We start from the raw sequence: 57,671 nt of genomic DNA, 5'->3' as shown, positions 1-57,671 counted from the left end.
AAGGACCACCGCGAACAAAAGCTGGAGCCTGTGCTGGTGAACTTTCTGCGCAAACGCGGCCGAACCGCCAGCGTCGTCATCTCTTCTTTCGACCACAAATGCTTGCGGCGGCTGAAGCAGCTTGACCCGGAAGTGAAAATCGGCCTCTTGTACCAGCTCAATTTGTACGATCCGGCCGCTTACGCCCGCAGTTTGGGTGTCGAAGTTTATTCACTGCATCCTTTGTTCAAGCTGCTCGATCAGGAGGAAGTGAATAAAGCGTTGGACAGCGGTTTGCAGGTGTATCCGTGGACAGCCAACGAAGCTCCCGAATTACGGCAGCTGGCGGAGCTCGGCGTTTCGGGCATTATTACGGATTTTCCCGGTCGGCTCAGGGATTTGCTCGCGCAGGAATAGGGGATCAAATCAATCATTATTATGAGGGCTCCGGGAAACCGGAGCTCTTGACAATTTTTCGTTGTGCTCTACAATCACATGTAAAGAAGGCGTACGAAAGGAGAACCGTGGGTGACTGCATACATATTCTTCGAGAAGCTGCTCTTCGCTCTGCTGTTAGGCATGCTCATCGGTTTGGACCGGCAGCTTCGCCACAAACCGCTCGGCATGAAAACAAGCATGGTCATCTCGGTGGCCAGCTGCCTGATCACCATCGTGTCGATCGAATCGGTCGGCAAATATTCCGTGCCCGGACACACGAACATGGACCCGCTGCGGCTCGCCGCCCAAATCGTGAGCGGCGTCGGTTTTATCGGGGCGGGCGTCATTTTGCGGCGCAGCAACGAGATCATTTCCGGCTTAACGACCGCGGCGATGGTATGGGCCGCTTCCGCTTTGGGCATTGCCGCCGGGGCCGGCTTTTATATGGAAGCGATAACAGCGGTGGTCCTGATTATTTTTGCCGTCAATCTGTTTCCGCTGCTCGTCAAGCTTTTCGGTCCGGAGCGGCTCCGGGAGCGGGATTTGTCGGTGCAGGTGCTGATCGGGCCGGAGGGGGATATGGCCGGCCTCATCGACGAACTTACCACACACCAGCTCAAGGTGAAGGTCAAGCACATCAAGATCAAAGACGTGAACGATAATTTGCGGCAGATGCAGCTCGTCATCTCCGCGGCGGAGAAGCTGCGCACGACCTCGATTTACGAGGTGATCAAGCAGATCGACTACGTCATCGGCGTGGAAGTGGAGACGATCAGTACTTAAAGGCGCATAAAGCGCGGGAAAAGCGAAACCCTCTGCATCGGCCGAATGGCCGGTACAGAGGGTTTTTGAATAAAACGCGGATTATTCCTGATATGTTTTCAGCAGCTCCTGCGCTTTTTCAACGTGATCCTTGTGCACTTCCAGCTTCAGTGACTGCGCTCCGTGTCCGCCCGCCTGCAAGCCGGACGAAACGTCCGAAGCGGCTTTGACCCTGCATTTGATTTGCTTCTCCCGCAGGTAGGCGTACTTCGCTTCGATGTCCGCCGTCCGTTCGCCGGAAGCGGCGGTGAGCGTCCGCCAGTTTGAATTCCTTTTCACAATGAACCAGACCAATACGATCACGACAACCAACAACAGAGCCATTTCCATGAAAAACACCACCTTGTTCAAGTTGGATTTCACTTAAAACCGGATGCGGATGTCTTTATGGGGATGATTACAGCTGCGGTTACTTTATAATATACGCGGCAGGAGCCCAATTTATGGGTGTCGGCGAAAAAAATTCATCGTTCCGCCCCAGGAAAACGGTCTGCCCGCTCGAACGGTATAGTGCAGCGGCCTTCCCCGTTAGGCGCTGGTTTTGTCAAACACACCTCGGACAGCATGAGGACAGAAAGGAGCAGGTGAGGATGAACAATACCCCGGATAACGCGGAAATGCGCAGGTTGCGCGAGCTTCAGCCCGATACCGAACCGAACCAGATCCCTCAGCAAACGTCGCAGGATACCAAGCATTGGCAGATGATGTACGAAATATATCAGTTGAAAAAGGAGCTTCACAAGGGGCGCGGCCAAATCCGCGGTCTGGCCGGGCTGGTATTGGCCACGGCAGCCGTAGCCGTTTTGTTCGTGCTGCTGATTCAGCTATCCGACGCCGCCGCGGATGTAACCGGTGCGATTCGGGAGCAGACCACGGCGCTTCACGCAGTACGCGAGTCGGTGATGCAAGCGGCCGCCGCGGTCAAAGACGCCGTTCAGACTATGCGGGATGCGATCCAGTAGCAGAAGCTCCATGATACAATTGCAGAAGACCACCGCGAAAGGCACACCTTGGCATAAGGTATGCCTTTTCGCCTTTTTCGAAGAGTGATGGCGTATAGCGCCACAATAGCCGATCAGCGATTGATGTCTGTTCTTTTATATTTCAAATTGAAATCATTTTTGAATTTTTCTAGTAAAATGTCATTTTTCATCAATTCATCTAATTTTTCTGCTTCAAGATTAAAAAGTCCGCTTTCGTTATTTGTAAACAGCGCCAAAAATTCCAAAAGGCCGATAGGTTCTTTAAACTTCATCAGCTTACTTAATTCACCTATTTCGATTCCGAGGTTATGTGGTGAAACGTAAAAACCTATCTGGTAAAAAAGCCTATCGAATATATTTTTTGAACTGCTGTCAACTATCGTTGGACCATTACTTTTTATACCCCATTCAATTTCATTCGAAAAGGTTTTGTTATTCATTGTTTGAAGAGCAATACTTTTTAGATTGGTTACATAATGATCGAACTCTAGACTACTTAATAAATCTTCAAAGCGTGAAACATCATGATAATGTACGTCAAAGCTTCTTTCAATTGATGTCCATTCTTGAAATAACTCGGAATTTAAAATCTTTATTTGTGTTTCCGCTGGACTTAATCCGTTTTTTAATAAATCAAGAGCCATTTTGTCGATTTTATTAACAAGCTCCCAGTCTATATCAAATTTATCCTTGCACATCCATAAGATCTCCTTTCCGATTCCTTCTTTTGAAGCCTAAGATCAATGAGTGTGGCGGCTGCAATCAAAGAAGCCAATTTTGGCGTTGCAGGGGTGAAGCGACAGATGCAACGGCGGATGCTGCATGCTACAATACCATAAGATCGACGCGAAAGACAAAGTTTGCCTGTTTTTCGCCTTTTTCGGAGAGTGATGTCAGAAGTGCTGAAAAACATTCGAATCGGCCTCACCGGCTGGGGGGACCATGACGATTTGTACACGGACAAGCAGGCCGCGCGCGAGAAGCTGAGGACGTACAGCGCCCATTTTCCGGTCGTGGAGGTCGACAGCTCCTTTTATGCCGTGCAGCCGGTGAAGAACTATGAAAAATGGGCCGCTGAAACGCCGCCGGGCTTCGGGTTTATCGTCAAGGCATACCAAGGGATGACCGGCCATGCGCGGGGGGAGTCGCCTTTTGCCGATAAAGACAGCATGTTTGCGGCGTTCCGGGAGTCGATCCGCCCGCTGATCGAGGCCGGCAAGCTGAAGGCTGTCCTGTTCCAGTACCCGCCTTGGTTCGAATGCGTGAAGGAAAGCGTCGATGAGCTCCGCTACGCCAAGGACAAGATGAAGGACATTCCGCTGGCGCTGGAGTTTCGCAACCAAAGCTGGTTTACCTCCGAGATGAGGGAACGCACGCTCGCTTTCATGACGAAGGAAGGCTGGATTCACAGCGTCTGCGACGAGCCGCAGGCGGGTGTCGGATCGGTGCCGACCGTGCTTCAAGCGACGCATCCGCAGCTCACCGTCGTCCGGTTTCACGGGCGCAATGCGGCGGCGTGGAATCAGGGGGGCGGCCCGAACTGGCGGGAGGTGCGATACTTGTACCGCTACAGCCGGGAGGAGCTGCTCGAGTGGAAGGATCGGCTGGAGCTGCTCGCAGGGCAGTCGGAAGAGGTGTGCGTCGTGTTCAACAACAACTCCGGCGGAGATGCCGCCGCGAATGCCAAGCAGTTGATCGAGCTGCTTGGGTTGGATTATGAGGGGCTTGCGCCCCGGCAGTTGGATTTGTTTTGAAGGGTAACCCGGTTCTCCTTGCATAAAAAAACGTTCATTTCCTCACATTAGAGAAAGTGCACCAATTTTCCCGACGTATTCCAATAAGAGGAGGAATGAACGATGCCCCGTTACGATTCCAGCCTGCAATCGCAAAACCCGATTTCCCAGGCGCAAAACTCCGTCGAGTCCGCGCACAAGGCGGTGACGCAGGCGCAATCGCATCCGACCGAACAGACGGTGGAGCAAGCGCATAATTCCATCGAGCATGCGGAGACGGCGCTGGCCCAAGCGGCAGACGGCGAATACCAGGAGCCATTGCAAAGAGCGCGCGAGTCCCTGGAGCAGGACAAGCAAGCTCTGCAGCAGGCGGAGCAGGACCAGCAGCGATAAAGGAGCGGAAGACGACCTGTACCGGTAATGACCGGGTACAGGTTTTTTTTCTGAGCATGCCGACATTGTGGTAAAATAATCCTAAAATGAATGAGATCTACAGGAGGAGGCTTGTTATGGAGCAAGTGCAGCTGTTGATCGACGCCAAGGCGGCTTTGGGAGAAGGCCCGTGCTGGGACCCTGTCTCGGGGCGGCTGTATTGGGTCGATATTTTGGGGAAAAGGCTTCACATTTATGATCCGCGGTCGCAAACGGATCGGGTCATTCAGCTGGATCAGGAGGTAGGCGCTGTCGTTCCGCGGGCTCAAGGGGGCGTCGTGCTCGCACTGCGCCGGGGCTTCTACGCGCTCAACCTGGACAACGAATCGTTGGAAGCGATTGCGGAGCCTGAGCCGGATAAGCCGAACAACCGGTTTAACGACGGAAAATGCGATGCGAAGGGGCGCTTCTGGGCAGGTACAATGGATATGCAGGAGAAGCCGGGCGCCGGCAAACTGTATCGGCTCGATCCGGACGGAACGGTCCATACGATGATTGACGGAGTAACGACCTCGAACGGATTGGTCTGGAGCCCCGACCGGCAAACGATGTATTACATCGATTCGCCGACCAAGCAGGTCGTTGCTTACGATTATAACGAGGAAAGCGGACAAATTTTCGGCAAACGGACGGTCGTTACGCTGTCCGAAGGTGAAGGCGTCCCCGACGGGATGACGATCGACGAGGAAGGCATGTTATGGGTCGCACAATGGGACGGCCACAAAGTATCGCGCTGGGACCCGGCCACCGGTGAACGTTTATCCTACATCGAATTGCCCGCGGCCCGCGTGTCATCATGCACATTCGGCGGAGATCAGTGGGATGAGCTTTATATTACAACGGCGCGCGTAGGCCACGACGAAGCTTTTTTGCAGCGTTACCCCTACGCCGGCGGCGTGTTCCGCGTCAAACCCGGCGTCCGCGGTCTGCCGACCCAAAGCTACGGCGGTTGAGGCGTATTACATAGTTAAGGCGAGTAAGCCCTTTCTTCGGAAGGGGCTTTTTTAATACAAATGTTATATTTCCCAACAGGAATAATCAGGCAATGCATCGAAGATATAAATGAGGTTGTGAGGTTCATCACAGAATGGGAAAAGGACTGAACATGAAATTAAAGACGAAACTGTACTGGGGATTTGCCGTCGTCGCCGTTATGATGGTGATTTTGTTTGCGATCGTAGTAAACATTCAGTCCGTACTGCAGAGCAACATGGAAAAGGTGGTGCTCCATTACGAAAAGTCCCAGCAATCGCAGTGGATTCGTTTTAAGGTAAGCGAAATGCAGCGAAAGATGGCTTTGCTGCCGTATTTAAAGGATGAGCGGCAAATCATGGACCAACTGGTGCTCCTTCAAAAGGATCGGGCGGACGCCACGGCGTCTTTGGATGAGCTTCAAGAGAAGACGGATCGTCCGGAAGTGAAGCGAATTATCGGACTACTGCGCGACGCTATGGCCGTCCATGCCCGGGCGGAGCGGGATATGATGCAGGCGTACAAAAACAAGCAAACTACCGAATTTGCCAGGCTTCTGCAGGAAGAAGTGTCCTACGTAGCCGAGAACATTTATCCCGATGTGCAGAAAATCAACGATTTGCAGGAGGAGGCGATCCAGGCCGCGGAGAAAGAGTCCGAGCGGCTCAGAGAGACCGCTCTCTGGACCGGCATTGCGCTGACGGCGCTCACGCTCGTGCTCGGCGGCGCCGTTACGCTTTGGGCCGCGCGCACCATTTCCCGCCGCATCAACCATATCGTCGCCGTTATCATGCAGATGGCGGACAAAAGCTACGAGGATATTCCCCGGATTGACCCGGGAGCTCAGGATGAAATCGGACAAATAGCCGCCTCCTTCAACGGCATGGCCGATGCTCTGGAGGAGCATGCCCGCCGGCAGCGCGATTATCAGCAGCGGCTCGAGCAGGAAAGCTGGCTGAAGAGCACGTTTGCCGAAATCACCGGCAGGCTGCAAGGAGTTTTGGATCTGGCACGGTTTGCCGAAACGTTTATCGGGGATGCGGCCAAGGCCGTCGATGCTTCCTATGCGGTGATGTACACGAGGCAAGAGGAGGAGAAGGTTACCACTTTTGTCAAAGCAGCCGGTTATGCACATTCCGGCGGCGGGGCGGGACGCGACGTCTTCCTTGCGGGCGAAGGGCTTATCGGTCAGTGTGCGGCGGACGGCAATCCGATTCGGCTGGCGAATGTGCCGGAGGATTACTTTGCCGTTCAATCGGGGCTTGGGGAAGCGCTTCCCAGGCAGCTGCTTATTATGCCCGTCTCTTACCAAAATGAAGTGATCGCCGTCCTGGAGTTTGCCTTTCTCGAGCAGCCGCAGCTGCTGAAGGTACAGCTTTTGGTCCAGCTTGCGGACCAGCTCGGCATTATGATTTATGCCGTGCAAAGCCATATGCACAATGAGAAGCTGCTCATGGAATCCCAGCTGCAGCAGGAGGAGCTGCAGGCGCAAGCCGAAGAACTGCAGGGTCAAGCCGAAGAACTCCAGCTGCAGCAGGAAGAGCTGAGGACGACAAACGAACAGCTCGAACGCGAATACGCGGAGTCGGATCGGCGGACCAGGGAGCTCGAGCGCATTCGCGAGGAGCTGGAGCGGGCGTCCCGTTACAAAAGCGAGTTTCTCGCCAATATGTCGCACGAGCTGAGGACGCCGCTCAACAGCCTGCTGATTTTGGCGCAGCTGCTGCTGGAGAACAAGGAGGGCAATTTGCTGCCGCATCAGCTCGAATTCGCGCGAACGATTCATCAATCGGGCAGCGACCTGCTGCTGCTGATTAACGATGTCCTGGACTTGTCCAAGGTGGAATCGGGCAAGTTGACCGTATATGCGGAGGAATGCCTGCTGGAAGAACTCGTCGGCTTGTGGGAGCGGCAGTTTCGGCCGATGGCACAGCAGAAAGGACTGGATTTTCACGTAAACATGGCACCCGACATTCCGAGGACGGTACGTACGGATCCGCAGCGGCTTCAGCAAATTATGATCAATTTGCTCGCCAACGCGTTTAAATTTACGGAGTTCGGAGAGGTGCGGCTCGATATATATGCGCCCGACCGCAAGGAATGGAGCGCCGGGAGCGAGCTCGCGGATGCACCGTATGTGCTCGCGTTTGCCGTGTCCGATACCGGAATCGGTATCCCCGAGGACAAAATAAACCTGATCTTCGAGACGTTCCAGCAAGCCGACGGCTCAACAAGCCGCAGCTACGGCGGTTCCGGTCTCGGTCTTTCCATCAGCCGGCAGCTGGCGAGTCTGCTTGGCGGGACCATCGCGCTGAAGAGCGCCGTGGGAGCGGGCAGCCGGTTCACGCTGTATTTGCCGGTTCCGGAGCCCGCAGCCGTGCTGCCGCCTTCCGGCGAGGCGCTTCGGGAAACGGCTGCGGCCAGGGCGGACGAGGCCCTTGCCGGGCCGGAAGAGCCGGAGGAAGATGCCGGAGGCATCACGCTCGCCGGCAAATGCGTGCTGATCGTCGACGACGACATGCGGAATGTGTTTGCGCTGACGACCGTATTGGAAGGACAGGGCATGAAGGTGCTGTTTGCCGAGAACGGAGGCGAAGCGGTCGAAATGATGCGGGGCGGCGTGCAGGTGGACATCGTGCTGATGGATATCATGATGCCGAAGGTGGACGGCTATGAGGCGATGCGGATGATCCGCAGCATGCCCGAGTGGGCCGGGGTGCCGATCATTGCCCTGACGGCGAAAGCGATGAAGTCCGACCGGGAGAAATGCATCGAAGCGGGGGCGTCCGACTATATAAGCAAACCGGTTAAACCGGCCCAGCTTATTTCACTGATCCGCGTTTGGCTTTACCGATAAACGACCGTGCGGGCCGGGAACCTAATGCCTGCAGGATGGAGGGGAATAGTGACGCATCCTGCCGTAAATATCGTCAAATGCCTGGAGCGGGATCTTTCGGAGGTCGAGCGTATTGAAATCGAGCTGCTCCTAGAGGGAATCTACCGGCATTATGGGTTTGATTTTCGCGATTATTCGATGTCCACCTTGCGGCGCCGCATATGGCACAGAGTAAGGGCGGAAGGGCTTTCCACCGTCTCCGGCCTCCAGGAAAAGGTGCTCCACGATCCGCGGGTGATGGACAGGTTGTTCGCCGATTTTACGATTCATGTGACGGAAATGTTCCGCGATCCTACGTTTTTCCTCGCGTTCCGCGAGCAAGCGGTGCCGCTCCTCAGGGAGCTTCCGTTTATTCGCATCTGGCACGCGGGATGCTCGACGGGGGAAGAAGTTTACTCGATGGCGATCCTGCTTCACGAGGAAGGGCTTTTGAAGAAGACGCGAATCTACGCGACCGATTTGAACGACGCCGTGCTGAGGCATGCCAAAAAAGGCAAGTTTTCGCTGGATAAAATGAAGCTGTATACCGCCAACTATTTTCGCTCCGGGGGCAAAAACGCATTCTCCGAATATTACTCGGCGCACCGGGAGTACGCGCAATTCCATTCGTTTTTGACGGAGCCGGCCGTATTCGCCCAGCATAATCTGGCGACCGATCATTCCTTTAACGAATTTCAGGTGATCATTTGCCGGAATGTGCTCATTTATTTTAATTCCGGGCTGCAGTCGCGCGTCCATCGGCTTTTCTACGACAGCTTGAGCATGGGAGGGTTGCTCGGTCTCGGAGGCCGGGAAACGATCTCCTTGACGGAGTATGCCGGCTGTTATGACAGCATTAGCGAGGCGAAGCGTTTATATCGCAAGATCAGGTGAGCGGTCGGCGGCATAGGAATTCGAGTGATAAGGAAGAGGACCATGAATCAGATGCAAGTAAATATATTGCTCGTGGATGATCGTCCGGAAAATGTGCTGGCCATGAAGTCGCTGCTGGATTCGCCGGATTACCGTTTAATAGCGGCCTACTCGGGCGAGGAAGCGCTGCGCTGCATCTTGAAGGAGGATTTTGCGCTCATTTTACTCGATGTACAGATGCCGGGACTTAGCGGCTTCGATACGGCCAAGCTGATTAAAGCGCGGGAAAAATCACGGCATATTCCGATCATTTTCGTGACGGCGCTCAGCCAGGCGACGGAAAACGTCATCCAGGGTTACGAGGCCGGGGCGATCGATTTTATTTTCAAGCCGTTCCATCCGAGCGCATTGCGGTATAAGGTTGACGCTTTCGTGAACATGTACCGGTACCGTCAGCAACTGAAGCAGCAAAACGAGGTGATTCGTTCATACGCGACGGAGCTCGAGATCACGAATGCGAGGCTGACGGCCACCGCCGAGGAGCTGCATCGGACTGAAGCGCTGGCGCGGATGGCCCTGGAAACTTCGGCCGATACGATTTTGACCTTGCGTGAAGACGGCACCGTGATCGAAGCCAATCCGTCCCTTGAAAAAATGTTCGGGATACGGCCCGAGGAGCTGATCGGCACGGTGGCGGAATCGATACTCCCGAACTGTGCGATACCGCGCGGCGGCATGGAAGGGGATTCAGGGGAGGGGACGGCTCTGCACAAGGATGGAACGGCCTTCCCCGTCGAGGTGCAGAAGGGCGAAGCCCGCGTCGGCGGCAAATCGATCTATGTCTATACGATTCGCGATATTACGCTGCGCAAGCAGCTTGAAGCCGAGCGGGAGCGGCAGCTCCAACAAATGGAGCAGCTTGTGGCCGAACGAACGGAAGAGGTACGCGCGTCTCGCGATCAACTGAGCGATATATTGGAAAGCATCACGGACAGCTTCCTGACCGTGGATAACCAGTGGCGGCTGCTCTATATCAACCGGGTCGCGGAGCGGCTGCTCGGCGTCCGGCGGGAGGACGTTTTGGGCCAGAACGTATGGGACGTTTATCCGGCCCACGATATGATGCATCAGCTGCTGCATAAAAGCGCCAGCGAGAAGTTGCCGCTTCGCTTCGAAGTGTTTTCTTCCGTTTCGGACAGCTGGCTGGAAATACGCACTTACCCGACGGCGCAAGGAATGTCCGTCTATTTAAGCGATTTGTCGGAACGCAAGCAGATGGAGGAAGACATCCGCCATTCCCAGGAGCGGTTTTATAAAATTTTTCAGTCCAGCCCAAGTCTGATCGCGATCTATTCGACGGTGGACGGAAGGTATATCGACGTGAACCAAAGCTGGATCCGCCATACGGGCTACACGTATAAGGAAGCGATGGAACGCCGGGTCGATCTGAAGCTGACGGTGGAAAGCCCGGACCGTGTTGTTCCGCTGGATGCGGCGTCAGTCGTCAAGGACGAGAAGGTGATCTTCGTGACCAAAAGCGGCGAAACCCGCACAGGGCTGCTTTCCACGGAAATCATCGACATTCAGGGCGAGCCGTGCATGCTGACGGTTATCACGGACATCACCGACCGGATGGAGCTGGAGCGGGAGCTGGCGCGGCTCGACCGGCTTCATCTGATCGGCGAAATGGCGGCGGGCATCGCTCATGAAATCCGCAATCCGATGACGACCGTGCGCGGGTTCCTGCAGATGGCGAAATCCAACTCGGCCCTGCCGTCCTCCGATATTATCGATCTGATGGTGGACGAGCTGAACCGGGCCAATATGATCATCACGGAATTTTTGACGCTCGCCAAAAATAAAACGACCGACCGCAAGAAGCAGTCTCTGAACGGTATCGTAGAGACGATGTTTCCGCTCATTCAGGCGGAGGCGACAATGACGAACAAAAGCGTCGAACTGCAGCTGAGTCCGACACCGGAGCTGCTGCTGGACGAAAAAGAAATTCGCCAAATGCTGCTGAATTTGACGTTAAACGGGCTGGAAGCGATGGAAGCCGGAGGTCTGCTGATCATACGCTCCTTTGCCGACCCGGGCAGCCGTGCGGTGTTTCTGGAGGTGCAGGACCAAGGGAGAGGGATTGAAAAAGAAGTGCTGGACAAGCTCGGCACGCCGTTTTTTACGACCAAGGACCAAGGAACCGGGCTTGGGCTTGCCGTCTGCTACAGCATCGTTGCCCGGCATAATGCCCGGCTGGAGGTACAGACTGGGGAAGGCGGCACCACCTTCAGGGTGCGCTTCGAACAAACGCCCCGCCCGGTCGTACGCAGCGGCACGACGGAGTAGCGAATTTTTTTCCGTGGGAGTTTGTATGTTATGATAGGGGTGTCCAGCCAGTATTCAAAATTCGACCAATACGGGAGGTCATGAACATGACGACATCTCTTCAATCGGCTACGACATTACATAACGGAGTGAATATGCCTTGGGTCGGCCTCGGAGTCTGGAAGGTAGATAACGGCCGGGAGGTCGAGCAGGCGGTTCAATGGGCGATCGCCGCGGGATATAAGAGCATCGATACCGCGGCCGTTTACGGCAACGAAGAAGGCGTCGGCCGTGCGCTGAAGCAATCCGGGGCCAGCCGGGAGCAGCTTTTCATCACCACCAAGGTATGGAATTCGGACCAGGGGTACGATTCCACCCTTGCTGCATACGAGGAAAGCTGCCGCAAGCTGGGCCTTGATTACGTGGATCTTTATTTGGTGCACTGGCCGGTTAAAGGCAAATACAAGGAGACGTGGCGGGCGCTCGAGAAGCTGTACAAGGACGGCAAGGTGCGGGCGATCGGCGTGAGCAACTTCCAAATTCACCATCTGCAGGATGTGATGGCGGACTGCGAAGTCGTGCCGATGGTCAATCAGGTCGAATATCATCCGCTGCTGCAGCAGCGCGAGCTGCTGGCGTTTTGCAAGGAACACCGCATTCAGATGGAGGCATGGAGCCCGCTGATGCAGGGCAACTCGCTCGATCATCCGGTCTTGCGGGAGCTTGCCGCGAAATACGGCCGCACGCCGGCGCAAATCGTGCTGCGGTGGGATCTGCAAAACGGCGTCGTGACGATTCCGAAGTCGGTAAACGAAAGCCGCATTCGCGAAAACGCCGATCTGTTCGGCTTCGAGCTGTCGGCGGAGGATATGGACAAGATAGCTTCGATGAACCAAAACAAGCGTTTCGGCCCGGATCCGGACAATTTTAACTTCTAAAGCTCCAGCTTATTCTGACGGACGGCATATTTTTCCCTTCCCGGCGTTACACTAAGGCGAGGAAGGAGGGATATGACGGGATGACAACCGTACTGACCAAAGACGTCACCGCCGTGCTGAATACGCAAATTGCCAACTGGAACGTGCTGTATGTGAAACTTCACAATTACCATTGGTACGTGAAGGGCCCGCAGTTTTTCACCCTGCACGCGAAGTTCGAAGAGCTGTATAACGAAGCGTCGCAAATCATCGACGATTTCGCGGAGCGTCTTCTTGCGCTGAAAGGAAAACCGGTCGCTACGCTGAAGGAGATTGCGCAGACGGCTTCAATCAAGGAAGCGACCGGCGGCGAAACGGCCGAGCAGATGGTGCAATCGATCGTATCCGATTTCACGGCCATCATCGGCGAGCTGAAGGACGGCATACGCGCAGCCGAAGCGTCGAACGATCCGGCTACGGCCGATATGCTGCTGGGCGTGGCCGGCAGTTTGGAAAAGCACGTATGGATGCTGCAGGCGCATATGGGAAAATAAAGGCGGCATGAAACGGTTCAGGGAGCCCGAAGGGGCTCCTTTTTGCTTGCGTCGGCCGGCTTTGATATCATTTGAATAGAGGCTTTAGGCAAATATTTCAAATTTTTCGATCGGGGGGAAAATGATGAATCTGGTTACTTTAGGGTCTGCGCTTAGCCTGTTGGTCTCGCTGATGGTATCCGGCTGCGAGGCGAAAACTCCTGCCGACAAAGCGGTGACCGGGCCGGTGCAGGGGGAAACGCCGCCCGCTGCGAAGCAGTCGGACTCGTTTCCGTACGAGCGGCAGCTCGTAGCGGATCGTCTGGACGTGCCGTGGGATATGGCGATCGCGCCGGACGGGCGCATCTTTGTGACCGAACGCCCGGGAGCGATACGCGTGATCGAGAAGGGCAAGCTGCGCGAGGAGCCGGTGTACCGGTTTAACGACACGTTTTATACGAAGAGCGAAGCGGGGCTCCTCGGAATAACGCTCGATCCGAATTTTGCGAGCAATCGCTACATGTATGTGTACCATACGTACCGCAGCGGGAATCAAATCAAAAACAGGGTCGTCCGGCTCGTGGAAAAGGATAACGCGGCCCGGATCGATAAAGTGCTGCTGGACGATTTGCCGGGCGAAAATATTCACGACGGGGGCCGCATCCGCTTCGGGCCGGACGGCATGCTTTACGTGACGAACGGCGACGCGAACGACCGGCCGATGGCGCAGGATGTGACCCGGCTCGGCGGCAAAATCATGCGCATCCAGCCGGACGGCGGGGTGCCGAAGGATAACCCGTTTGCGGGCTCGCCGGTATACAGCCTCGGCCACCGCAATCCGCAAGGGCTGGCGTGGCATCCGGTGACGAAAGAGCTGTTCAGCTCGGAGCATGGACAGTCGGCGCACGATGAGATCAACCGGATCGAACCCGGCGGCAATTACGGCTGGCCATACATCGAGGGGGACCGGACGGAGCCGGCGGCAAACGATAAAAGCAAACTCGGACCGGGCAAGCTGATTGCTCCGATTGTCCACAGCAAAGAAGAGACGTGGGCGCCGTCGGGCATCACTTTTGTCTCCAGGGGCCCATGGAAAGGCAATCTGCTCGTGGCCTGCCTGCGCGGCACGCGGCTGCTGCGCATCGAGCTCGGCAGCGACAACCGGACCGTAAAGCAGGTGGATACGCTGCTGAAGGACGAACTCGGCCGCATCCGCAACGTCGTCGAAGGGCCGGACGGCTCCATTTACGTGATGACGAACAACCGGGACGGCCGAGGACAGCCGAAGCCGGATGACGACAAATTGATCCGGTTCGCGCCAAAATTCAACTAAGAACGGAGAACAGATGTTTTATGGAATCTTTAGTCAAGCTGACGGATGAAGTGATGGCCGCCGGTACGCTCATTCAGGCCACGCTCAGTCAGCGGCGCAAAAGCGATCCGGACAGCTTCGCCAAGGTAACGGTCAAGCCGGTGGAGCTGAAAGGTGCGCTGCATTACCAGTTCAGCTATCATTACAGCAAAAAAGTGACCCACGAAAACATGACGCCCGAAGATACCGGCAAGAGGCTGCTGGAGCTTCTGGAAGAGACCTTCCGCCAAGCGTTGTATCAAACGGCGGAGGCCGATTACCAGGTGCTGATCAGCAAAAAGATGAAGGTGGCCGTGCTGAAGAAGCCGGCGACCAGGCAGCGGGCGGAGCTGTCGCATAACCGGAAGAAGAGGTATTTGCTCGAGGAGGGGACGCCCGTTCCTTTCCTAGTCGAGCTTGGCGTCATGAACGAGGAGGGCAAGGTGCTGGCGAAAAAATACGATAAGTTTCGTCAGATCAACCGCTTCGTCGAGATGATCGCGGATGTCGTCCCCCACCTTCCGAAAGGCCGCACCGTGCAAATCGTCGATTTCGGCTGCGGCAAGTCGTATCTGACCTTCGCTTTATACCATTATTTGAAGGAAGTGCAGGGGCTCGATATCGAGGTGACGGGCCTTGACCTCAAGGCGGAGGTCATTCGGCATTGCGGCGGCTTGGCCGAGAAACTCGGCTGCGACCGGCTGCGCTTTCTGATCGGCGACATCGCGGAGTACAGCGGGCTGAAAGAGGCCGATATGGTCGTCACCCTGCACGCCTGCGATACGGCGACCGATGCTGCGCTTGAGAAAGCGGTGCGCTGGAACGCATCCGTGATCCTGTCCGTGCCGTGCTGCCAGCACGAGCTGATGCCGCAGCTGCAAAGCGACGTGCTTGCGCCGATGCTTGGCCACGGCATCGTCAAGGAGCGGTTCGCTTCGCTGGCCACCGATGCGGTGCGGGCGAGGCTGCTCGACATCGTCGGCTACAAGACGCAGCTTGTCGAATTTATCGACATGGAGCATACGCCGAAAAATATTCTGATCCGCGCCGTTAAAGGGAAGAGCAGATCTTCGGACCAAGCCCGGATGGTCAAGGAATACCTGGAGTTCAAAAAGTTTCTGCATATCGATCCTTATTTGGAAAGAGCGCTCCGGGACCGGCTGCAGCCGCTGTTCGACGCGGGGTCTCCGCTCCCGTAAACGTTAAAAACGCCAGGAAGCCGAAGCGGCTTCTGGCGTTTTTTTGGACCATTCAGAGCTAAACCGTTTCCGCTTGACGGGAATTCGCCTCTGGAGTACTGTTAATTTATACCAATGAATAGGCTGCGACAAAGAGGAGGGTTCTGATGCTGGCAAACATAGCGGGCCAAGCTACGCAAGAGGGAACAGCGCGATGGGCGGGGGCGCACCCTTCCGTTTCGTTTCATCGGCTCGGCCGGACGGGGCTTATGGTGAGCGCCGCCGGATTTGGCTCCTATCGGGTTGACGCTTCCGTGGAAGCGCATCGCGAGGCGCTGCGACACAGCTTGGAGCGTGGGATCAATCTGATCGATACGAGCGCCAACTATGCGGATGGCGGTTCCGAGCGGCTGATCGGACAAGTTCTCGCGGAGCAGATCGGAGAAGGGCGGCTAAGCCGCGAGCACGTCGTGATTGTGTCCAAGGCCGGGTATTTGCAGGGGGAAAATTACCGTTTGAGCGCGGAGCGCAAACGGGCCGGGCGGCCTTTTCCCGAGCTGGTCGAATATGCGGAAGGGCTTGAACACTGCATCCACCCGGAGTTTTTGGAGGATCAGCTCACCCGCAGCCTGGAGAGGCTCCAGCTTGACACGATCGACGTGTACCTGCTGCATAATCCCGAATACTACTTGAACTGGGCCGGCTCGCATGGCGTATCCCCGGCGGCTGCACGCGAGGAATATCTGCGCCGCATCGAGGCGGCGTTCCGCCATTTGGAGAGCGAAGCGGACCGCGGCCGGATCGGCTGCTACGGCATCAGCTCGAACACGTTTCCGTCGCCGGCCGGGTTTTTCGCGCATACGCCGCTGGATGCGATCTGGGACATTGCGGAGCGCATTTCGCCGAACCATCGATTTCGCTGCATCCAACTGCCGGCCAACCTGCTTGAAACCGGTGCGTTCACGGAACGCAATCAGCGCGGCGGCTTGACCGCAGCCGAGTTCGCGCAGCAGCATGAGCTCGCGGTGCTCGTCAATCGCCCGCTGAACGCGTACCGCGGCCACCGCTTGACGCGGCTCGCGGACGTGCCGGAGTCGCCCCCCGTCGGGGAGGGCGACGTCGAAGCTGCGCTCGAGCGCCTGCGCGAGCTCGAGCAAGAGCTGGCGCGCGGCGTGCTGCCGCGCGCAGGGCTAGCCGCCGCCCCCGTGGAGGGCGGCGAGCTGCTGCGCCGCTGGCACGCCTACGGCGCTCACGCGGTGTGGATGCACAGCCTGCGCGGCCGCATCGTGCCGGCCGTGCAGCAGGCGATGGCGCCGCTGCTCCGGCTGGCGCCGCAGCACGCCGAGCTCGCGCGCTGGAGCGGCGAGTACACGGACGTGATGAACCGGGCGTTCCGGCTCATCACGCTGTATTACCAGCAGGCGGCGCGCGAAGAAGCCGCGGCGATCCGCGCCCGTGCCGAGGCTGCCGATGCCGATTGGCGCGCTGCCGGCAGCCTGAGCCGGCTCGCGGTGCGCGCGCTGCGCAGCACGGCGGGCGTCGGCAGCGTGCTCGTCGGCATGCGGAGCACCGCGTATGTCGACGACGTGCTGGCCGAGCTGCAGCAGCCGGTGGAAGCACGGGACCGCGCGGCATCGTGGGAGCGGCTGCGGCAATCGCTGGATGGGGAGGAGGGGCACGTTTGATTCACTCGTTTCCTCCGGTTGCGGACAGCCGCAGCCGTGTGCTGATTTTGGGTTCGATGCCCGGCGAGGCGTCGCTTGCCAAAGCGCAGTATTACGGCCATCCGCGCAATCATTTTTGGCCTCTGCTGTATGCGCTTTTCGGTGGCGGCACCCCGGACGCGGCATACGAGGAGCGGCTGGCGTTCGCGCTGCGGCACCGCATCGCGCTGTGGGACGTGCTGCAGAGCTGCGAACGCGAAGGGAGCTTGGACAGCGCGATCCGGTGCCCGGTGGCGAGCGATTTCGCCGCGTTTTTGACCGAGCACCCGCGCATCGCGCATCTGTTTCTGAACGGGACGGCGGCGGCCCGCTTGTTTGCGAAGCATGTCCGTTTGCCGGAGGAGATTCGCGGGCGGCTGACGGTGACGGCGCTGCCGTCGTCGAGCCCGGCCAACACGATGCCGCTGGAGCGCAAGCTGGCCGCTTGGCAGGCGGTGCGGGAGAGCTTGAAGGAGCAGCCCTAGAGGGGGCGGACCGAGTGCTTCAGGTTATCCGCGTTCGCGCGGAATCGCGGGTTGGCCAGGGTTTATTATTTCGGGAGATGCCCAACTCTGAATAAACAGAGGAACTAAAGGTGCGCTAAATCAGCGGAAAATGGCATGTGTGTCGGGGAAACAGAGCACCTGAGCTCCGCTAATTTTCAAAATAACCTGAAATCGACCGCTTAGAGCACCGTAGTTTCGCTATCGTGGTCCCCCGCTTAAGAGGGTGGCTGCCGGCCGGTCAGGAAAAAAAGAGGACGATTCGGCGTGCAGCCGTCCGTCCTCTTTTGGCATACATTCAGGAAACAATGGGGCCAAGCAAGTTTTGCGGGCAATCGGTGGCTCTTAAGGGCAGCCTTGTCGGCTATTGCTTCTCTTTGAAAATCGCGCCGCGCAAATTTTTCGTCGTTTTCACATCTTCCACCGTATCGTTGACGAATTCCATGTCCTGGTTTTCCGCTTCCATGTGGGCGGTGCCTTCGTAGTTGCCTTTATGTTCGGTATTTTCGGACATTGCTGCCGCTCCTTTCGGTCAAGGTGATCTGATCGTTCCAACTTTAACCTGTGCAGCGGGAGAAAGATTTATACGGAGCCGGGATTCGCGCGGAATGAAAACGGCAGGCCATGGTATACTATACCAAAAACAGTGAGGCAGGGAGGTGCGCCTTATGGCGCGGGGAGCGTTTCACGTCCCTTACGGGTACAATAACCAGCAAAAAAGCGGGCCAAAGGGCAGCCTGTTCGTCTACGACAGCATGGAAGGGTGGGAGCGCGGCGACTTCGAGCGTGTGATCGCCTGGGCTGCGGAAAAGCAGTACGCGAAGCTGGTGTGGTTTCCTCTTCACGAGGAGACGGTGCGGCGCATGGGCACCGGCCCGGTCCGGCCTTTTTACCGGAGGGCCGAGGAATTGGAGGAGATGATCGGCGAACTCGAATCGGGCGAGGTGTACCAAACGGTCGAGGACTGGGAGGGCCGCCGCAAAAAATATACGCCGATGGAGACGGCTTTTCGCTTTTTGACGGAGAAGTACCCAGGCCCGCACGCCGTGTATATGACCGAGAGGACGGCCAATCTGTTCGCTGGGTATGCGTCGTTTGACGAATGGATCCGCAAAATCCGGCTCGTCATCGTACCGTCTTCGGCCCCGGTGTTTCATCCGAAGCTGCTTTCGAACGAGAACCGTTGGGAGCGGCTGGTTCTGTAAAAAATCCCCCGCCCTTGTTTAGGCGGGAGATGAATAGGCGCAGCGGCACAATCAATCCCCCCGAAAATCGCCAAAGGCGACGAATCGTATAACCATACGCCGCAAGCGGTGCAGCAGCAAGTTCGGGGGGATTTTCCATGAAAAAAATGATCGTCATTTCGCTTTGCGCATTTTGTACGCTTTTGGCTGTCTTTGGCCTGTGGATGGCCGATAGTCCGGCTTCTGCGGAGGTGTCCCAGGAAACGAGCGGCATCTTTGCCGGGACGGACGCCAAGCAGAAAACGATGAACGTCCGTGTTCAAGGGGCGGATCAAAGCTATCCGCTCGCGTCGTCCGTCTGGGTATACCGCAACGGGAAAAAGGCGGCGCTGTCCGATCTTCAGCCGGGTGATACGCTCGACATCATATTGAACAGCAAAGGGCAGGCTGCTTATATAAAAGCGGCAAGCGCGGCTCCGTCGCCGGCACCTGCGGCCGGTACAGGCGGAGCCGGGACCACAGCAGCCCCCGGGGAAGCCGCGTCCGGTACGGCCCGCTCCGCAGGCTCGCCGAACGCCGGAGCCGCCGGCCAGGGCAGCGGCGCTTCTTCCGGCATCGCGGCACCCGGCAGCACCGGCTTAAGCGGCTCCTCCGGCACCGGCGCATCGGGAAGCGCACGCTCCGGTGTCGTTTCGCAGGGCAGCGGTGCTGCGGCGGCAACGCAACCGGGATCGGCTGCGGCAGGGACGGGGGCAGGCCAAAAGGGTCAAGCGTCCTCAGCGGCTTCCGTTGGGACCGGGCAGGCCCAGCCTGTATGGAGCGAACTGAAGCTGTCGCTGCGCGGCAGCGGAATTCGCCTGGAAGCGAAGCTGGAAGGCAAGCAGGGCGAAAGCAAAGGATGGCTGTATATCGATTCCGGGGACCACGCCCGCATCAAGCTGGACGGCAATGAGGCGCAGCAGGTGCTTCGCCAGTGGCTTGCAGGCGTCAATTTGTCCGCAGCCGACGCCGAGGAGCAGGTGAAGCAGCGGCTCGCCAAGGAGCTAGGCTTATCCGACCGTTCGCTTAACCTGAAGCTGGAGGTTAAGGGATTTCAAATGTCCCCGCCCTCCGCGGCATCGTCTACCTCCATCCGGGACGCGGAAGATGAACGGCCCGGCGGCAAACTCGCCGATTCCGAAAAGGACGATAAGAACGAGAAGACGAAGGAAAAACGCGACGAACATCCGGGCAAGGGAAAGGACAAAGGCAAGGACAAAGACAAAGACGATTGAACGGGCGTACGTCAAGGTGTTCCGAAGCATGCAGCTTACAGGGCTGCATGTTTTTTTGGTCCATACAAAGTACAAGACTGTAGGACAGACGAGAATCAACCGTTGTAAAGGCCGTTTTTGTAGGAACAGAGAGTTGCCGTGCTGGGGTTAACCGGAGCAATAAGTGACCGGAAGTTAGCTGGGATGAGATGCCCAGTCAATGGGTGTCGGTTTAACGGATACATACGGATCGTAGTATATAGGTATATAAACCGAAGAGGAATACACGTTCGCTATCCGCGGATAGATGGGCACATTGAAAAAAATAAAGGAGCTGAGAGGCAATATATCGGTAGAAAATGGCTTGAGGAGTGGGAAAACAGACAATAGATCACCTGAGTACCGCTAATTTTTCAAAAATATCCGAAATGGATCCACTTAGCGAACCATAGTTACCACAGTTCCGCTATGGCCCCGCTTAACCCGATAGCGTAGGACGCCCATAGATTGAGATTGATCCCGGAATACCCATTCGTATTGCTGACGGACCGAGCAGCCGTTATTTAATGAAAATAGGGCGATTTGAAAATGTAACGGACCCGGGAGGCGCTATTGAGCGAAAAAACCGTAAACGGATGGTATTTTTTGCTCAATAACGGCGCTGGAGTCCGTTGCATTCAAGATCCGTGCAAATGACGGAAAATAGCGGCGCTGATGTCCGTTAGAGTGTGAATTTGGCGGATTCGCTCCCTTAACGAAGGGCCCCCAGCTAAAGGTATAGCAGCGATAATTCAGGAGCCGGGATGCTTAATCCCGGCCCTTCTTTTTGCCCTTCGGGCCGCCGCCGTGGGCTTGCCCCGGAGGTGCAGCCGGCTGCTCCGGCTTTGCCGCAGGAGGCGCCGCCAAGCCGCCGGGGCCCGGCGCAGCAGCGCCCGCCGCAGGCTGCCAGCCCGGCGGCGCGGCGAAATCCTGCACCGGCACGCCGTTCAGCGCCCGCTGCAGGATTTCTCGAAACAGGACGGCCGGTACGGCTCCGCCCGACGTCGTCAAATAATGGCTGCGGTCGGTTTTGTCGTAACCGACCCAGACGGCGGCGGCATACTCCGGCGTGTAGCCGACGAACCACGCGTCGCGGGCGCCGTCACGGCCCGCCGCGGCAAACTCCGGCAAGTCCGGCAGCTGCGTCGTGCCGGACTTGCCGGCCGTCGGCCGGGGCAGCGCCGCCTGGCGGCCGCCGCCCTCGGCCACGACCGCCTGCAGCAGCCGCGTCATCGTGTACGCGTGCTCCGGCGCCGTTACGCGGCTGCGCGTGGGTGCGGCTTCGACGAGCACATGGCCGTCCTTCGTCGTGATTTTGCGGATGGCGTGCGCCTGAACGAGCTCGCCGCCGTTCGCGAAGGCGCCGTACGCCTGCGCCATCTGCAGCGGCGACACGCCTTCGAACAAGCCGCCGAGCGCGATGCTGAGCGACCGGTCGCCGGCTCCCAGCGGAATGCCCGCACGCCCCGCGTAGTCGATGCCGGCCTGCAGGCCGATCTCGTTCAGCAGCCAGACGGCCGGGATGTTCCACGAGCGCAGCAGCGCCTCGCGCATCGTCACCTGGCCGCGCGTGCCGCCGTCCCAGTCGCGGGGCCGGTAGCCGGCGATGTTCAGCTCGCCGTCGTACAGCAGCGACTCCGGCGTCCAGCCGCGCTCCAGCGCCGGGCCGTATACGGCGATCGGCTTGAACGCGGAGCCGGGCTGCCGCTTCAGCTGCGTTGCGCGGTTGAAGCCGCGGTACACCGCGTCGCCGCGGCCGCCGATCAGCGCCGCGATGCCGCCGGTGTGCGGGTCCAGCACGGCCGCCCCGCTTTGCACCGGCTGGTCGTCCGGCGACTTCGGGAACAGGTCGTCCCGGCGGTACGCCTCCTCGGCGGCTTGCTGCGCCGCCGGATCAAGCTCGGTATACACGAGCAAGCCGCCGGTCAGCAGCTGCTGCTCGGTAAACCCGTAAAGCTCGGAAGCCTCCTCGATCACATAATCCGTGTAGGACGGATATTGCCCCTTGAGCGACGGCCGCTTGGAGCTGCTGAGCGTGATCGGACCGGCCGATGCCTGGGCATACTGCGCATCGGAAATAAAGTGCTGGTCCCGCATCAGCGCCAGCACCGTATTGCGCCGCTCGGCCGCCTCCTCCGGGTGGCGGATCGGGTCATAGGCGCTGGGCGCCTTCGGCAAACCGGCCAGCACGGCGCATTCCTCCAGCGTCAGCGCCTGGACGTCCTTGCCGAAATATTGCCGGGAGGCGCACTGCACCCCCCAGCAGCCTTGCCCGAAATAGATCGTATTCAAATACAGCTCCAATATCTCGTCCTTCGTATAGGCAAAATGCAGCTTGACCGCATAACCCGCTTCCTTCAGCTTGCGGCTCCACGTTTTGTCGGAGGTAAGGAACATATTTTTGGCCAGCTGTTGCGTAATCGTGCTTCCGCCCTCCTTCATCGAACCGGTCGCCACATCGCGTATGGTGGCGCGGGCGATCGCCCACAGATCGACGCCGATATGTTCATAGAAGCGCCGGTCCTCCGTGGCGATGACGGCGTTCCGCAAATCGAGCGGCATTTGCGCAAGCGGGACCGGGACGATTTTCGAAGCGGAGAGCTGGGATGCCGGCTGGTCGTACCGATCCAGCACCGTCGTCGGCTCCGGCAGCGGATTTTCCAGCCGGCTCACGTCGAGCGCGCTGACGGCATAGGCGGTCCAGGAAACGGACGCGATAAAAAGAACCGCCGCCGCTAGGACAAACCCGCGCAGGACAGCCTTTTTGCTCCGGGGGCGCTTTGGCGCCGTCTTCCGGACTAATTTGATCATAAACTTTCCCTCCCGTTTAACGTACCGTATGAAACGGTCGATTCATGAACGGGAACAATCCCTTTCATTGGCGTATCCATAAGATTCGTGGGACGATTGCCGTTTCGGCAGGTGGCCCGGGAGGAACAGATCGCCATTTGGGCAATTCCGCACGCAATGGTATAATGAATGCCAGCGAAACAACAGCGGGAGTGATCAGGCTTTGAGGATCAACAAATTTATAAGCGAAACGGGCATTTGCTCGCGCCGCGAGGCGGATGCGTGGGTCGAAGCGAAACGCGTGACGATCAACGGCCGGGTAGCCGAGCTCGGCAGCCTGGTGGAAGAAGGGGACGACGTGCGCGTGGACGGGCGTCCGATCGGAGAGAAGACGCGCCACGTCTACATTGCTCTGAACAAACCGGTCGGCATTACGAGCACGACCGAACGGCACGTCAAGGGCAATATCGTCGATTTCGTCGGGCATCGCGAACGGATTTTCCCGATCGGCCGTCTGGATAAGGACTCGGAAGGTCTCATCCTGCTGACCAATGACGGGGATATCGTCAATTTGATCTTGCGTTCCGAGTTTGAGCATGAGAAGGAATATATCGTCACCGTGGACAAGCCGATTACGCCGATTTTTGTCAAAGGGATGTCCACCGGTGTGAAAATACTCGGCACGACGACGAAACCTTGCAAAGTTTCTCCCATGGGGGAGCGGACGTTCCGCATCGTGCTGACGCAAGGGCTGAACCGGCAAATTCGCCGGATGTGCGCGGCATTCGGCTATACGGTGCGCCGCCTGCAGCGGGTGCGGATCATGAATATCCGGCTGGACGGGCTGAAGGTCGGGACATGGCGCAATTTGACGCCGGACGAGCTGGCCGAGCTTAAGCGGCTTATTCATTATGAGCAGCGACTCTCCAGGCCTGAAGGTTAACCCGTATGGCCCTCCTGCTTCGAAAAATCGTTAAATTTATAGCCGATCCCGCGCACCGTTAAAATATATTTCGGGTCCGCCGGACACGGCTCTATTTTTTTGCGCAAATTGCTGATATGAACGAGCAGCGTGCGCGTATCTCCGTTGCTGTCCACGCCCCAGATCGCTTTGTACAAATCCTCGATGCGATATACCTTGCTCGGATTTCGGGCAAGCTGTGCCAGCAGATCGAACTCTTTGGAGGAGAGGGGGATGAGCTGGCCATTCATCCTGACATTGTGGCTGAGCAGGTCGAGTTCAAGCCCCGGAAAAGACAGCGTCTGCGCGTCTTCCATCATGCGTCCCTGCAGCCGAATGCGGCGCAGGTGCGCCTTTACCCGCGCGACAAGCTGGCTCGGGCTGAACGGCTTGGTGATGTAATCGTCTCCTCCGGTGCTGAGCCCGAGAATAATGTCCATATCTTCTTTTTTGCAGCTGATGAACAAGATCGGAGTATGTACCGTTTTACGCAGCTGACAGCATACCTCGATGCCGTCCATCCCCGGAAGCAGTATATCCAGGATGATCAGGTCGGGCCGGTGCTGCATGACCGCATCGTATACTTTGCGGCCGTCGCCGACGCTGATGACTTCATAACCTTCCTTCAGCAAATACAACTGAATGAGCTCGACAATTTCGGGCTCATCGTCCACAATCATTATTTTTTCTCCCGACATGAAAGATGACCCCCTCGTCCAAGTGACGTCGTTTTCAAAAGAAAAGGTTTGCGTTATGCTGTAGTTGTACAGCAGTAAGCAACAAGCCAAGGAAAGAATGTGGTGTCCAAATTGAAGTTTATTTCCTATTATAAAACGATATTGTTGGTGCTTTCCATCTTTTTGTCAGCCGGATGCTCGAATTTTGTCGATTCATCGCCGGAAGCGCCGAAGGCCGGAGCCGGTTCGATCGATTTGACGGGGTGGAACTGGGAGCAAAACGGCATCGTCGCATTGGACGGAGAATGGGAGTTTTATTGGAACCGTTTGCTCGGTCCGGAAGCTTCCCTCCCCCCGGGCGAACGCCCGGCGGTCAGAGATATGCCGGTTCCGTGGAATCAAGCGAAGGAAAACGGGGAAAAGCTGCCCGCCTCCGGCTTCGCAACGTACCGCCTTCATGTCCGTACCGACGGAGGGGAGCCGATGCTCGCGCTCAAGCTGCCGCCCATCGAGACGGCGTACAAGCTGTGGGTGGACGGCCGGCTCGTCGCGCAGGGCGGCCGGGTCGGCACCACTGCGGCCGAAGCGGTTCCGCATTACGCTCCCGAGGTCGTCGCCTTTGTGCCGGAGAAACCGGCCTTTACGCTGACGCTCCAGGTGTCCAATTTCGACCACCGCCGGGGAGGGTTGTGGAACAGCGTGTTCTTGGGCACGATTCAAGGCGTCGAGGCGTTCGCTCACCGGAAACTCGCCTTGGATGTTTTTCTGGCCGGCTGCCTGCTGATTATGGGAATGTATCACCTCGGCATATACTGGCTGAGAAAGCAGGATCGGTCGGCGCTGTTTTTCGGCCTGTTTTGCTTGCTGATGTCGGTTCGCTCGGTGCTGGTTGGGGAAATGGCCGTTTACCAGTTTGACCCCGACTTGCCGTGGAAGCTGTTGATCCGGGTGGAATACTTGACGATGATTTGCGGCGTACCGCTTTCCGTCTTATTCGTCCGTTCCCTGTACACCAGGGAAATATCGCGCCGTGTGCTGACCGGCATCCTTTGGGTCGGCGGCGCGTTCGCGGTTTGCGCCGTATTGGCGCCTTTTCCGTTCGCTGCCTACTTGGTGCCGCCTTATCAGGCGATAGTGGTAGCGGCATCCGCTTATGTGCTTTACGCGATCGTGCTTGCCGCCTGCCGCAAGCGGGACGGAGCGGTCGTCGCTTTTATCGGCGTTGCGGCCTTTGTTTTCACGGTCATTTACGATATTTTGTATTACAACCTGCTGTCCTCCCGCGGCAACCTCGTTCCGGCCGGCCTGATTGTGTTTATACTCGCGACCTCGCTCATCATCAGCATCCGCTCCGCCAAGGCGTTCCGGCAGGTGGAGATCATTTCGCGCGAGCTCCAGGAGCTGAACAGCGGACTGGAGCAGAAGGTGAAGGAACGGACGCTGGCTTTGGAGAGGTCGAATCAGAGCTTGGAGCAAATGTACGAGGAGCTGGGCCGTTTGGAAAATTCGCGGCGGCAGCTGCTGTCCAATATTTCCCACGACCTGGGAACGCCGATGACGCTCATTCAAGGTTATGTCGAGGCGCTGATGGATGGGGTGGCCAGCGATCCGGAACAGAAGCACCGGTACTTGCGCCTGATTCATACGCGGATCATCGGCCTCAACCGGCTGATTCAGGATTTATTTCAGCTCTCCAAGCTGGAGGCGCGGCAAATCAGCTTCAATGTTCAGGAAATGCCGGTTCGGGAATATATCCGGCTTGTTGCCGAGCGTTACGAGCTGGAGGTGAAGGAAGCCGGCCTGCATTTCGAGCTGCATATTTCATCCGCAGAGGAGCTGCAGGGTACCGTCAAGATCGACCTCGACCGGATGGATCAGGTGTACACGAACCTGATCTATAATGCGCTGAAGCATACTCCGGCGGGAGGAACGATCCGGCTTGTGTATGAGGCGGAGCATCATTTGATCGTGACGAAAATTCATGATAACGGGGCGGGGATCGCCCAGGAAGATCTTCCCTACATCTTCGACCGTTTCTATAAAAAGGACAAGTCGCGCAATTCGGCCGGCGGCGGCAGCGGGCTCGGTCTGTCGATCGCCAGAGAGATCGTCGAGTTCCACGGAGGCAAAATATGGGCGGAAAGCCGGGTCGGGCAAGGAACGACCGTTTGTTTCATGCTTCCGCTGTACCGGGCGTTTGATTAAACTCGGTTTTTGTCAAATTTTAGATAATCTTTAGCTTCTTTTTGTCGAGAAAGTGCTACTATAAAATTATAAGTCAGTGGACGTCACCCCCGAGAGGCGGGTGGCTTTTTAAAATTCATGAGGGCCGTAACCCAGGTTTGACATCCGGAATGGTGGTGCATAGGAATTGTCAGAGCAACGACACCGGCAATGGATCGGCTACCGGATAAAACGGGACATTTTTAATCGGCGGGGCGTTGTGCTGATCCCTTCTCGAACCGTCATCGAGCCATATCATGTCGATTTGATGGCTAAACACGATATTTATTTGGACGCGCACGATTTCGAACTCGCGGCTTCCCCGGACGAACATGCGACCAACGAAAATCTTGTCACCCGGGCCAGCGAAGAAATTAAAGAAATTTTTCATTTTGTCCGCGAGAAAAAAACGGTTCCTTACGAAGAAATCAATAAAACGATCATCCCGACGATCCATCAGGCGACCGAATACCCGAGCCTCTTCAGCGTTTTGTCCGGATTGCAGGCGAAAGACGATTATACATACCGGCATAATATCGGGGTCGGCGTCATCTCCACGATGATCGGAAAATGGCTCGGCCTCGGTGAGGAAGAACTGTCCGTACTCAGCATGGCAGCGACGCTGCACGATATCGGCAAAGTACAGATCGACGACGATATTTTGAACAAGCCGGGGCGGTTTACGAACGAAGAATACCTTCTGATGAAAAAACATACGCTTTACGGGTACGAAATTTTGCAAAAAACGCCCGGCTTATCCCCGCGCATCCCTCTCGTTGCGCTGCAGCATCACGAACGGGAGGACGGCGGCGGCTATCCTCACGGCCTTAAAGGAGACCGGATCGATTTTTACAGCAAAATCGTAGGGGTCGCCGATATTTTTCACGCGATGACCTCGAAGCGGGTTTATAAGGATGCGACTCCGTTTTACCAGGTCATCCGGCAGATGCAGGAGGACGGATTCGGCAAGCTGGAGCCGATGATTTGCAAGCTGTTCATTCAGCGGCTGATGGAGCTGTCCATCGGAGACGACGCCGTGCTGACCGACGGAAGGCGATGCAAAATCGTGATCGTCAATCCGCTGGATATTGTTAATCCGCTGGTGCAGGTGGAAGGGAAGTATATCGATTTGAGCAAGGAACGCGAGCTGCATATAAAGACGCTGGTGGGATGATGAGGTGAGGATGAACATGTCAGAGCGGGATTCGCTTGCCGGGAAAGCCGAACGTTTGTTAACGAAGCGGGATTCATTAAGCGCGATGCTTCGCCAAATGTGCGACAAAATTTATTTCGTCGATCGCCAGAGAGAGCTTCTCTACGGGTTTGACCGCAGCGGAAAAGAGGACTCGGCATTTGAGGTATGTGATTTGGAGCAGTACTTGCAAGAGGTGAGTCATGAGCAGCAGGGAAGGCTGAGGCAGGCGATCGATTTGATGCTGCGGGGCGGCGGTTCGTTTACCGTGGAATTTCAAGCGGTGCCGGACGGAATGCCGGGAAACTGGTACGAGTGCATCGGTATTCCGCTGCCTCCCGATGAAACCGGGGAAGCCCACTTTGCCTTGGCTCTGAAGGATATTACGGCGCGCAAAATGCTGGAGGAAGAGCTTGTGCTCATGGCGTTCCACGATCCGCTGACCGAGCTGCCGAACCGCAGGTTGTTCCAGGTGCATTTGAATCAAAGCCTGGCGTATGCCAAGCGGAACCGTCAGCTGCTGGCCGTGCTTTCGCTGGATGTGGACGATTTCAAGAACATCAACGATTCTTACGGACATGAAGCCGGAGATGAGTTTTTGATCGCTTTTGCCAAAAGGGTGAAGCGCTGCGTCCGGGAGGTCGATATGTTCGCCAGGATGGGCGGCGATGAGTTCAGCATTTTGCTGCCGAAAATCGATTCGGTATCCAGCGTGCATATCGTCACGAACCGGATCCTGTCCGCCATTCGCCAAGGATGGGAGCTGGGCGACCGCAAGCTGAGCCTGACGGCCAGCATGGGGGTGGCCATTTACCCGCACGACGGACAGGATGCCGACACCTTGCTGCGCAACGTGGATGCGGCATTGTACCGGGTCAAGGCGGGCGGGCGCGACGGGTGTTCGTTTTATGATGAAGCCATGTGAAGCGATCCGTTATACAGCATTTTAACAGGGGCCACCGTCTTGTCGCGGCGGCCTTTTGTTTGTTTACGCGACTTCATTTGCTTGTCATGAGATGTCTACAGCTTTTTCATCGACTGGCGGTATTCGGTCGGGGCCATCCCAAACCATCGTTTGAACTGCTTGGAAAAATAAAGCGGGTCGTGGAAGCCGACCGAAGCGGCGATTTGCTCGACCGTCAGCTCCTGTCTTTCGCGCAGCAGCAGCCGCGCTTTCTCGAGCCGGTGCTTGAGCAGGAACGTGATCGGCGTCATCCCGGTCGCTTTGCGGAACAGCGTCGACAAATAGGCGCGGTTGTACCCGAGGTTGTCCGCCATCATCTCCATTGTGATCGGCTCGGCATATTGCGCCGTCATGAACCGGATCGCCTGCTGAACGGCTTTCTCTCCGGCGGTCGCGGCTTCCTCGGGCAGCGCGTGCAGCGGATGAAGCGCCTCGGCGTACTCGGCGAGAATCAGATGAAGCAGGCCGCAAGCCTTCAAATGCGAGCTCGCCGAACGCTCCTGAAACACGGCGCGCAGCCGGTCCAGCAGCTCCGGCACGCGCGGATCGTCGCCGGTATGGGCGATCGGCTGCTGCGGGGTGATGCCTGCGCTTCTAAGCAGCTCGGCCGCCTTGGGCCCCTTGAAGGCGAGCCAGCGGTAAAACCACGGGTCGCCGGCATCCGCTTCATAGCTGACCAGCTTGCCCGGCTCGATGAAAAAGCTGTCGCCGGCTTCAAGCGAATGCGTCTGCCCGTGGCTGGTGAAGCGTCCCCGGCCCGATTCGATGTGATGCAGCAAAAAATAATCGAACACCTTCGGCCCGAGCTTATGGCCGGCGGCCGTTTGGCTGAAGCCGGTAAACAGCACGGCCAGGTCGTCCGAAGCGACGGTCTGGGGATTGGAGACCACATAATAGCTTTCGGCTCGGGACAAACCGGATCACCTCCAACTGGAATGAATTTGGCTGGAATGGATTTGGTACATAGTGTATCATAGAGGAGGATAAGTTGTCTCTCAAATCTAACATTTTTCCATGCCTATCTTACAATGCTCCATAGTGATGACGTGTCTGATCGCTTATACTGAAACCAAGTTCGAACTGATCACAATCCTATTATGTAACAGGCGGTGTCGATACCATGGCAGATGTTCAAATGCTTAAAAGCAAGTTTAACGAATGGTTCGGGGAAAGCGCGGAACCGGTACGGGCTTTCCTCGCGCCGGGACGCGTCAATCTGATCGGAGAGCACACGGATTATAACGGCGGCTACGTGTTTCCGGGAGCGCTGACGTTCGGAACGACGATGTTGATCCGCAGGCGCCCGGACGATCAGCTGTCGTTTGCTTCCACCAATTTTCCATTGCGCCAACAAATTTCCATTCGCGATATTGAATTCCGCAAGGAGCACGAATGGATCAACTACCCGAAGGGAGTCATCCGCGAGCTGCAGCAGCGAGGCGTGACGGTACACGGCTACGATATTTTGTACCATGGCGAAATTCCGAACGGCTCCGGCCTGTCGTCGTCGGCATCCATTGAGGTCGTCACGGCGTACGGTATCCAGGCGATGGAGGGCGTAAGTGCGATCGACAAGGTGCAGGCGGCGCTGCTGTCGCAAAAGGCGGAGAACGAATTCATGGGAGTCCAATGCGGTATCATGGACCAGTTTGCGGTGGCGATGGGCAAGGAAAACCATGCGATCCTGCTTATGTGCGACACGCTCGAATACGAGCATGTGCCGTTTGAGAGCGGAGCGTATAAGCTGGTCATCGGCAATACGAACAAGAAGCGCGGGCTCGTCGATTCGGCGTATAACGAGAGAAGAGCGCAGTGCGAGCAGGCGGTGCAGGATTTGCAGGCGGCGTTTCCGGAGCTCAAGCTGCTCGGCCAGCTGACGCTGGAGCAGTTTAACGAGCATGCGCATCTGATTCAGAGCGGCATCGTCCGCAAACGCGCGAAACATGTCGTGGAGGAAATCGACCGCGTGAAGCAAGCCGTGCAGGTGCTGCGTGCAGGTGATCTGGCTGCGTTCGGCAAGCTGATGAACGGCTCGCACGAGTCGCTTCGCGATTTGTACGAAGTGACGGGGGCGGAGCTCGACGCGATGGTCGAAGCGGCCTGGCAGGTGCCCGGCGTGCTCGGCGCGCGGATGACCGGCGCCGGCTTCGGCGGCTGCACCGTGTCGCTCGTGCATGAGGACAGCGTCGAACGTTTCATCGATAAAGTGGGCAAAGAGTATACGGAAAAAACCGGGCTGGTCGCGGATTTCTACGTGTGCCAAATCGGGGACGGCGTCAAGGAAATCAAGATCTAGGGAAGGGGCCGGTGTTCACCGGCATTCCTTAAATTAAAGGAGAGTGGCAATCATGGCCATTATGGTTACAGGCGGAGCCGGGTATATCGGCTCCCATGCGGTAGCGGAGCTGCTGGCGCGCGGCGAAGAGGTCGTTGTCGTCGACAATCTGCAGCAGGGACACCGCGAGGCGGTGCTCGGCGGCAAGCTGTATGTCGGAGACCTGCGCGATAAAGATTTTATGGGTTCGGTGTTCAAGGAAAACGAGATCGAGGCCGTCATTCATTTTGCCGCCAACTCGCTTGTGGGCGAGAGCATGCAAAACCCGGCCAAATATTACCATAACAACGTATACGGCACGCTTTGCCTGCTGGAAGCGATGAACGAGCACGGCGTGAAGAAAATCGTGTTTTCGTCGACGGCGGCGACCTACGGGGAACCGGAACGCGTGCCGATTCAGGAGAACGACCGTACGCTGCCGACGAACGCATACGGCGAGACGAAGCTGGCGATGGAAAAGATGATGAAGTGGTTCGACACGGCCCATGGCATCAAATACGTCTCGCTGCGCTACTTCAATGCTGCCGGGGCGCATGAGAGCGGCCGCATCGGCGAGGATCACGACCCGGAAACGCATCTGATTCCGATCATCCTGCAGGTGGCGCTCGGCCAGCGCGAGCATATCTCAGTGTTCGGCGACGATTACGACACGCCGGACGGCACGTGCATCCGCGATTACATTCACGTGAGCGACCTTGCCGACGCGCACGTGCTCGCTGTCGAGAAGCTGCGCCGCGGCGGAGACAGCGGCATTTACAACCTCGGCAACGGCAAAGGTTTTTCCGTAAACGAGGTGATCGAGATCGCCCGCCGGGTAACGGGGCATCCGATTCCGGCGGTAGTCCAGGCGCGCCGCGCCGGCGATCCGGCGGTGCTGGTGGCGTCCTCGGAGCGGTGCCGGGCGGAGCTCGGCTGGCAGCCGAAGCGGGACAGCCTGGAGAACATCATTGCGTCGGCATGGGCGTGGCACCAGGCTCATCCGCAAGGCTACGCGTCGAAGTAACCGAGGGAACGCGCAGGAACGGACAGGAGCGAACAACGATGACAACAGGAATCAATCCCCAGCTACGGCTGGAGACGGCCAAAAACATCGAGAGGCTGGTGCAGTTCGGCGTGAGCCGCAAGCTTCTGGATCCTCTCGACGTATACGCGGCGCGCAATGCGCTGCTCGATATGCTCGCGATCGGCGAGCCCTATGAGGGAGATCTCGAGGAGCCGGCGCCGGAAAGCCCGGTCGGCGTCCTCGAGGCGCTGCTTGATTATGCGGCCGAAGTCGGCATTCTCGAGGACAACAACACGACGCTGCGCGACCTGCTCGACGCCCGCCTGATGGGCGCGCTCATGCCGCGCCAGTCGGAGGTGGCGGCGCGCTTTTGGCATACGGCGCGGCAGGCGGGAACGGAGCAGGCGACGGATGAGTTTTACCGGCTGTGCATCGACTCCAACTACATTCGCATGGACCGCATCGCGAAAAATTTGTACTGGCTTGCACCGACCGAATACGGCGATCTGGAGATCACCGTAAACCTGTCGAAGCCGGAGAAGGACCCGCGGGAAATCGCGATGCTGAAAAATGCGCCGTCCAGCCATTATCCGAAATGCCTGCTCTGCGTCGACAATGTCGGGTATGCGGGACGCCTGAATCACCCGGCGCGGCAAAACCTGCGGGTCGTGCCGCTGATGCTTGACGGCGAGCCGTGGTTTTTCCAATTCTCTCCGTATGTGTACTACAACGAGCATTCGATCGTTTTCGACCGGGAGCACCGGCCGATGAAAATATCGCAGCATACGTTTTACCGTCTGCTTGATTTCATCGAACAGTTCCCGCATTATTTCATCGGTTCGAACGCCGATTTGCCGATCGTCGGAGGGTCGATCTTGAATCACGATCATTTTCAGGGCGGCAATCACCGCTTCGCGATGGAAAAAGCGCCGGTGGAAGCGGCTTACGCCCACCCCGATTACCCGAACCTGAAAGCCGGCATCGTGCGCTGGCCGATGTCGGTCATCCGCCTCTCGAGCCACAACAAGCTGCAGCTGCTCCGGCTGGCGGGCGATATTCTTGAAGCGTGGCGCGGCTACAGCGATCCGGAATGCGATATCTACGCGCACACGAAGGGAGAAGACGGCACGGAGACGCCGCACAATACGATCACGCCGATTGCGCGCAATAACGCAAGCGGCGAATACGAGCTGGACCTCGTGCTGCGCAACAACCGGACCAGCACCGAGCATCCGGACGGCATTTTTCACCCGCATCAGGAGCTTCACCATATAAAGAAGGAAAACATCGGCCTGATCGAGGTGATGGGGTTGGCGGTGCTGCCGGGCCGGCTCAAGGAGGAGCTGGAGGCGATCGCCGGCATTTTGCAAGGAGATACGGAGCTTCTTGCGGCTATGACGGACGATCCTCAGCACGGGCTGCACATGCACGCCGAATGGGCGCGAGAGCTGACCGCGAAGTACGGCACTTCGCTTACGGCGCAAGCCGCCATGCAGGCGGTGCGGCACGAGGTCGGAAGCAAATACGCGCAAGTGCTGCACGACGCCGGGGTCTACAAGCGGACGGAGCAAGGGCAGCAAGGATTTCACCGCTTTTTGGAAGGGCTTGGCTTCCGGAGCTTGTAATGCGGCACTTCGAACAAAGGACTTCTTTCCATGGGGAAGGAGTCCTTTTTTTTATTCGTGGAAACCGATTTCAGGCGACCTTTAAGAATATTCGGGTTTTATGTAAGGTATATTGACATAAAATACTAATACACATATGATAATAGTATCAAAACACAAACATTTGAGCGAATCAAGGCTTCTAATGTTAGGTTTTATGTAATATTATCTTACATTATAGATGAGGGGAGGGACTGGTTTTCCGGTTTTCGGAGAATCAGGCACGCGGATGTCCACGATGAAGCCGGCTCAGATTAGCCCATACGGCCTGCAGCCTTTTTATGACGAGATGTTTCAGGATGAAAGGACCGTTCGCCCCCATTACCGGCACGTACACGGCCGGTTTTCACAAATGACGGCGGACGACTTGGCGCTCAAGCAGAAAGCCATCCAAAAGCGGATGCTGGAGGAGGGCATCACCTTCACGCTTTACCGCGGAGCGGAAGCGCAGCCTTTGGAGCGGACGATTCCGTTCGACCTGATCCCGCGCGTCATTCCCCGCGAAGAATGGACGCATTTGGAGAAGGGGCTGCAGCAGCGGGTAAAAGCGTTGAACCTGTTTATCGGCGATATTTATCACCGGCAGCAAATCGTCCAGGACGGCATCATCCCTCGCAGCATGATTGTGGCGAACAAGTATTTTCGGCCGGAAATGATGCGGCTTCCCGTTCCGGGCGGCGTGTACGTCACCACCTCCGGCATAGATCTTATCCGTAACGAACAGGGAGATTACTTTGTGCTGGAGGACAATTTGCGCTCTCCTTCCGGGTTCTCTTATTTGTACAAAAGCCGGATGCTCATGAATCATCTGTTTCCGGAGCTCACTTTATCCCAGCCGATCGTCGATATCGAATTCAGCATGAACCGCTTTTTATCCTCGCTCAAAAGCCTGGCACCTTCCGGCAAGTCGGACCCGGTGATCGCGCTGCTAACGCCCGGCCATTTCAACTCCGCGTATTACGAGCACGCTTTTCTGGCGCAGCAGATGGGCATTCATCTCGTGGAAGGGCGCGATCTTGTTGCGATCGACCATAAAATTTACATCCGCAATCTTCAGGGCTTAAAGCAGGTCGACGTATTGTACCGCCGCATCGACGACGATTTCCTCGATCCGCTGGCGTTTTTGCCGCATTCGATGATCGGGGTCGCCGGGATCATGAACGCATACCGCGCGGGCAATATCGCGATCGCCAACGCCCCCGGCACGGGAGTGGCGGACGACAAGGCGATTTACGCATTCGTCCCGGACATGATCCGATATTATTTGAACGAGGAGCCGGTTTTGCAAAATGTACCGACCTACCTGCTGTCGCGGCCGGAAGAGCGGGAATACGTGCTCGGCCGGCTCGACCGGATGGTCGTCAAGGAGACGTCGCTGTCCGGCGGCTACGGCATGCTGATCGGTCCGTCGGCAAGCGACGAGGAGATCGCGTCCTTCGCCGAGCTGATTCGGCGACATCCGGACCGTTACATCGCCCAGCCGACGGTGAAGCTGTCGCGCGCTCCGGTGCTGGCGGACGGGCGGCTTGCGCCGCGGCACATCGATTTGCGCGCCTTCGTGCTGACGGGCAGCGGCGGGGCGAGCGTCATTCCCGGCGGGCTGACCCGGGTGGCGCTGCGGGAAGGGTCGCTTGTCGTCAATTCCTCGCAGGGCGGCGGCGTGAAGGATACGTGGGTGCTTCATTAATTTTCATATAAAGGAGCGGTTCGGGATGCTGAATCGGAATGCGGAAGCGTTGTTTTGGGTGGGGCGTTATACGGAAAGGGCGGAAAATCACGCGCGGCTGATCGATGTGCACTACCATATTCAGCAGGAAAAGGACGGGGAAAACGGAGGCGAGAAATGGGCCCGGCTCATCGACGCGCTTGGAGCGCGAAACGATTATTTGCTGCGGTACGAGGCGTTTACGGAGAAAGACGTGCTGTCGTTTTTGGTGCTGGATACGGAAAATGTAAATTCGCTCCGTTCGTGCGTCAGCGGGGCGCGCAGCAATCTGAGAACGCTGAGGGAAATGCTGCCGACCGAGCTGTGGGATGTGCTGAACGGCTTCTATCTGTGGCTCGGCGATCAGCAGGTGGAGCAGCTGCTCGAATCCCCTCACGGCTTCTTCAAGCGGACCAAAGAATGGATGGCGATGTTCCAAGGGGCAGAACATTCGGTCATGCTGCGCGAAAACGAGTTTCATTTCATGGAAAGCGGGCGTTTTCTGGAGCGGGCGGAAAATACGCTGCGTATCTTGCAATCGGTCAGCCTGGCCATTTCCGAGGACAATGCGGCGCCCTACCCTTATCTGCTGGCTGTGCTGAAATCGGTCAGCGGTTATCAGGCCTTCCGGCGTTTTTATGCGGACGCGATGGCCATGGAATCGATCGTCGAGTTTTTGCTGCGCAGCGAAGTGTTTCCGCGCTCGGTCTTTTTCTCGTTCGATGCGCTGGAGACGCATCTGAAGGGGATCGAGCTAGAGGAGCAGGGGCGCAGCCTGCCGCATGACAAGGCGATCCGGCTCTCCTGGAAGGTGAAAGCTGACCTCGCTTGCATGGAGAAGGAGGACATCGACCTGAGTGGCTTTGCCGGCGTGCTCGGCGACCTGATGAGGGCGGCGCAGCAGATCGGGCACGCAATGGCCGGCGGCTTTTTTCGACGCGAGGAGGCCACAGCATGAAAATCGAAATCAGCCACGTCACGCGTTACACGTACGAAGAGCCGGCGACGGACAGTGTCAATGAGATCCGCTTGACCCCGCGGACGAATTACCGCCAGTCGTGCTATCATCACGAAATTTCCATTGAGCCGGTGGCGGCGCTGTTTTCGTACGAAGATTATTTCGGCAACCGGGTCCATGCCTTTTCCGTCGCCAAACCGCATCGGGAGCTGGTCATCCGCACGAAAGCGACGGTTGTCACGCATGACCGGCCGCTTACTCCGTTCAACCCGGATGCCGGCAGCTCGCAGCTGGAGGAGCTGGCCGGCGAGAAGTTGCGCAACCGCTACATCGAATATTTGCTGCCGACCGATTATACGGAGGTTACTCCTGAGCTGCTCGAGTTTGCGGAAGAGCTGGGGCCGCTTGCGGACGGGGAGGTCTACGAGTGGGTGAGGGGAGCGGCGGCGGCGATTTACCGACAGTTTGTATATGATCCGCAGGCAACCAGCGTGCATACGACCGTAAGCGAAATGCTGCAGCTGAGGCGCGGCGTATGCCAGGACTTTACCCATCTGCTCATCGCGCTTTGCCGCAGCAAGGGCATCCCTTCGCGATACGTCAGCGGGTATCATTTCGTGGGCGATCTGCAGGGCGGCAGCGCCGATTTCGAGCAGGCTTCGCATGCATGGGTCGAGGTGTTTATCCCCGGGATGGGCTGGTCCGGCATCGATCCGACGAACAACGCCGAGATCGGGTGGCGGTACGTCAAACTCGCCCACGGCAGGGATTACAAAGACATCGTGCCGGTCAAAGGCGTCTATCGGGGAACGGGAAACCAGCGGCTGGAAGTTGTCGTTGATGTTAAAAAGCTGGGCGGGTAGCCAATGTTTGGGATAACCTCCGCAGAAAGTTGACATATTAAGGATACTTTCATATGGCGGAGGGGATTTCATGAAGAAAAGTGCACGTATGCTGCTGGCGACAATCGTATGCCTCCGCCTCGTATTGTGCGGCGGGCCGGTATCGGCCGCTCCGGAGCGACCCGAGCTGACGTTTGCCGTGCTCAGCGATATTCATGTGACGAGCGGCAATGAACAAGCACGGCGGAAGCTGGAGAGGGCGCTGCAGGATCTGGATCAGATCGATCCGGCTGCGGATGCGCTGGTGATCAACGGCGATCTGGGGGACGGCCGTCCCGAAGATTATGAAGCTTTATCGCGTATTATGGCGCGTGTGCCGCATCCGAAGGCGCTTTTTTATACGATCGGCAATCATGAGTTTTATAAAGCCTGGTATGACGGCACAGGGCGCTGGAGCTACGGCACGTTCCCGAACGGAGAGACGGAGATATCCTCCATTCGGCGATTTCTTCAGCTGACCGGCGAACGCGAAGTATATTATGACCGCTGGTTGGCGGGATATCATTTTATTTTTCTCGGCACCGAGCATTACCTTCAGTCGGGGCCGGGCTACGGGGAAACGGCGGCGCTTTTGTCGGAGGCTCAGCTTGAATGGCTGCGCCGCAAATTGGCGGAGAAGCATGCGCCGAACCGGCCGGTTTTCGTATTCCTGCATCAACCGACGAACGTAGCCCTCGCCGAAACGGGCAACCTCAGCCAGCAAAAGCTGCATGCGATATTGAGCCGTTATCCGGAGGTTATGTTATTTAACGGGCATACGCATTATGCGCTGGGCCAGCCGGGGACCATTCGCGACGGGCGGTATGTAACGCTGAACAGCGCTTCGGTTTATGAGCCGTTAAACAAAAATGGCGAGCCTGCAGGGGAGGATGCCAGCCAGGGATTTTATGTTCAGGTGTATCCGGGGCGTGTCACAGTCAAAGGCAGGGACTTCGCGAGCCGGCAATGGATGGCGGAAGCCCAATTCCTCATTCGCTTTCCGCACAAAAAAGCCGGATGAATCATTCATCCGGCGCGGAATGGCCGGCATTCTCCGGCGGCTTCTGCTTGATCTTCACTTCAATGGTGTCCTCGGCATGCTTCACTTCCTCGACCTCGATGCCGTTTTTCGTCAGGGAGGAAGTGATATGCTTCTCATCCTGCTCCGGGAAAATATAGGCCGGCAGCCGGGATTGATCCTGCAGCAGCTCGCGGGCGACCCGCAGCAGCTTATCCATAGAAAACGGTTTTTTCAAGTATTTCTCGATATCTTTCTCCTGATAGTCGGCCGGCAGATCCAATGCGGTCGAGACGATCACCGGGGTCCGGTGCGATTTCGGGTCGCGGTATAGCTCGGCGATAAAGTCCCATCCGGTTTTGACGCCTTCCAGATGAATATCGACGATGCACAGTACCGGAGGGTTATGGCGGGCCCGCTGCAAGGCGATAATGCCTTCCTCCGCCGATCTCAAATGCACGGAGGGCGAGCCTAGCCTGGCCAGGGCAAGCCTGATCAGCTTGGCCAAATTATCGTCATCCTCCAGCACGACAATGCTGCCTTCGATGCTCGGGACATCGTGCAGGGCAAGCTCGACGGTAAACGTGCTTCCTTGGCCCATTTCGGATTCGAACGAGATTTTGCCGCCGTGCGCATCGACGATTTCCTTGACGATCGCAAGCCCCAGCCCGGTGCCGCCGATCTGCCTGCGGTCGGAGTTGTCGACGCGGTAAAATTTGGAGAACAGCTTGGCTTTCGCTTCTTCTGGAATACCCAGGCCGTAATCCTGAATTTCCAGTTGTACGGTCGCTTCTCCGTCAATCAACCGAATGTCGACCCGATCCTTGGCCGGGGAATATTTAATGGCGTTGCTCAGCAGATTATGCACAACCTGCCTCAGCCGGTCGACATCGGCGCGAACCCAGACTTCACGGCCGGCGGCGTGCAGCACGATGTCATGCGATTGTTTGCCCTGCCATTGGTCGATCACTTCTTGCAGCAGAGAAGTCAGTTCCACCGGAGCAAAATGGTACACCTGGCGGCCGGACTCCATTCTCTGCAAATCGAGGAAATCGTTGATCAGCGTCGACAGGCGGTTTGCTTCCTTATATACCGTCTCCAAATATTTTTGCTGCCGCTCCGGCGGAAGCGTGCGGTGCAGCAATATTTCGATGAAGCCGAGCACGCTCGACAGCGGCGTTCTCAGCTCGTGGGAGACGATGCTGATGAATTCGTTTTTCATTTCGTCGACTTTCTCTTCTTCGGTGCGGTCGCGGAATACGAACAGGACACCGAGGTAACCGGTCGTCTCCTTGTCCCCAACCTTGGACGCGTAAACTTCGGCATGGCGAGGCTGCTTCTCCCCTTCGGGGACGTACGTAAATCTCTCGGACAGACGGTCCAGCGAGCCGTTGAGCAGCCCTTCCATCGCCAGACAGGCATGCGCAAACGAGGGCGTCTTGTTTTCAATTCGTTTGAGATAGTCGATTAAATGATGATCGAGCTTCTCGTTCAGCCGGTAATAATCGCGCATGCGGTGGTTGGCAAATAGCACGTAGCCGTTCGCATCGCACAGCATCATCCCTTCGTGGGTGGATTCCAAAATATTTTCGATCAGGTCCCGCTGCTCTGCGATGTACGCCTTCTCCAGCGTCAATTGATCGTTCAGCTCGGAGAGGTGAAGCGCCTTTTGGCGCCGGTCTTCGCTGATCATCTGCGCGAGGAACGCAAGTTCGAACTGGCGAATGAGACCCGTGGAGAGCCGTTCCTGCTGCTCGGAGCTCGTCATGGTCCTGTAGGCCGTCAGCAGCAAAAAGCCGATGACGTTCTGTTCGTCGTCGAACAGCGGGTAATACCGGTCGAGCGCTTGGGTAATGCCCAGGTGAAAGCCGCGTTCTGCGGCACTGGCATTGCGTATACATTCGATCGGCTGCCGTTCGTCGAAAACTCTGCGGGCCGGACCGAACAGCTCCGATTCGATCGATGGAGGCAGTTCGTCCGGGTAGCCGAGGGCGTGGACGATCTCGAAACGGCCGGAATGTTCCCGGTTCCGTATAACAACAAGCGCGCAGTCCATCTTGAGTGCGGCAAGAAGCCCCGGCAAAGAATGGTTCATAAACGATTTCATTTCCGTCATGCCGGTGAGCTTCTCCTGGAAGCCGGTGATGATCTCCAGTTCGGCTTCCCGCGAAGACAATTTCTCCAGCGTGCGCTGCTGCTCTTCCTGTTGGGCGATGATTTCTTCGTTTTGCGCCTCCAGGCTTTCCGCCATGAAACGGTACGTTTCCTCGCTTTTGCGAAGTGCGGCTTCCGCCCGGTGGGCGCGGCTGAAAATAAAACCGGACAAAACGCCGATAATCAGCGCCAAAATCCCGCTTATGGCGATGATGGTGCGGGTGAGGCCGCCGGCCTGTCTGGTTTGTGCGTAGGCGTCTTCGCTGATTTTTTCAATTTCCGCAATTAATTTGGTATGAATGAGGCGGAACTGGTCCATCAGCTGCTTTCCCGTATCGATCCGATTGCGGGCATCGGCGGTTTGGCCGGTTTGTATCCGATTGATCTGGTTGTTATAGTGCTGCTGCATCCGATCGATCTGAGGGACCGCCTCGTTTTCGATGATCTGCTTTAACGACGGGTACGCCTCTTCGAAGGAGCGCAATGTCTCGAGGTCTTCGCGCAGCTGAGCTTTGCCCTCTTCAAACGGATCCAAATACTTGGAATCCGCCGTGATCATATACCCGCGAATACCTGTCTCCTGATTGATGAGATCGGTCAGCAGATCGCTGGCTGCGGAGGAAAGCGGGATCGCATCGTGAACGACGTGATCCGTTTGTTTCTCCATATTGAGGGAAGACAGGTAGCTGGAAGCTCCGGTCAGAGCAAGCAAGCCGACAATTAAAGCAACATAGATCAACGAAACGCGGGATCTTGATATTTGCATGGGTTATCCCTTTCATTCGAATTTTCCGTTGCGAGGTGCATTAAACCATTCGACGGAACTTCGACAAAATCCTTTTATCGACACTAAAGATTCGACCGTTTTGACGAATCTGAGTGAGCCGTGAAGCAGATTTTTCGAGCGAATACTTGAAACCGCGCCGCGAATAAGGATTGCTTTCCTTGCGCATTGTGCTTTACAATACAATATGTAATGTCAGAAAACCTCCCATTTCAAAAGGGAGTCGTCAGGATGGGGGGAAGGAATATGCTAGCTGGCGGAGTGATACCGGCCGGACAGGAAGTGCAGCCGTTTTTCCAACCCATCGTTTCCATGCAGACCCAGCGGGTGATCGGCTACGAAACGTTAGGACGGCATATCGTGGGCAATGAAATTCGCAGCTTGGGTCCCTTTTTTCAAGATCCGAATATCAGCGACGAAACTCATTTGGGAATTGACCGGATTTTGCGGGAGAGAGCGATTGAACGCATGTCGGCGGAAAAAAACGGGGCGTGGCTTTTTATTAATTTGAAGCCTTCCTGGATTTACCGGGTTTACCGCGAGACCGGCATGCTGCCGACCTTGCAGTTTATCGACAAACACGGCATGGACCCGGCCCGCATCGTGATTGAGGTTACCGAAGAGGAATTTCAGGGCAGACTCGAGGAATTGACGCAAATCATTGAAGTGTACCGCCAGCGGGGATGCACCATAGCGATAGATGATATTGGCAGCGGTTCAAGCAACTATGAGAGGATCGCTTCCATCCGGCCGAAAATTTTGAAAATCGATCTGAAGATTTTGAAAAAAAGCGCGACACACGACGGCTATAAGGCGCTGCTCGATTCGTTTTCGATTTTATCCTCGCAAATGGGCGCATCGCTGCTCGTGGAAGGTGTGGAAACGAAGCAGGATTTGCATAATGCACTGAAGGCGGGCGCCCGATACGTACAGGGATTTTTATTTTCTCCGGCGGTCCCGGAATTATTGCCGGACTCGGCGTTTGAGGATATGCTGAAGCAGGAGATCAAGCTGTACACCGAACAGCAGCTGCACCGTTACCGCAGTCTGTTCTCGGTGCAGGAGAGCCTGAACGATCTCATTACGGCGGAAGCCATGATCGGAGGGGCGGAGGATGCCGACGCGCTCATCCGCAGTCTGCTCGGGCGCGTGGCCGACAATGTCGTACGAATGTACATATGCCGCGAAGACGGCAGGCAAATTTCCTCCAATTTCAGCCGGACTGAGGAGTGCGGCTGGGAGGTGGACGAGAAGTTTCGCGGGGCCAACTGGATTTGGCGCCCTTATTTTATTCCGAATGTGCTTCGCATGAGCGTACAAGGGCAGGGGCATCTGTCCCAGGTATACATCGATCTCGACAGCTCCCGTCCTATGCAAACGTATTCGTGTCCGCTCAATCGGGATCATTACCTGTTTCTGGACTTGTTCGTTTGATTGGCAAGAAACCCCGCTCTATTGCAAGGCGGGGTTCCTGTTTTCTCGAAATAGACACGCTTTGACGGCACCTTTAAACAGGCCTGAGTCCTTCCCGTAAATCTTTAATAAACGCGCCGGCAAACTGCTGCATTTCGGAATAAATCCGCTGAGCTTCCGGCAGGTAACATTCGCCTTTCCCCAGAACGTGAGCTTCGAAGTAATCGAGGGTTTGCTCCAAGCTTTGCCCTCTGGCCGTGCCGGTACATAAAGATTTCACGATCAGATACGTTTTGCCCCCTTCAATCATATGGGCGTCATGCAGAAGCTTTCCTTCCAACGTTTCCGGAATCTCATCTTTTTGCGATTCCCACGAGATGTTGACGATTTTTTCGACGTACTCGTCATCCAATCCTTTTTTCCTCAAGTAATGCCGGATCAAATCCTCCCGCAAATAGATGAATCCGTGAAAGTAACAGCCGTACGTGATGACATCCGAATCCGTAATTTCAGGATAATGCGCTAACAGGCGTTTCGCGGAAAGGAGCATCCTGTCGATGTGGCTCAAATCATGCATAATGTCTTTGTTCGCATAAAAAGGACTGACAAATTCGATAAGTTCGTCTACATTTATCAAAATTGCATTCCTCCTTGCATTTAATGAATATTTTACCATACGAATGAGGCGTCAAACATCACTATTTGCAGCTCGCGCGCATCGTACCGCCCAGGAGTGATGCTCGTGGAACAGCAGATTGTCAGCCTCCTCCACGCGAATCCATTGTAAGCTATGATCATCTTCCGCAGGGTCCTGCACTTTTTCAGCGAATTGAGCCGTGTAAAACTTTCCGTCGCCGATAAGAGGTTCGTTTCGGGAGGACAGGAAGTATCTCTCCGCCTCACCGATCAAAGATCCGATATGGATGGCATAGCCGGTTTCCTCCAGCACTTCGCGGCGGAGACATTCATGATCCGTTTCTCCATCCTCGAGTCCCCCTCCCGGCAAAAAGTAATGTCCTGCTGCGGTCAATACAGCCGCCACCTGTTGTTTGTCTTCGTCAAATATGACGGCATAGCAGCCTTTTCTTCTTGCATAGTCTAAGCCGTCCGATTTTTGTCCAAAAGTACGCATTCTCCATCGGCTCAGCGGCAGCATATATACCTCTTTTTGGGAAATCCATTCAAATCCCAGCTTCTCGTAAAGGGATCGTGCCGGGAGATTGCCGGTATCGGTTTCCAGCTGCAGCCGATGGGCCCCGCGTTCGCGGGCGAGCTCGACGGTGTGCTGCAAAAGAGCTTGGCCCACGCCGGAATTGCGGTGCTTCGGAGAAGTATACACGTCTTGGATTTTTAAAATGGGAAGTCCTTTGGTCGTTGAGAATCCCCAATGGTAAGTGACGAATCCGGCGTACTCGTCTTGATGGCGGGCCAGCAAACAGATGGTATGAGCGTCCTCCAACAACCGAAGCAGAGCCGCCTCGCATTCCTCGGCATGGCCGCCGTCCCAACCGCCTTCGGCTCTGTAACCGGCCAACAACAAGCTTGCCTCGCGGATCAAAGAGTGGTTCAGTTCCACAATTTCAATCGGCATAATCCTCGAACCTCCCGATCAAGTGATGATTTGATTTTGAACCATTTTTCGGAAAAATTATAGACTGATAATTTCCGGTTTGTTATGATGTTGAATAAGGTGTGTTAAAAAATCCGGACTCTTTCCAAAAGCAAAGGACTGCAAACCTGAAGATGAATCCCTGTGCCTGTAAAACGGCGGGACACTTCGGGTGGCAGTCCTTTATTTTTTGGAAATACAGCGTCAATCGGAAAGCGCTCGCGCTATATTCGCCCTGGCTTCGTTCGCTGTATTCTCATCGCCCTGATCGATGGCCTGCAGCAAAATCAACATGGGAATGTACACCGCGATCAAACGCGCCAGTACCTTCGTCTCTTCATCCACTTCTCCATATTCGCTGAAAAAATCCGAACGGGCGAAAGGAGGCAGGAAGCTGTAGGCGATATTCAAATCGCACGCGGGGTGCCCGATATTCATGTCGCCCCAATCGATAATTCCGGAGATGGCCCCGCTTTCATCGACCAATATATTTTTAAAATGTAGATCGCCATGGAGGAATACGCCTTTCGGCGTCACACGATCGGTCTGGAGCCGATCCAAATAATCGGCGATGGCGCGATGCTCGTCGGCCCTAAGATGCGGGGCGAGATCGGACAAAAATCCGAGCATCTTTTTCTTGCGCGATGCGACGTCCGTCAAGTTCCTGTGGTCATGCTCAATGCCGTTTTCTACGGCGATATGGACCGGGAAAGCATGCAAACTTTTCAAAAATTGCGCAAGCGCCGCTGTCGATGACGCACGTTGTCCGTCCGTCAATCCGATGGGAAACCTGCCCGGCAAATAAGGGTAACCAAGAAACGGGGCGGGGTATTCCTCATGTTCTTTACCAAAAAAAATCGGCTTCGGATACGGGAGGCGAATCACGCCCTCCAGCTTCGGCAGTATGTTCATTTCCGTCTTGATCAACCGAACGGCCGCCGTTCTTCTCGGAAAGCGAAACACATATTCGTCTCCAACGCGAAAAACCGTATTATCCCAGCCGTAACCAAGGTGTCGGATTTTTAAGGACAATAGCTGAGGAAACTGGCTGCCGATAAGACGAAGAGCCAGTTCCTCAGCAATATTCCATTCCGCATCCCATACTTTCGAACCTGCCATATTTCTGTCCTCCCCGGATCTATTGGCATCCTCAGCCATCCGCAAGTCAGAGCAGCGAAGTCCGGTCGGCTGAGGCGATTTCACTTGTGATTTGCGCGACCGCTTCCTCTATAGTCAGTGCCGCGGCGGCTTCGTCCGAGCGCCGTTTGAACTCGACGATGCCTTCGGCGGCCCGTTTGCCGACGGTCAGGCGCAGCGGGATGCCGATCAGGTCGGCATCCTTGAATTTGACGCCGGGACGCTCGGCGCGATCGTCCAGCAGCACCTCCGCTCCGGCTTCCCGCAGCCGGGAGTACAGCGATTCGGCGACGGCCATCTGCACCTCATCCTGGACGGAAACGGGGATGAGGTGCACGTGGAACGGAGCGATTGCCATCGGCCAGAGCAAGCCGTGTTCGTCGTGGCGCTGCTCCGCGACCGCGGCAAGCAGGCGGGAGATGCCGATACCGTAGCAGCCCATGATCAGCGGATGCTCTTGCCCCGACGCATCGGCGAAATTCGCCTCGAGAACTTCGCTGTACTTGGTGCCGAGCTTAAAGACGTGGCCGATCTCGATCCCTTTGTGCAGGGCAAGGGCGCTGCGGCAGCGGGGACAAGCGTCACCTTCGCCTACATTGCGAAAATCGCCGACACGATCCAGCGCAAAATCCCGCCCCGGCCGAACGCCGCGGTAATGGTAGTCGGCCGCATTCGCTCCGGTAATGCCTTGCTCCATCGCAGCAACCTGGACGTCGACGAGGAGCGGCACGGACAACCCGATCGGACCGGCAAAGCCGACAGGGGCCCCGGTAATCCGCTGCGCGGTCTCGGCATCGGCCAGCTCGAGGCGGCTCGCTCCAAGATAATGAGCGAGCTTGATCTCGTTAGCCGTTTGATCGCCGCGAATCAAAACGGCGATCGGCTCGCCGTCGGCGAGATAAAGCAGAGTTTTGATAATGTCCCGCGCTTCCAGCCGGAACGTTTGAACGAGCTGCTCGATCGTGCGGACGCCGGGAGTATGGAACCGTTCGTACGCAGAGATAACGGCGGATTCGCGGCCGGCCGCCTGCGCATGCAGGGGTACCGCTTCCGGGAAGCCGGTCTCCGAGGTCCGGCTTGGATGCCGGGCCGCTTCCGCTTGCGAGTCTTCCGGCAAGGCCCGCTGCCAATACGCGGCCTCGGAAGATCGTCCAGCAGCGACGCCCGCCGGCGGCGCTGCCTCCGCTTTTTCCAGATTTGCCGCGTAATCGCAGCCGGTGCACACCGCAATCGTATCTTCGCCGATTTCGGCGAGCGCGATAAACTCGTGTGTGCCCCCATCGCCGCCGATCGATCCGGCATCGGCCAGCACGGCGCGATAACGCAGTCCGCAGCGTTCGAAGATGCGGCAGTAAGCTTCGTACATACGCGTATAGGACGCCTCCAGCCCTTCCCGGTCCGCATCGAAGGAATACGCGTCCTTCATCAGAAATTCCCGGCAGCGCAGCAGCCCGAAGCGGGGTCTGCGCTCGTCGCGGAACTTCGTCTGAATCTGGTACACCGTGAGCGGCAGCTGGCGGTAGGAGCCGATCTCTTGCCCGGCCAGCGTCGTAATGACTTCCTCATGAGTAGGGCCGAGCGCAAATTCCCGCCCGCCGCGGTCATGGAAGCGGATCAGCTCCGGGCCGTATTCGTCATATCGACCGGACCGCTGCCACAGCTCGGCGGGCTGCATTGCGGACAAATGCAGCTCCTGGGCGCCGGCGCCGTCCATTTCCTGCCGGATGATCCGCTCGATACGGCGCAGAACCCGCCAGCCTAACGGCAGAAAGGCGTAAACCCCGGAAGCGAGCGGGCGGATGAACCCGGCGCGCAGCAGCAGCCGGTGGCTGGCCGCCTCGGCATCCGCCGGAACTTCGCGGAGAGTAGGGAGAAGCAGACGATTTTGATGCATAGCGAGAATCCCTCCATTTTTGGCAAAAAGATAAACAAAAAAACGCCTTCGTCAGGGACGAAAGCGTTCGTGGTACCACCCTAATTTCACGGCTGACCGTCAGGTCGAGCCGTGCTCCGGCCATGGTAACGGGATGGGCCCGGCGGCGAATAATGGAGCTGGCTCGTTCCTCGCCGCAGCTTCGAAGGGGGGAAGACATCAGCGAAGCCGGGAAACCTTGCAGCGAACGGTTTCCTCTCTGAACAGCCGGCGTGAGCTTATGACCTTCGTCAAGCGCTTGTAAGTTTTATCTACTAATTTACACAAAAAGGATCCCGGGTGCAAGAGGGGAATGTACGTTGTTGTGTATGGTTGCGACGGGGTAGGGCAGGGGACGATCAAAGCTCGTTATCGTACTGCCAATGGGTATTCGTTAAGCCGCGGTTGATCGACCATTCCGCCATCATTTTCCGCTGGCGAATTTCGAGGTCCCTAAAGGGGGCCGCTTCAAAAGAAATAGGATGAAAACGGTCCACGAAATGCGGTCCCTCCTTATATTTTTTAAAGGCGCCCATATCCTTATCGTTCGCGGCCCAGACGACTCTCTTGACGCTAAAACAAAGCAGAATAGCGCCGGTGCACATCGGACAAGGCTCACACGTCGTATATAAAGTGTAGTCCGCCTTGAGGAATTTCCTGTTATCCAAATCGAGCATGGCGGCTCCCGCATTTCGGATCGCCTCCACTTCGGCATGTGCGGTCGTATCCGAACCGGAAAAAACCTTATTGTGTCCTCTGCCGATGATGCTCCCTGCAGCATCCACGATGACGGCTCCGATGGGGAATGTTCCTTCCGCCTGGGCTTTCTCCGCTTCGATAAAGGCTTCCAGCAAATATTTACGGTCCTGTTCCATAAGCTTGCACCTTACCGCATGCCGGCGGTATACGTCCAGAATATGCAGCGTTTTCTCGTCCCATTTGTCCGTATCGTCCGGGGAAATCCAGCCGATATCGAGCAGTCCGGGCTCAAGCTGCAGCGTCCCGCCGGTTATCCTGACGAGGTAAGTGAACTTGCTTTCTTCCCGGCAGAGCGGCTCCGTCACTTCCACGTCGAAACCGGTTTCTTCCCGCACTTCGCGGATGCAGGCCTGCTCCGGCGTCTCTCCTTCTTCAATCCCGCCCCCGGGGAAATTCCAAAACGTCCGCGTTTCGTCATGGTTGTACTGACGAACCATCAAGAACCGTCCATCCTGAACGATAATACCTTGCGAGTCCATATCCATGCACCTTCTTTTTTGGAAAATGAACGTTTCACCTTGCTAGTTCTGGTCGTACTTGCGAAGCAGATCGTTTAAAGCTTCCCGCAGCAAAAAAGACTCCTTCTTGTTAAGCTGCTCGGCGAGCGTCTTCAGCTTGCGGACGGCGGAGGAAGGGTAATAACACGATTTCATGATCATCTCCTCGTTGGGAGCAAGCGCGACCTGATTGCGTCCGATTTCTTTGGCGGTCATCAAGGCGGCGCTGGCGGCGCGGTTCAGAGACTGCTCATTTTTCGCATCGCGCGGGTATTGGGCAACGCCGACGGTGATCGTCACATCGCGATGGTCTTCGAGACCGAACCGCTCCTGAGATTGTTCGATCTTGACGCGAAGCGCTTCCATTTTGAGAAAAGCTTGCTCGAGCGTCGCACCCGGCAGCGCCACCGCAAATTCGTCTCCGGAAACACGGAACGCTTGAGACGGGACGGCTTCCCGGAACAGCTCGGCGAGCGTCTGCAGCACCTTGTCGCCGGTATCGCTGCCGAGCTCGTGGTTGATTTCCATGAAGTGATCGACGTCAATCAAAGCGAGCGCCACAGGGTTATCCTTCTTGATGTTGTCCTCCAAAAAGTTCTCCAGCGCTTTGCGGCTGGGCAATCCGGTTAAAGAATCGATGTGCTTGTTCATTGCGGTCATCTCCTGAATTTGGAATTTTGCTGTTGGGTTTATTATATATAGGAATAAATATATATGTAAATATGTATATGTTATTTTTATATATAAAATTAATTATATATAATTATGTAATATGCAGCTCTGCATGTAAAAAAGCAGCCCCGTGTTTTGAACGGAGCTGCTTGCTGAGTAACCGTTGCATGCTTACCAAGATTAAAGGCGGGAACGAAGCGAAAGTCTCAGTCGATGAGGAAAGTTCTATCCGTTTGAGCGTGGACCGTTAGATGGGGAGAATCAATGCTGCAAAAGGTGAGGCGGTTCGAACGAGCGGGTCTCGAAAGCAGCAGGCGGAAAAAATTCCATCTGACGGGACGATACGCACGGAGGACCCGGAAGATGCGATTAGAACCCCTAAACCATCCCCACCATGGTAAGGGGCCCTGCTGTCAAAATGGTTTGGGTGAGCAGATCAGCTCTTTCCAGCGTATACGGCGGCGTTACGTCTCGACCCACTCGTTCCGCAAAATGAACAGCTCGCGCAGGTCGTCCGTCGACAGCTCGGTGATCCAGTTTTCGCCGGTGCCGACGATCTGCTGGCTGAGCCCCTGCTTGCGCTCGATCATCTCGTCGATGCGCTCCTCGAGCGTACCGAGCGTGACGAACTTGTGCACCTGGACGTGGCGCGTTTGGCCGATTCGGAAAGCCCGGTCGGTCGCCTGGTTTTCGACAGCGGGGTTCCACCAGCGGTCGAAGTGGAACACGTGATTGGCGGCCGTCAGGTTAAGGCCGATGCCGCCCGCCTTCAGCGACAGCAGGAAAATACCCGGATGGTCACTCGCCTCATCCTGGAAGTGAGCGATCATCTCGTCGCGCGTTATCCGCGGCGTGCTGCCGTTCAGGAAAGGCACCTCAAGCCCGAGCTCCTGGCGGAAAATGTGCTGCAGCAGCAGGCCCGTTTCTACGAATTGGGTAAACACGAGACACCGGTCGCCTTCCTGGCGCAGCTCCTGCACCATCTCGAGAAGCCGTTCCACCTTGTTGGAGCGGTTTTGCCACGGCCGGGAAAAGTTTTCCTTCAGCAGCAGCGACGGATGATTGCACACCTGCTTCAGCTTCGTCAGCGAAGCGAGGATGTGGCCGCGCCGCTCCATGGCGGACAGCCTGTCGATGCGCTGGAGCAGGTTTTGCACCTCGCTTTCGTACAAGGTCGCCTGCTCGGCGGTCAGCGAGACGAACGTTTTGTATTCGTTTTTTTCCGGCAGATCAAGCTGGATGGACGGGTCGTTTTTCACCCGCCGCAGCAGGAACGGGCGGATCAGCCGCTGCACCTTGCCGATCAGCTCGGGGTCCTGCGTGCGCTCGACGGCGTTCACGTAGCGCTGCGAGAAATCGCGCAGGGAGCCGAGGTAGCCGGGATTGATAAAATCGAAGATCGACCACAGCTCGGTCAGCCGGTTTTCCATCGGCGTTCCCGTCATCGCAATCCGGTGGCGGCCGCTGAGCTGGCGGATCGACTGGGCCTGCTTCGTGTAGGCGTTTTTGATGTTTTGCGCTTCGTCAAGGCAGATGGAATCCCACTCCACCGAAGACAGCTCCGTTTCGTCGAGATGGGCCAGCGTATACGAGGTCAGCACGAGATGCATGCCTTCGCACGCTTCGGTGAACTTTTTCCCCTTGGCCCGGTTCGGCCCGTAATGCAGATGCACCTTAAGATGAGGAGCAAACCGCTGCAGCTCCTTCTGCCAGTTGCCGAGCACCGACGTCGGGCAAATGAGCAGGGAAGGAAGCCCCGGCTTTTCATGCTCCTGCACGTAGAGCAGATAAGAGATCCACTGGATCGTTTTTCCGAGACCCATGTCGTCGGCGAGGCAGCCGCCGAGTCCGGTGCGCCGCAGGAAATACATCCACGAGATGCCTTCCGTCTGGTAAGGCCGCAGGCTGCCGCGGAACGAATCCGGCGGCGTGATGGACGGCGGCCGCTTGCTGTGCATAAGCTGACCGATCATGTCTTCGAGGTGCTCGTTTAGCTCCACCTCGATCGGCAGCGTGCGCTCGAAGTCGAGCTCCTCCTCGCCGTCGACCGAACCGAGCAGATGCAGCTCCAGCACGTCGCGGAACGACAAGCCGCGCTTCTTCTCGACCTGCTTCATCGCCTGTTCGATGCGGGCGAGCTGAGTCGGGTCGAGCTGCACCCAGGCGCCGCGCAGCTGCACGAGCTTGCGCTTCTCCGCGAGCAGCTGGCGGAACTCCTCCTCGGTCAGCTCCATGTCGCCGACGGCGATTTTCCAATCGAAGCGCATCAGCGCCTCGAGCCCGAACAGCGCCGTCCCGGCTGCGCCGACGGACGACTTGATGCGCGCCTTCAGCTTCGGCCGGGTGCGGCGGATGCGCTCCCACCACGCCGGCAGGAAAATCGTGTAGCCGGCTTCAATCAGCCGCAGGCTGTCCTCGGCGAGGAAGTCCCATGCTTCGTCCGACGTCAGCTGCGTGCGCAGCCCTTCGCCGTCGTCCCGGCGCAGCCACGGGACGATGCGTCCCCACTTGGCGATATCCTTCGCCAAGCGGTCCAGCGGCCAGTCGTCCGGCAGCGCACGGTCTTCCACAGGCTCGCCGTGTTCGTTCACGACGAACACGATGTCGGGATTGGCGCGGTCCTGCAGGACAAAGCGCAGCCGCCACAAGAGGTCCCCGCCCTGCGGCTCGACGAGCTGCAGGCAGGACCGGTACGGCGTCGCATCGGCCTGCCAGCCGATCGACACGAGCCAATCCTCCTCGTCCATCCAGATGTCGGACGAGGTGCTTTCGCGCTGCAGCAGCGGGAAGGCGCGTTCCAGCTGCTGCAGGTTTTCCTTCATGCGGCCGTCGCGCTCCACCCACTGGGGAATGAGGTGGGCGATCCATTCCTGCACGATCGGCTCTTCGGCTCCGCCCGCATCGGCGGGCAGCTGCAGCTTCCAGCCGCGCGTCCCGGCCTTCCACTGCGCGAAGTCCGGCATAAAGCGGCCGGCAAGCAGCGCCTCCTTCACCGCCGGCGCGGTGCTGAGCAGCGCCGCCGCTTCGGCGTCCCATTCGAGCTTCATGTGCTGCGCATGCGCCGGATCGCAAAAATAATCGAGAGCTTCGAGTGCCGGCAGCAGTACGCCTTCCTTCTGAAACCAGTCGGTGGTCTCGAGAAACGTGCCGTAGAAGGACGGCTTGTGCCAGGCAAACAATATATTTTTCAGATCCATGGCGTCCCAGATGCCGCCACTCTGGCGCGTTCCCCATAAGAAGAACGAGCCGGACGCAATCCACCGGGCATGGACGGTCATCGTGCTCAGATCGATCATGGAATCCATTTCCCCTTCTTCAGTTCTTCCTGAAAAGCACGCAGCCTGTTGTATTTGGCGGCCAGCCGTGCGATGAAGTCGTCCCAGCGGTCCAGCTCGCCGAGCTGCTTGTAGTAGCCGTGCAGCTTTTTAAGCAGCTTCGCCGCCGTCGCGTAGGAGGTGCGGTTTTTCTCGACGATGCACCGCTCTATCGCCTGCGTATACAGCGGCAATAGCAGCGCCGGGTCATGGGACTCCACCGCCTTGAGCTCGGCGGCGTACAAGTTCGCAGGGGAGATGCGGTGTGAAATTTGCAGGTCCACCCAATGCTTGAACCGCGACGTTTTCAGCAAATAGGCCGTGTAGTAATAATACGTGCGCGGCAGCAGCGCCTCCATGACCGCGACCCACTCCTCGTCGCTCGGCTGATGCCGGATCGCCTCTGTCCAATATTGGCAGAAAACGCTGAAATCCTCCTGGTTGGCACGCTGGACGGACGGCGTCATCCATCGCAGCCAGCGGATGAGACGATCCCACGTCTCCCGCTTTTGGAACATGTGCAAATAGAGGAAAAAGTCGTGCGGTTCCTTGATCTTCAGCGCCTTCAGCTCGCCGAACGCCTGGGCGTCGTCTCCCCGGATGACGGCAAAATGCGCGAGACAGAGCAGCAGCACATCCATTTTTCGCGGAGGGTTATTCGGCTTATCCGCTTCTTTCCTCAGCGCGGCGATTTCCTCCTGCTGCCACTGCATTTCTCCATCCAGCCGCCACCAAAACATCCGGTATACGGTCAGCCAATCGAGCGGACTGTCCTTGGCCTGCAGCGTCATTTCCGCGACCCGCTGCACCGCTTCCTTCATATAATCCGGGTGCTCCTCAAGCAGCTTTTCCGCCGGAAGCTGCGGAATAAGCTCCAGCGCCTGGCTTTGGCACAGCTTGGCTACGGCTTTGCAGCCGGATTCATGGTAGGACGACAAATACGACGATTTGCTGTCCACGTAAAACTGCTCCGTCTTGCGCATGATAAACAGCAGCACATGGAGCCGGTACATGAGGCGCATAGGCTCCGGCCAGCCTTCGGCCAGCTTGGTCAGCATCTCCTGAGCCGTTTGGTAAAACGTCTCCATCGACGACTGATGCGACACCGAAAATCCGTAAAACTGCTGGTCGAAGTAGCGGTGCCACGACGCAGGCGGTTGTCCCGGCTCCGGCGGCCCTCCAGGCTCCTGTTTTTTCTCGGCGCGCTGCCCCATGCGGGCCTGCTGCATCTTCGCTTTCACCAGCAGCGCCTGCTTCAACTGCTGCAGCAGCAGCTCCGGCCGTCCAAACGGCACGTACAGCGAAAATACGGCAGCCGCCATATGCTCGCACCAGCCTTTTTCCGGGCAGCTGCACTCGCTTTTTTTGAAATCGTCCAAATCGAGTATGACGTCATAGGCGCGGTTTTCCCGCAGCAGCGCATGAATTTCCGTACCGTACAGCAGCTCGATCCCGGACACGCGCCCCTTGTGGAACAGTTCCCAGCCGCGTTCCAAAGTCGCCACGTCAAAATGCGTCTGCAGCTCGTCGATCAAGTGATTCATTCGGTTTTTAGGAATTTGCAGCCTGAGCATCGGATCGGTCATCCCCCGAATCGTTTTCCGGAACGCGAATAGTCTATCTTATCAGTTTACTATAATTTTGGCGGAAATAAACAAAGGAATCGCCCGCAGCGCGTCGAATTTTTAAAAAATAATGAAAAAATGGGCGCCTCTCTGGGTTCCTTCCGGTTTTAACCTGCTCACGGTCGGGATAAGATGGAGTAAGATGCATAACGACAACGGGTTTTGGAAGGAAGGAGGACATGGCACGATGGGGATTCGATATGGCCGGGACTACCGGGATATCATCAGCGATTTGACCGCTGCGCTGCAGGGCGTGGATTGCCATGAGCTGCTGGAGATGAGCGCCGAAGATTGGGAAGCGCTGGAGGGCGACGAGCGCTCCGGCTGCATCCGTACGCTGGCGGACGACGTATTTTACGCGCTCGGCGTATCGCCGACGGTACAGGTCGGCGGAGGCCGCATCAGCCACGACCGCACGCACCATATTATTAAAATATGCCAGGACGATAATGTGATTCGCGTCGTTCATTTGGTGTAAAGGAGGAAGCTCATGAAGCTGACGGAGGAGCAGCTGGGGGAAAGGCTGGCGCAAGCGGAAGGCTGGAGCCGGGAAGACGGGAAATGGATCGTGAAAAAATACCGGTTCCCCGCGTTCATGCAAGGGATCGCGTTTGTCAACGAGGTGGCCCGCATCGCGGAAGAGCTGAACCATCATCCGATGATAGCCATCGACTACAAGATGGTGACGCTGCGGCTTACTTCGTGGAGCGAAGGCGGTCTCACGGAGCTCGATTTTCAAAGCGCCGAGCGGTATGATGCTGCGTATCTGAACATAAAGAATTGACGGACAGCCGAAGGGGGCGAGGGCGACCCGGAAGGCTGTCTTTTTTCGGCTGCGTCATCGCTTAAGCACCATGCAGTGAAAAGCGGCCATTCCGATCGGCGTCATCCTTTCGTAGGTGTCGTCGATCGCGAACCCGGCTTTTTCATACGTGCGGATGGCGCGATGGTTCCATACGAACACCTCGAGGTCGATCTCGTTTTCGGGGGAGCGCCTTCGGGCTTCCTGCACGATCGCCCGGACAAACGCGGTGCCTTGGCCTTGTCCGCACCAATCCGGGCGCAGGCCGAGGCCGAGACGGGTAACGCCGACAATCGGAAAAAACTGCGCAAATCCGCACAGCTCGCCATGTTCATCAAGCACGGCGCTGTACTGCTGCCCGCGGATGTAGGGGTCGGCGAATTCCTCGGCGTGCCGCACCATGTGTTCCCACGACGGCAAGTTGTATACGTCGTAGGGAGCAGGGTAGGTCCAGCTGCAAATCGAACGTCCATGCTCCTCCGTCATTGGAGCGAAAAAGAACCCCGGGGACTTTCCGGCCGGCATGCCCCTCACCTCCACTAGATGAATTTCCGCTGTTTTGCCGTGAAACCATCGTACACCTCAAATCGGATTTGATGCAACTTACAAAGAACGTCGGCATTTCCTCTATTTCCCTTAGGGGCGGCATCCATGTATACTGGAAGAAGATCAATCCATAAAGGAAGTGAATCGGCTTTGAAGCATATCGTCAGTCAAGAATGGTTGTTTGAACGTGGAACCGATGATCATACCGTTATCGTAGATTGCCGCTTCGTCCTGGGGAATCCGGATGCCGGGCGCCGCAGTTATGAGGAGGACCATATCCCGGGGGCCGTCTATTTTGATTTGGAGGAGGACCTGTCTTCACCGATAAAAGAACACGGCGGCCGCCATCCGCTACCGGATTGGGATGCTTTTGCGAAGCGTCTCGGCGAAGCGGGAATCGGCAACGAATCGACGGTCATTGCCTACGACGATCAAGGCGGAGCTATGGCTTCCCGGTTCTGGTGGATGCTGAAATATCTCGGACATGACCGGGCTTACGTGCTGGACGGCGGCTACACCAAGTGGAAGGAAGCCGGTTATCCGGTTACCGAAGAACCTGCTGCGGCGCATGAAGCTTCGTTTATACCTCATCCTCAGCCCCATATGCTTGTAGGCATGGAAGAGGTGAAGCAGCGGATCGGCCGGCCGGAAACGGTGCTGATCGATTCGCGGGAGAGCAAACGTTACGAGGGGCTTGAAGAGCCGATCGACAAAGTGGCGGGACATATCCCGGGGGCCCGGAATCATTTTTGGAAGGATTCGCTGAACGGTCAGGGAGGCTGGAAAACCGCCGAGGAGCAGCGGGAGCGTTTCGCAGGTCTGCCGCGCGATCAGGAGATTATCGTCTATTGCGGCTCCGGCGTAACCGCCTGCCCGAACGTGCTGGCACTGACGGAAGCCGGCTTCACGAACGTGAAGCTGTACGCGGGAAGCTGGAGCGACTGGATTTCGTACGAGGAGAATCCGATCGCTACGGGGGAAAAGTAAGGGCCGAGAGACCGCGTGGGGCGCGGGTTGGAGGGCTGTAACAGGTTATGGGCAAGCGACCTGCTGCGGCCCTTTTTGCCGTTTTCGTACCCAACCGGAACTTGCACTGCTTCGGATGCGGCTTTGTAGTCGGTCGCTTTTGTAAGGCGTGAAAACGCTTTTCTAGCTTCATCCGTCTGCCCATGGTAAATCTGTATGATTTTTCAGATAGATTAGTTAGGATTTAAGCAAACAGAAAAATGTATATGATTTTTCATACAAAATGTTCGATTTTACGATCCTGGGGAGTGAATCTATTCGGTTTTTCATATAGATTTCACCGTTTCCCCCTCCAATAGCAACTTATGTTCGATTTTTCATACAAAATCTGCACATGAAGAGACGTACATCGTTAAACCAAATCCGGACTTTGGACAGAACCGATATATTCATAATAGGTGGTACGGCGAGACGTTCCTCTCGCCACTGCCCGGAACTTACCCTTATCCACTAGCTTACGGCAGTACTTGATGACCGTCATCGTATGCAGCTCCAGCTCCCTCGCCGCTTCGGCGGGGCGGAGGACCCGATTGCGGCGGATTGCCGCCCGCATCAAGTCCCGTTCGATTTTTGAGATGAGCTTCTCGACCGTTCTGCTTTTCACGGTTCCATCCCCGACCGACAACAAATAAGGGGATAGTATATTTCGCAATGTGGAGAGGATGAACGCGGGATTCTCTTTTAACTCATCCAGCGAGATATAAAGGACATAACAATCTTGAGCCTGAAGAAAAAGCCCCCGGTTCAAATCCAGGCGATATTTGCTACGGTCCGTACCATGCGAGCCGTAGTCCATAATCTCAAATACAATTCGAACGGCCCCTGCAATCCACATGAAATCGACAAAATAAGATCTTCCCCGCCAGTCCTTCACCTCATATTCAGGATGCATCCCATGAAAATGTCCGACAAGAGGCCACCAAATTTGCTCGACGAATAATCGATTTCCGTATCCAT

49 protein-coding genes (2 of these 49 running past the window's edge) are annotated in these 57,671 nt (G+C 56.8%); 32 read left to right on the top strand and 17 right to left on the bottom strand.

Annotated elements, in window-relative coordinates; translation table 11 throughout:
* On the top strand, positions 1–396 hold the 3' portion of the coding sequence (locus MYS68_RS29440) for a glycerophosphodiester phosphodiesterase (RefSeq protein WP_248929217.1). The gene continues 339 nt to the left of window position 1, outside the view; 396 of the gene's 735 nt are visible here — the last part of the coding sequence; its start codon lies beyond the left edge, outside the window; the stop codon is at positions 394–396.
* Positions 397–507: 111 nt separating this feature from the next.
* Complete coding sequence (locus MYS68_RS29435) at positions 508–1,200, top strand: MgtC/SapB family protein (protein ID WP_420852170.1); 693 nt, start codon at positions 508–510, stop codon at positions 1,198–1,200.
* 81 nt (positions 1,201–1,281) lie between these two features.
* Here the strand turns inward: MYS68_RS29435 and MYS68_RS29430 are convergent, their stop codons facing one another.
* Positions 1,282–1,569 carry a putative signal transducing protein gene (locus MYS68_RS29430; RefSeq protein WP_248929216.1) on the bottom strand — a complete coding sequence of 96 codons (288 nt, stop codon included), beginning with the start codon at positions 1,567–1,569 and terminating at the stop codon, positions 1,282–1,284.
* Between the two features lie 260 nt (positions 1,570–1,829).
* On the opposite strand from MYS68_RS29430, the gene MYS68_RS29425 reads away from it, so the two are divergent.
* The gene (locus tag MYS68_RS29425) at positions 1,830–2,201 is read left to right on the top strand and encodes a hypothetical protein (RefSeq protein ID WP_248929215.1); all 372 of its coding nucleotides are present in this window, start codon (positions 1,830–1,832) and stop codon (positions 2,199–2,201) included.
* A 113-nt stretch (positions 2,202–2,314) separates the two neighbouring features.
* On the opposite strand, the gene MYS68_RS29420 is transcribed toward MYS68_RS29425, so the two are convergent.
* Entirely contained in the window at positions 2,315–2,920 is a 606-nt protein-coding gene (locus MYS68_RS29420) for a hypothetical protein (protein WP_248929214.1), read from the bottom strand.
* 201 nt (positions 2,921–3,121) lie between these two features.
* Here MYS68_RS29420 and MYS68_RS29415 point away from each other — a divergent pair, with 201 nt between their 5' ends.
* The 12 genes from MYS68_RS29415 to MYS68_RS29360 all read left to right on the top strand — a co-directional run bounded on the left by MYS68_RS29415 (position 3,122) and on the right by MYS68_RS29360 (position 17,599).
* On the top strand, positions 3,122–3,976 hold the full coding sequence (locus MYS68_RS29415; RefSeq protein ID WP_248929213.1) for a DUF72 domain-containing protein: 855 nt from the start codon (positions 3,122–3,124) through the stop codon (positions 3,974–3,976).
* A 102-nt stretch (positions 3,977–4,078) separates the two neighbouring features.
* Positions 4,079–4,348, top strand: a complete 270-nt coding sequence (locus tag MYS68_RS29410; RefSeq protein WP_248929212.1) for a hypothetical protein — start codon at positions 4,079–4,081, stop codon at positions 4,346–4,348.
* A 116-nt stretch (positions 4,349–4,464) separates the two neighbouring features.
* Positions 4,465–5,340, top strand: a complete 876-nt coding sequence (locus MYS68_RS29405) for an SMP-30/gluconolactonase/LRE family protein (protein ID WP_248929211.1) — start codon at positions 4,465–4,467, stop codon at positions 5,338–5,340.
* Positions 5,341–5,492: 152 nt separating this feature from the next.
* On the top strand, positions 5,493–8,216 hold the full coding sequence (locus MYS68_RS29400) for a response regulator (protein WP_248929210.1): 2,724 nt from the start codon (positions 5,493–5,495) through the stop codon (positions 8,214–8,216).
* 48 nt (positions 8,217–8,264) lie between these two features.
* Positions 8,265–9,128: a CheR family methyltransferase gene (locus MYS68_RS29395; protein ID WP_248929209.1), complete on the top strand. Its 864-nt coding sequence runs from the start codon at positions 8,265–8,267 to the stop codon at positions 9,126–9,128.
* A gap of 42 nt (positions 9,129–9,170) precedes the next feature.
* Positions 9,171–11,453 (top strand): PAS domain S-box protein, encoded by a 2,283-nt coding sequence (locus MYS68_RS29390; protein ID WP_248929208.1) that lies wholly within the window; start codon positions 9,171–9,173, stop codon positions 11,451–11,453.
* Between the two features lie 86 nt (positions 11,454–11,539).
* Positions 11,540–12,370, top strand: a complete 831-nt coding sequence (locus MYS68_RS29385; RefSeq protein WP_248929207.1) for an aldo/keto reductase — start codon at positions 11,540–11,542, stop codon at positions 12,368–12,370.
* Positions 12,371–12,450: 80 nt separating this feature from the next.
* Complete coding sequence (locus MYS68_RS29380) at positions 12,451–12,903, top strand: Dps family protein (protein ID WP_248929206.1); 453 nt, start codon at positions 12,451–12,453, stop codon at positions 12,901–12,903.
* A 124-nt stretch (positions 12,904–13,027) separates the two neighbouring features.
* A complete protein-coding gene (locus MYS68_RS29375; protein ID WP_338043628.1) occupies positions 13,028–14,215 on the top strand; it encodes a PQQ-dependent sugar dehydrogenase in 1,188 nt (395 codons plus the stop codon).
* Positions 14,216–14,235: 20 nt separating this feature from the next.
* Positions 14,236–15,432 carry a class I SAM-dependent methyltransferase gene (locus tag MYS68_RS29370; RefSeq protein ID WP_248929204.1) on the top strand — a complete coding sequence of 399 codons (1,197 nt, stop codon included), beginning with the start codon at positions 14,236–14,238 and terminating at the stop codon, positions 15,430–15,432.
* Between the two features lie 146 nt (positions 15,433–15,578).
* Positions 15,579–17,096: an aldo/keto reductase gene (locus MYS68_RS29365; RefSeq protein ID WP_248929203.1), complete on the top strand. Its 1,518-nt coding sequence runs from the start codon at positions 15,579–15,581 to the stop codon at positions 17,094–17,096.
* Positions 17,093–17,599, top strand: coding sequence for a DNA-deoxyinosine glycosylase (locus MYS68_RS29360; protein WP_248929202.1), 507 nt, complete (start codon positions 17,093–17,095; stop codon positions 17,597–17,599). The genes MYS68_RS29365 and MYS68_RS29360 overlap by 4 nt, the downstream gene beginning before the upstream one ends.
* A 382-nt stretch (positions 17,600–17,981) precedes the next feature.
* On the opposite strand, the gene MYS68_RS29355 is transcribed toward MYS68_RS29360, so the two are convergent.
* Positions 17,982–18,131 carry a hypothetical protein gene (locus MYS68_RS29355; RefSeq protein ID WP_248929201.1) on the bottom strand — a complete coding sequence of 50 codons (150 nt, stop codon included), beginning with the start codon at positions 18,129–18,131 and terminating at the stop codon, positions 17,982–17,984.
* A gap of 154 nt (positions 18,132–18,285) precedes the next feature.
* Here MYS68_RS29355 and MYS68_RS29350 point away from each other — a divergent pair, with 154 nt between their 5' ends.
* A complete protein-coding gene (locus MYS68_RS29350; RefSeq protein WP_248929200.1) occupies positions 18,286–18,822 on the top strand; it encodes a hypothetical protein in 537 nt (178 codons plus the stop codon).
* 137 nt (positions 18,823–18,959) lie between these two features.
* On the top strand, positions 18,960–20,075 hold the full coding sequence (locus MYS68_RS29345) for a hypothetical protein (RefSeq protein WP_248929199.1): 1,116 nt from the start codon (positions 18,960–18,962) through the stop codon (positions 20,073–20,075).
* Positions 20,076–20,861: 786 nt separating this feature from the next.
* Here the strand turns inward: MYS68_RS29345 and MYS68_RS29340 are convergent.
* Positions 20,862–22,904, bottom strand: coding sequence for a transglycosylase domain-containing protein (locus tag MYS68_RS29340; RefSeq protein WP_248929198.1), 2,043 nt, complete (start codon positions 22,902–22,904; stop codon positions 20,862–20,864).
* Positions 22,905–23,106: 202 nt separating this feature from the next.
* Between MYS68_RS29340 and rluF the strand changes: the two genes are divergently transcribed.
* On the top strand, positions 23,107–23,826 hold the full coding sequence (rluF, locus tag MYS68_RS29335; protein WP_248929197.1) for a 23S rRNA pseudouridine(2604) synthase RluF: 720 nt from the start codon (positions 23,107–23,109) through the stop codon (positions 23,824–23,826).
* Here rluF and MYS68_RS29330 read toward each other — a convergent pair.
* A complete protein-coding gene (locus tag MYS68_RS29330; RefSeq protein WP_248929196.1) occupies positions 23,823–24,542 on the bottom strand; it encodes a response regulator transcription factor in 720 nt (239 codons plus the stop codon). The genes rluF and MYS68_RS29330 overlap by 4 nt on opposite strands.
* Before the next feature lie 102 nt (positions 24,543–24,644).
* On the opposite strand from MYS68_RS29330, the gene MYS68_RS29325 reads away from it, so the two are divergent.
* From MYS68_RS29325 to MYS68_RS29315, 3 genes are all read left to right on the top strand, one after another.
* Entirely contained in the window at positions 24,645–26,726 is a 2,082-nt protein-coding gene (locus MYS68_RS29325) for a sensor histidine kinase (protein WP_248929195.1), read from the top strand.
* 166 nt (positions 26,727–26,892) lie between these two features.
* Positions 26,893–27,918: an HD-GYP domain-containing protein gene (locus MYS68_RS29320; protein WP_248929194.1), complete on the top strand. Its 1,026-nt coding sequence runs from the start codon at positions 26,893–26,895 to the stop codon at positions 27,916–27,918.
* Between the two features lie 16 nt (positions 27,919–27,934).
* Entirely contained in the window at positions 27,935–28,861 is a 927-nt protein-coding gene (locus MYS68_RS29315) for a GGDEF domain-containing protein (protein ID WP_248929193.1), read from the top strand.
* A 95-nt stretch (positions 28,862–28,956) separates the two neighbouring features.
* On the opposite strand, the gene MYS68_RS29310 is transcribed toward MYS68_RS29315, so the two are convergent.
* Positions 28,957–29,814 carry an AraC family transcriptional regulator gene (locus MYS68_RS29310; protein ID WP_248929192.1) on the bottom strand — a complete coding sequence of 286 codons (858 nt, stop codon included), beginning with the start codon at positions 29,812–29,814 and terminating at the stop codon, positions 28,957–28,959.
* 206 nt (positions 29,815–30,020) lie between these two features.
* On the opposite strand from MYS68_RS29310, the gene MYS68_RS29305 reads away from it, so the two are divergent.
* From MYS68_RS29305 to MYS68_RS29275, 7 genes are all read left to right on the top strand, one after another.
* Positions 30,021–31,196 (top strand): galactokinase, encoded by a 1,176-nt coding sequence (locus MYS68_RS29305; RefSeq protein ID WP_248929191.1) that lies wholly within the window; start codon positions 30,021–30,023, stop codon positions 31,194–31,196.
* A 52-nt stretch (positions 31,197–31,248) separates the two neighbouring features.
* Positions 31,249–32,238 (top strand): UDP-glucose 4-epimerase GalE, encoded by a 990-nt coding sequence (galE, locus tag MYS68_RS29300; RefSeq protein ID WP_248929190.1) that lies wholly within the window; start codon positions 31,249–31,251, stop codon positions 32,236–32,238.
* A gap of 38 nt (positions 32,239–32,276) precedes the next feature.
* Positions 32,277–33,863: a UDP-glucose--hexose-1-phosphate uridylyltransferase gene (locus tag MYS68_RS29295; RefSeq protein WP_248929189.1), complete on the top strand. Its 1,587-nt coding sequence runs from the start codon at positions 32,277–32,279 to the stop codon at positions 33,861–33,863.
* A gap of 268 nt (positions 33,864–34,131) precedes the next feature.
* Positions 34,132–35,589 carry a circularly permuted type 2 ATP-grasp protein gene (locus MYS68_RS29290; RefSeq protein WP_248929188.1) on the top strand — a complete coding sequence of 486 codons (1,458 nt, stop codon included), beginning with the start codon at positions 34,132–34,134 and terminating at the stop codon, positions 35,587–35,589.
* Positions 35,590–35,614: 25 nt separating this feature from the next.
* Complete coding sequence (locus MYS68_RS29285) at positions 35,615–36,565, top strand: alpha-E domain-containing protein (RefSeq protein WP_248929187.1); 951 nt, start codon at positions 35,615–35,617, stop codon at positions 36,563–36,565.
* On the top strand, positions 36,562–37,428 hold the full coding sequence (locus MYS68_RS29280) for a transglutaminase family protein (protein ID WP_248929186.1): 867 nt from the start codon (positions 36,562–36,564) through the stop codon (positions 37,426–37,428). Before MYS68_RS29285 ends, MYS68_RS29280 begins: the two co-directional genes overlap by 4 nt.
* 70 nt (positions 37,429–37,498) lie before the next feature.
* On the top strand, positions 37,499–38,467 hold the full coding sequence (locus MYS68_RS29275) for a metallophosphoesterase family protein (protein ID WP_248929185.1): 969 nt from the start codon (positions 37,499–37,501) through the stop codon (positions 38,465–38,467).
* Position 38,468: 1 nt separating this feature from the next.
* On the opposite strand, the gene MYS68_RS29270 is transcribed toward MYS68_RS29275, so the two are convergent.
* Positions 38,469–41,384 carry an ATP-binding protein gene (locus tag MYS68_RS29270; RefSeq protein ID WP_248929184.1) on the bottom strand — a complete coding sequence of 972 codons (2,916 nt, stop codon included), beginning with the start codon at positions 41,382–41,384 and terminating at the stop codon, positions 38,469–38,471.
* Positions 41,385–41,648: 264 nt separating this feature from the next.
* Here MYS68_RS29270 and MYS68_RS29265 point away from each other — a divergent pair, with 264 nt between their 5' ends.
* On the top strand, positions 41,649–42,836 hold the full coding sequence (locus tag MYS68_RS29265) for an EAL domain-containing protein (RefSeq protein ID WP_248929183.1): 1,188 nt from the start codon (positions 41,649–41,651) through the stop codon (positions 42,834–42,836).
* A gap of 73 nt (positions 42,837–42,909) precedes the next feature.
* Here MYS68_RS29265 and MYS68_RS29260 read toward each other — a convergent pair whose 3' ends face one another.
* The 8 genes from MYS68_RS29260 to MYS68_RS29220 form a co-directional block, all read right to left on the bottom strand.
* Entirely contained in the window at positions 42,910–43,452 is a 543-nt protein-coding gene (locus tag MYS68_RS29260; RefSeq protein WP_248929182.1) for an HD domain-containing protein, read from the bottom strand.
* Positions 43,453–43,503: 51 nt separating this feature from the next.
* Entirely contained in the window at positions 43,504–44,406 is a 903-nt protein-coding gene (locus MYS68_RS29255; protein WP_248929181.1) for a bifunctional GNAT family N-acetyltransferase/NUDIX hydrolase, read from the bottom strand.
* A gap of 222 nt (positions 44,407–44,628) precedes the next feature.
* Complete coding sequence (locus tag MYS68_RS29250) at positions 44,629–45,543, bottom strand: aminoglycoside phosphotransferase family protein (RefSeq protein WP_248929180.1); 915 nt, start codon at positions 45,541–45,543, stop codon at positions 44,629–44,631.
* 46 nt (positions 45,544–45,589) lie between these two features.
* Positions 45,590–47,455, bottom strand: coding sequence for a proline--tRNA ligase (locus MYS68_RS29245; protein WP_248929179.1), 1,866 nt, complete (start codon positions 47,453–47,455; stop codon positions 45,590–45,592).
* 377 nt (positions 47,456–47,832) lie between these two features.
* Entirely contained in the window at positions 47,833–48,711 is an 879-nt protein-coding gene (locus MYS68_RS38680) for an NUDIX domain-containing protein (protein ID WP_275983544.1), read from the bottom strand.
* Between the two features lie 42 nt (positions 48,712–48,753).
* Positions 48,754–49,380 (bottom strand): GGDEF domain-containing protein, encoded by a 627-nt coding sequence (locus MYS68_RS29230; protein ID WP_248929178.1) that lies wholly within the window; start codon positions 49,378–49,380, stop codon positions 48,754–48,756.
* 485 nt (positions 49,381–49,865) lie between these two features.
* The gene (locus MYS68_RS29225; protein ID WP_420852169.1) at positions 49,866–52,697 is read right to left on the bottom strand and encodes a DEAD/DEAH box helicase; all 2,832 of its coding nucleotides are present in this window, start codon (positions 52,695–52,697) and stop codon (positions 49,866–49,868) included.
* The gene (locus MYS68_RS29220; RefSeq protein WP_248929176.1) at positions 52,694–54,301 is read right to left on the bottom strand and encodes an SWIM zinc finger family protein; all 1,608 of its coding nucleotides are present in this window, start codon (positions 54,299–54,301) and stop codon (positions 52,694–52,696) included. The genes MYS68_RS29225 and MYS68_RS29220 overlap by 4 nt, the downstream gene beginning before the upstream one ends.
* A 226-nt stretch (positions 54,302–54,527) precedes the next feature.
* Between MYS68_RS29220 and MYS68_RS29215 the strand changes: the two genes are divergently transcribed.
* Positions 54,528–54,818, top strand: a complete 291-nt coding sequence (locus MYS68_RS29215) for a hypothetical protein (RefSeq protein WP_248929175.1) — start codon at positions 54,528–54,530, stop codon at positions 54,816–54,818.
* A gap of 12 nt (positions 54,819–54,830) precedes the next feature.
* Complete coding sequence (locus MYS68_RS29210) at positions 54,831–55,124, top strand: 4a-hydroxytetrahydrobiopterin dehydratase (RefSeq protein WP_248929174.1); 294 nt, start codon at positions 54,831–54,833, stop codon at positions 55,122–55,124.
* A gap of 54 nt (positions 55,125–55,178) precedes the next feature.
* Here MYS68_RS29210 and MYS68_RS29205 read toward each other — a convergent pair whose 3' ends face one another.
* Positions 55,179–55,667 carry a GNAT family N-acetyltransferase gene (locus tag MYS68_RS29205; protein WP_248929173.1) on the bottom strand — a complete coding sequence of 163 codons (489 nt, stop codon included), beginning with the start codon at positions 55,665–55,667 and terminating at the stop codon, positions 55,179–55,181.
* A 171-nt stretch (positions 55,668–55,838) separates the two neighbouring features.
* On the opposite strand from MYS68_RS29205, the gene MYS68_RS29200 reads away from it, so the two are divergent.
* On the top strand, positions 55,839–56,675 hold the full coding sequence (locus tag MYS68_RS29200) for a sulfurtransferase (protein ID WP_248929172.1): 837 nt from the start codon (positions 55,839–55,841) through the stop codon (positions 56,673–56,675).
* A 391-nt stretch (positions 56,676–57,066) separates the two neighbouring features.
* On the opposite strand, the gene MYS68_RS29195 is transcribed toward MYS68_RS29200, so the two are convergent.
* Positions 57,067–57,671: the 3' portion of a hypothetical protein gene (locus tag MYS68_RS29195; RefSeq protein ID WP_248929171.1), read on the bottom strand. It continues 88 nt past the right edge of the window; 605 of the gene's 693 nt are visible here — the last part of the coding sequence; its start codon lies off the right edge, out of view — the gene reads right to left on this strand; it ends in the stop codon at positions 57,067–57,069.

Origin of the sequence: Paenibacillus hamazuiensis, assembly GCF_023276405.1 — a bacterium.
In the GTDB taxonomy this organism is placed as follows: domain Bacteria; phylum Bacillota; class Bacilli; order Paenibacillales; family NBRC-103111; genus Paenibacillus_AF; species Paenibacillus_AF hamazuiensis.
The sequence above is the reverse complement of the archived record's forward strand: the minus strand, read 5'-3'. Positions and strand labels throughout refer to the sequence as shown.

What these genes read in the sequence shown, in the direction of transcription:
- MYS68_RS29430 (WP_248929216.1), bottom strand. Translation starts at nt 1,569, where the DNA reads ATGGAAATGGCTCTGTTGTTGGTTGTCGTGATCGTATTGGTCTGGTTC.
- MYS68_RS29425 (WP_248929215.1), top strand. Translation starts at nt 1,830, where the DNA reads ATGAACAATACCCCGGATAACGCGGAAATGCGCAGGTTGCGCGAGCTT.
- MYS68_RS29420 (WP_248929214.1), bottom strand. Translation starts at nt 2,920, where the DNA reads ATGTGCAAGGATAAATTTGATATAGACTGGGAGCTTGTTAATAAAATC.
- MYS68_RS29410 (WP_248929212.1), top strand. Translation starts at nt 4,079, where the DNA reads ATGCCCCGTTACGATTCCAGCCTGCAATCGCAAAACCCGATTTCCCAG.
- MYS68_RS29405 (WP_248929211.1), top strand. Translation starts at nt 4,465, where the DNA reads ATGGAGCAAGTGCAGCTGTTGATCGACGCCAAGGCGGCTTTGGGAGAA.
- MYS68_RS29400 (WP_248929210.1), top strand. Translation starts at nt 5,493, where the DNA reads ATGAAATTAAAGACGAAACTGTACTGGGGATTTGCCGTCGTCGCCGTT.
- MYS68_RS29390 (WP_248929208.1), top strand. Translation starts at nt 9,171, where the DNA reads ATGAATCAGATGCAAGTAAATATATTGCTCGTGGATGATCGTCCGGAA.
- MYS68_RS29385 (WP_248929207.1), top strand. Translation starts at nt 11,540, where the DNA reads ATGACGACATCTCTTCAATCGGCTACGACATTACATAACGGAGTGAAT.
- MYS68_RS29380 (WP_248929206.1), top strand. Translation starts at nt 12,451, where the DNA reads ATGACAACCGTACTGACCAAAGACGTCACCGCCGTGCTGAATACGCAA.
- MYS68_RS29375 (WP_338043628.1), top strand. Translation starts at nt 13,028, where the DNA reads ATGAATCTGGTTACTTTAGGGTCTGCGCTTAGCCTGTTGGTCTCGCTG.
- MYS68_RS29370 (WP_248929204.1), top strand. Translation starts at nt 14,236, where the DNA reads ATGGAATCTTTAGTCAAGCTGACGGATGAAGTGATGGCCGCCGGTACG.
- MYS68_RS29365 (WP_248929203.1), top strand. Translation starts at nt 15,579, where the DNA reads ATGCTGGCAAACATAGCGGGCCAAGCTACGCAAGAGGGAACAGCGCGA.
- MYS68_RS29355 (WP_248929201.1), bottom strand. Translation starts at nt 18,131, where the DNA reads ATGTCCGAAAATACCGAACATAAAGGCAACTACGAAGGCACCGCCCAC.
- MYS68_RS29350 (WP_248929200.1), top strand. Translation starts at nt 18,286, where the DNA reads ATGGCGCGGGGAGCGTTTCACGTCCCTTACGGGTACAATAACCAGCAA.
- MYS68_RS29345 (WP_248929199.1), top strand. Translation starts at nt 18,960, where the DNA reads ATGAAAAAAATGATCGTCATTTCGCTTTGCGCATTTTGTACGCTTTTG.
- MYS68_RS29340 (WP_248929198.1), bottom strand. Translation starts at nt 22,904, where the DNA reads ATGATCAAATTAGTCCGGAAGACGGCGCCAAAGCGCCCCCGGAGCAAA.
- MYS68_RS29330 (WP_248929196.1), bottom strand. Translation starts at nt 24,542, where the DNA reads ATGTCGGGAGAAAAAATAATGATTGTGGACGATGAGCCCGAAATTGTC.
- MYS68_RS29315 (WP_248929193.1), top strand. Translation starts at nt 27,935, where the DNA reads ATGTCAGAGCGGGATTCGCTTGCCGGGAAAGCCGAACGTTTGTTAACG.
- MYS68_RS29305 (WP_248929191.1), top strand. Translation starts at nt 30,021, where the DNA reads ATGGCAGATGTTCAAATGCTTAAAAGCAAGTTTAACGAATGGTTCGGG.
- galE (WP_248929190.1), top strand. Translation starts at nt 31,249, where the DNA reads ATGGCCATTATGGTTACAGGCGGAGCCGGGTATATCGGCTCCCATGCG.
- MYS68_RS29295 (WP_248929189.1), top strand. Translation starts at nt 32,277, where the DNA reads ATGACAACAGGAATCAATCCCCAGCTACGGCTGGAGACGGCCAAAAAC.
- MYS68_RS29290 (WP_248929188.1), top strand. Translation starts at nt 34,132, where the DNA reads ATGTCCACGATGAAGCCGGCTCAGATTAGCCCATACGGCCTGCAGCCT.
- MYS68_RS29285 (WP_248929187.1), top strand. Translation starts at nt 35,615, where the DNA reads ATGCTGAATCGGAATGCGGAAGCGTTGTTTTGGGTGGGGCGTTATACG.
- MYS68_RS29280 (WP_248929186.1), top strand. Translation starts at nt 36,562, where the DNA reads ATGAAAATCGAAATCAGCCACGTCACGCGTTACACGTACGAAGAGCCG.
- MYS68_RS29275 (WP_248929185.1), top strand. Translation starts at nt 37,499, where the DNA reads ATGAAGAAAAGTGCACGTATGCTGCTGGCGACAATCGTATGCCTCCGC.
- MYS68_RS29270 (WP_248929184.1), bottom strand. Translation starts at nt 41,384, where the DNA reads ATGCAAATATCAAGATCCCGCGTTTCGTTGATCTATGTTGCTTTAATT.
- MYS68_RS29265 (WP_248929183.1), top strand. Translation starts at nt 41,649, where the DNA reads ATGCTAGCTGGCGGAGTGATACCGGCCGGACAGGAAGTGCAGCCGTTT.
- MYS68_RS29255 (WP_248929181.1), bottom strand. Translation starts at nt 44,406, where the DNA reads ATGCCGATTGAAATTGTGGAACTGAACCACTCTTTGATCCGCGAGGCA.
- MYS68_RS29250 (WP_248929180.1), bottom strand. Translation starts at nt 45,543, where the DNA reads ATGGCAGGTTCGAAAGTATGGGATGCGGAATGGAATATTGCTGAGGAA.
- MYS68_RS29245 (WP_248929179.1), bottom strand. Translation starts at nt 47,455, where the DNA reads ATGCATCAAAATCGTCTGCTTCTCCCTACTCTCCGCGAAGTTCCGGCG.
- MYS68_RS38680 (WP_275983544.1), bottom strand. Translation starts at nt 48,711, where the DNA reads ATGGACTCGCAAGGTATTATCGTTCAGGATGGACGGTTCTTGATGGTT.
- MYS68_RS29230 (WP_248929178.1), bottom strand. Translation starts at nt 49,380, where the DNA reads ATGAACAAGCACATCGATTCTTTAACCGGATTGCCCAGCCGCAAAGCG.
- MYS68_RS29225 (WP_420852169.1), bottom strand. Translation starts at nt 52,697, where the DNA reads ATGATCGATCTGAGCACGATGACCGTCCATGCCCGGTGGATTGCGTCC.
- MYS68_RS29220 (WP_248929176.1), bottom strand. Translation starts at nt 54,301, where the DNA reads ATGACCGATCCGATGCTCAGGCTGCAAATTCCTAAAAACCGAATGAAT.
- MYS68_RS29215 (WP_248929175.1), top strand. Translation starts at nt 54,528, where the DNA reads ATGGGGATTCGATATGGCCGGGACTACCGGGATATCATCAGCGATTTG.
- MYS68_RS29210 (WP_248929174.1), top strand. Translation starts at nt 54,831, where the DNA reads ATGAAGCTGACGGAGGAGCAGCTGGGGGAAAGGCTGGCGCAAGCGGAA.
- MYS68_RS29205 (WP_248929173.1), bottom strand. Translation starts at nt 55,667, where the DNA reads ATGCCGGCCGGAAAGTCCCCGGGGTTCTTTTTCGCTCCAATGACGGAG.